This window comes from Mesorhizobium sp. SARCC-RB16n (assembly GCF_008520305.1).
In the GTDB taxonomy this organism is placed as follows: domain Bacteria; phylum Pseudomonadota; class Alphaproteobacteria; order Rhizobiales; family Rhizobiaceae; genus Mesorhizobium.
Window position 1 is genome coordinate 21,697 of record NZ_ML703264.1, and the last position, 57,671, is coordinate 79,367.

Genomic DNA, 57,671 nt, shown 5'->3' on the forward strand with positions numbered 1-57,671 from the left:
CCAGATGCTCGGCGACCAAGAAATTCGAGTTGCCGATGAAGCCGGCGACGAACTCGCTGGCCGGCCTGAGATAGAGGTCCTCGCCGGTGCCGATCTGCTCGATGCGGCCTTCCTTGAACAGGGCGATGCGATCCGACAGATGCAGCGCCTCCTCCTGGTCGTGGGTGACATAGAGGATGGTGACGCCGGTCTCACGGTGGATGCGGCGGATCTCGGCCTGAATCTCTTGGCGCAGCTTCTTGTCGAGCGCCGACAGCGGCTCGTCCATCAGCAGGATCGGCGGATCGTAGGCGAGCGCGCGGGCAAGCGCCACGCGCTGTTGCTGGCCGCCCGACAGCGCGCCGGGATAGCGGCCGGCGAAATTCTCCAGCCGCACCAGCGCCAACATGTCGGCGACTTTCTTTTTCACTTCGGCGTCGGGGCGGCCGCGCACACGCAGCGGAAAGGCGACGTTCTCGGCAACGCTCAGATGCGGAAACAGCGTGTAGCGCTGGAAGACCATGCCGATGTTGCGTTTGTGCGACGGCACTGAAAGCAGTGACTTGTCTTCCAGCAGGACGTCGCCGAAGGTCGGGTCCTGGAAACCGGCGATCGCGTAGAGCGTGGTCGACTTGCCGGAGCCGGACGGCCCGAGGAAGGTCAAGAATTCGCCCTTGGGCACATCGATGGTGACATCATGGACGGCGACGAAGGCGCCGAATGTCTTTCTCACCGCGCGTATGGACAGGAATGGACGGGTCATCTGGACAATTTTCTTCGCAGGAGTGCGGTCACGATCATCAGGCACATGGTCAGGCCGACAAGCAGGCTGGAGGCGGCGGCGACGACAGGGCTGAGGTCGGCGCGCAGGCTGCCCCAGATCTTCACCGGCAAGGTCTGCAAGGTCGGGCTCGCCATGAAGATCGCCACCACGACCTCGTCCCATGAAGCGAGGAACGAAAAAATCGCCGCCGAGAAGATGCCGATCCGGATCGAGGGCAAGGTGATCCGCAGCCGCGCCTGCAGCGGGCTGGCGCCGCAGACGATGGCCGCATCCTCGATGGATTTGTCGAAGCCCTCGAGAGCGGCGGTGATCGGAACGATGGCGAAGGGCAGTGCCAGGACCGTGTGCGCGATGACGAAGCCGATCGTGGTGCCAGCCAGACCGATGCGCAGGAAGAAAGCGTAGACGGCGATGGCGAATACGACCACCGGCAGCACCATGGGCGTCAGCAGCAGCCCGCGCAGGACCTGCCGGCCGTGAAATTCACCCCGGACCAAAGCGAAGGACGCGAACAGGCCGATGACGACGGCGAGGATGGCGGCCATGGCGGCGATTTTTGCGCTGGTCAGCGCGGCATCGATCCAGGTCGGGTCGGCCAGCAGTTGCTCGTACCATTTCAGCGTCCAGCCGGGCGGCGGGAAGGCCAGCCAGCGTGAGGAGCCGAACGACAACAGCACGATGAAGACCACCGGCAACAACAGGAAGGCCGCGACAAGCGCGGTGAAGCCGGCAAGCCCCACGCGCAGCCATCCGAGCCTGTCATAGTCGAGCAGCATGTCAGAGCCCTCCGGCGGGGCGCTTGGCGCCGACCAGACGAAGCTGGAGCGCGTAGAGCGCCATGGTGATGACCAGCAGCACGAAGGCGGCGGCACTACCGAGCCCCCAGTTGAGCAGCGACTGAACCGTCTGGGCGATCATCTCGGCCAGCATCATGTTGGACGTGCCGCCGAGTAGCGCTGGCGTCACGAAATAGCCAAGCGACATGACGAAGACCATCAGCCCGCCAGCAGCGATGCCAGGAAGCGACAGCGGCAACAGGATACGGCGGAATGCCTGCAACGGCGTTGCCCCGCAAAGGGCGGCGGCACGCAGCGTCATCGGGTCGATGGCGCGCAGCGTGCCGACCAGCGGCAGGATCATGAAGGGCAGCATGATGTAGACCATGCCGATGGACGCCGGTGAGATTGTTGATCAGCGGCAGCGGCTCATGGATGATGCCCAGCCCCATCAGCGCCCTGTTGATCACCCCTGTGCGTTGCAGCAGCACCATCCAGGCATAGGTGCGGGTGAGAAGGTTGGTCCACATCGACAGGATGATGATGCCGAAGACGAGCGAACCGAAGGCGGGCGGCATGATCGCCAGCATCCAGGCGACTGGAAACGCCACCACGATGGTAACGGCGGTGACGACTGCGGCGACCAAGAAGGTGTTCAGGAACACCCGCACATAGGTTCCGCTGCCGAACAGCGCGGCGTAGTTCTGCAGCCCGGGTTCGGGATCAGTGACGCTGCGCAGCAAAAGGGCGACGACCGGCACGACGAAGAATAGGCCGACCAGAACCAGGGCCGGCAAGGCGCCGCCGCTGCCGGCCGGCAGGCCGGCAATGGCGCCGCGTTTGAGAGAAGTTCGTTGCATCGGCAGGTTCCGGTTGCCCGAACGGGGCGCGGTTCCCGCGCCCCGCCGGTTTCTGTGGCGCTATTTGGTCTGCCAGGCGTACCAGCGCGTGGCGATCTCGTCGCGGTGCTCGGCCCAGTAGTTCATGTCGAGGTTGATCTGGCCGTCGACATGGGCGTCGGGCAAGGCCTTGACCGCATCGGCCGGCATCTCCGCCTTGGCCTTGGTATTGATCGGCGCATAGCCGCTGGCCTCAGCGAATTTCGCCTGGCCGGCCGGGCTGGTGGCCGCGGCCAGGAATTTCATGGCGCTATCCTTGTTCTTCGCCCCTTTCGGCACGACGAGAACGTCGGCGGCGGTGAGGTTCTGGTTCCAGGAGACGCCGACATCGGTTCCGTCCTGCTGCAGTGCGAAGACGCGGCCGTTCCAGAGCTGGCCGAAGGCAGCCTCGCCGGAGGCAATCAGCTGCTGCGACTCCGCGCCACCGCCCCACCAGACGATATCCGGCTTGATGGTGTCGAGCTTCTTGAAGGCGCGGTCGAGATCGAGCGGATAGAGCTTGTCCGCTGGCACGCCGTCGGCGAGCAGCGCGATCTCGATGACGCCCGGCGCCGACCATTTATAGAAGGTCCGTTTGCCGGGGAACTTCTTGGTGTCGAACATGTCGGCCCAGCTGGCCGGTTCACCGGAGACTGCCTCCTTGTTCCAGGCTAGCACGAAGGAATAGTAGAAGCTGCCGACGGCATGCTCGTTGCTGAAGCGCGGATCGAGATCGGCCTTGGGTACGACCGCGAAGTCGATCGGCTCCAAAAGCCCGTCCTTGGCAGCCTTGATGGCGAAGTCCATTTCGACGTCGACGACGTCCCAGGTGACGTTCTTGGCGTCGACCATGGCCTTCAACTTGCCGTAGTCGGTCGGCCCGTCCTGCAGCACCTTGATGCCGGAGCTCGCCTCGAAGGGCGCAGCCCAGGACCTGGTCTGCGCTTCCTGCGTTGTGCCACCCCAGCTGGTGAACGCCATCTCATCGGCCTTGGCGGCGGTCGCCGCGAGCAGTCCGGCCAGAATGCCGGTCAAAATCAGTTTCATTTCATTCTCCTCTGTTGGTCTGTTCTTGTTTTTCTCAGTGCACCTTTGTCCTGCACTCCTCAGCGCATGACGAAGGGATCCGGGATCGGCTCGTCCGACGTCTTGATCCAGACGGATTTCGAGCGCGTGTAATCTCTGATGGCATCGAGGCCACCCTCGCGGCCAAGCCCGGAATGGCCGTAGCCGCCAAAGGGAACCAGCGGCGACACGGCGCGATAGGTGTTGACCCAGACCACGCCGGCATGGATGTCGCGCGCCATGCGGTGCGCCTTGCCGAGACTGCTGGTGAACACGCCCGAAGCCAGCCCGAAGGGCGTGTCGTTGGCGAGGGCCAAGGCTTGAGCCTCGGTGTCGAAGGCAAGCACGCTCAGCACAGGTCCGAACAATTCCTCGCGCACGCAGGGCAGGTCATTGTCGCCGGCATCGATGATGGTCGGCGCGTAATAGAAGCCGGTGCCGATGGCAGGCCTTGTGCCCCCGGTGATCATCTTGCCGCCCTTAGCAAGGCTTTCCGCGACAATCTTCTCGATCCAATCGCGCTGGCGTTGCGTGGCGAGCGGACCCATTTCGGTGGCCGGGTCCTGCGGATCGCCGATCCTGATCGCCTCGGCCTTGCGTTTCAGCCGGGCGAGGAACTCGTCCTTCACCGAACCTTCGACCAGCAGCCGCGAGCCGGCGACGCAGCTTTGGCCGGTCGCCGCGAAAATGCCGGCCACCACCGCGTTGGCGGCGCTGTCGAGATCCGCATCGGCGAAGACGACGACCGGGCTCTTGCCGCCGAGCTCGAGCGTCGTATAGGCGAGATTTTCCGCCGTGTTCCTGACGATCGCACGGGCCGTGGACGGGCCGCCGGTGAAGGCGACGCGCGAGACCAGCGGATGGCTGGTCAGGCGGCGGCCGCAATCCTGGCCGAAGCCGGTGAGAATGTTGACGGTGCCTTCGGGAAAGCCGGCCTGCTGGACGAGTTCGGCGAAGGCGAGCAACGGCGCCGGGCCGTCCTCGGAGGCCTTGACCACGACCGTGCAACCGGCGGCGAGCGCCGGGCCGAGCTTGACGGCGGAGAGGAAGAGCTGCGAATTCCACGGCACGACTGCGGCAACGACGCCTATCGGCTCGTGGCGGATGGTGACGTCGAGGTCCGCCTTGTCGATCGGCACATGCGCGCCTTCATGCTTGTCGGCGAGCCCGCCATAATAGCGGTAGTAATCGCCCACATAGGCGATCTGGGCACGCGTCTCGCGAATGATCTTGCCGGTATCGCGCGTCTCGAGTTCGGCAAGACGTCCAGCATTGGCGCCGACGAGGTCGCCAAGTTTGACCAGCAGTTTGCTGCGCGCGGTGGCGGTCATCGCCGCCCACGGGCCCGAGCGCAGCGCGCGGTGCGCTGCCTCGACGGCGCGGTCGACATCGGCTTCACTCGCCGCCGGCATCCTGGCCCATAGCGCGCCGGTCGACGGATCGATGCTGTCGAAAGTGACGGACGGCTCGTCGAAGCGACCGTCGATGAAGTTCCTGAACAGGGCGTCGGTCATGGGCTCGCGATCAAAGGAAGGCCGGCATCACCCGGTCGATGAACAGTTGCAGCGATTTCTTCTTGCGTTCGTGCGAGAGCCCGCTGTCGATCCAGATCGAGTACTGGTCGTAGCCGAGCGCCTCATAGGCTTTCAGCCGGGCAATGACCTCGTCGGCTTCGCCGATCACCAGATTCTGGCGGATCTTGTCGGGCGCGTATTGCGGCATCGCGGCGATCTCGTCCGGCGCCAACGGCTCGAGCACACCCTGATGCACCGGCTTCTTGTTCTGGAACCAGGCGCCGAATTGGCAATAGAAGGTCGACAGGTCCTCTGCGAGGCGATCGGCATCGGCCGCGTCCTCGGCGACGAATGTATGCATCAAAAGCATGATATCCGGCCGGGCGATGTCGGGGTGCGCGTCGCAGGCGGTGTCGAAGCGCTGCATCAGGGTCGCCACCTCGTCGTCGCCGGAGGCCAGCGGCGTCACCTGGACCTTGCAGTGGTTGGCGACGGCAAAATCGTGCGAGTTCGGGTCGCGCGCCGCCACCCAGATCGGCGGATAGGGTTTCTGCAGCGGCTTGGGCGAGGAGGTGGTCGGCGGGAACGACCAGAACTCGCCGGAGACTTCGAAGTCGCCGTCCCACAGACCGCGGATGGCGGGTACCATCTCCCGCATGCGCTGACCGGCGCCCCAGGCGTCGAGCCCTGGGAAGAGACGTTGATATTCGTAACTGTAGGCGCCGCGCGCGATGCCGATGTCGAGCCGGCCGCCGCTGATGACGTCGGCCATCGCCGCTTCGCCGGCAAGCTTGATCGGATGCCAGAACGGCGCAACGATCGTGCCCGTGCCGAGACGGATGCGGCTCGTTCTGGCCGCCAGATAAGCGATGTTGATGAACGGGTTCGGCGAAATGGTGAATTCCATGCCGTGATGCTCACCGATCCAGGCCGTCTCGAAGCCGGCCTGCTCTGCTTGCAGGACCAATTCCTCGAGTTCGCTCACCAGTTCGGAATGCGGCTTGGCCAGATCCGACCGTTCCATATGCACGAAGAGCGAGAATTTCATCTGTGGTCACCTGTATTGGAGGGAGCGGACATAGGCGCTTTGCCTAGCGGCCGGACTTCGCCTTCCATCTCATTGCCGACATAGACGCCAAAGGCGTCCTGCGTGCATTCCCTGACATAGCGGGCAAGCATCGAACGAACCGCCGGATCGGCGATCTTCAAGTTGCCGATCGCGTCGATGTCGACCAGCCGGACGCCACGATCGCTGGAGGCGGGCACGTCGAACGTGCCGCGATAATAGACGTGCGTGCGCGCCGAATTGCCAGCGTCGTCCCAGACGGCGAAGAGGAAGCCGAGCTGGGCCTCGATAGCCTTGGCGGCAAGCAGCCCACGGAGGCTTTTGCCGTCGCCGGCCGAGCCCAATCCCCGGCCGCGCGGCAGTTCGAAGCCGTCCGCCGTTTCCACGAACAGAACCCTGCCGCCATTTTCGAGGATCGCGCCGACATCGGTGCCGGGCTGAGTGGCGGCGAGCGCCTCCTGGCTGAGGCCGGGTGCGATATAGGCGCCGCGGCAGTAGCCGAGAGGCTGCGAGGAGTTGTGCTCGAAATGGCGGACGCGGCCGATAAGGATCGAATGGTCGCCCGCGTCGACCAGCCGCTCCATGTCGCAGTCGAAGGCCGCGACCGAGCCGTCCAGCAACGGACTGCCGGTCTGACCTGGACGCCAGGCGACGGAGGCGAATTTGTCGGCCGCTTTCGAGGCGAAGATGCCGGATGCCGCCTTCTGATCCTCGTTGAGGATGTTGATGGCGAAGCTCTTCGAGGTGGCGAAGACGGGATGGCCCAAGGCCTTATGGGCGATGCAGACGAGTACGAGCGGCGGGTCGAGCGACACCGAGGTGAAGGAGTTGGCTGTGAAGCCGCGTGGCTCGCCTTCGGGCCCGATCGTGGTGACGATGGTGACGCCGGTAAGGAAGGAGCCGAGCGCGCGGCGGAAGTCGCCGCTGTCGAAACCAGAAGTCACTGTCCCGTCTCCTTGCTCCGCCGCTTCGAGGAAGTCGACGATGTGGCGTGTGGTGCGGTCCGGTGCGGCGACCGCCATCATGTGGCGTTCGCCGGCAAGTACGATGCATCGGCCTTGCGGCGCCAGGCGTGCCATGGCCGCCGACATTGCCGGCGATGAGTTCCTGTCCTCGGACCCGGTCATGAACAGGGCCGGCATGACAAGGGTCTGCAAACGCTCGGCCTGGTCGCCGTCGGCGCGAGCGAACAGGCGATAGGTGCGTGCGTAGCCTTCCGGATCGACCTCGTTCAGGGCCAATGCCGTCTTTTTGGCAGCGGCCGCAAGCGTCGAGGGCACCGGGTCTCCGAACCACCGGGCGATGGTCTGGGCAGCTCCGGCAGCGTCGTCACGGCGGTTAAGGGCGGCGGCGCGTTCGCGAACGGCGTGGGCCAGATCGGGTGGACGCCGGAACACGGCGTTGAGTGAAACGATGCGGCTGATACGCTGGGGTGCCCGCAGGGCCAGTTCCTGAGCAACGAGCGCGCCCATGGAGTGGCCGACGACTGACACGGTTTCGAGGCCGAGATGGTCGAGCAGCCGAAGGGCCTGGTCGGCATAGTCGGTCAGTTCTGGCCCCGGTGGCGGCAGCGGCGATTGGCCATGGCCGAGCATGTCGATGGCGATTACATCCCAATTACCGGCCATCCGTTCGATCTGCGGCTGCCAAATCGCGGCGTTCATGCCGACGCCGTGGATGAACAGCACCGGGGCGCCCGACCCGGCTCGGATGAAGCCGGTGCCGTCAGGCGCCGTACCCTGTCGAGCCCATGCCGATGCGGGTGCGTCAGCCATGCAGGTCGCCCACTTCCTTGAGGTCGTGGTATCGGTCGCCGATACGATGGTGCGGCCGGCCGCCGATCGAGGCGCCGAGCGCCACCACCAACTCGTCCGGTGCCGGTGCGTCGCCGATCTGGAAATGCACCGTCAGGTAGTGCGAGCGCCGACCCTCGTCGTTCTTGTCCATCAGCGGGATCATGATCGGCGTGTTCGGGCCACCGCGCAGGTTGGTGAAGGCAAGATAGGTCTTGGCGGCAACCGCGCGGCGATAATGGTTGCCGAAATGCAGCGTGTGGATCATTGCCGAAGCGTGTTCGATCTCGCCCGACGTGCCGCAGATGGCGGCCTTGCCGTAGCCCTCGATGGCGTCGCCCGAACCGGCGATGGCGATGATTTCGCGGGTCAGGGTCTCTCCCAGCACGGGCGCACAGGCGCGGATTTCGGGCGACAGATCGTCGGTGAATCCGCGTCCGGCCCAAGGATTGGTCAGCACTGCCGCGACACCGATCAGACGCATCGGCCGAGGCGCTGCCTTGCCGCCTTCGATCAGCGTGTTCTCGGTGTAGGTGACGATCTTGCGAATGGCAGGCTGCATGGGATCCTCGGGTCGGGTGACGGGGTGAAACCAGGCGGTTTCCCGTATGATCTTATGGTATACCATGCTATGGAGCGCCAAGATGCTTGTCAACCAGCCATGGAATCTGTTTTTGTGGCGAGGCAGGAGACCTCACATGTCGGACGACACGCTTCGCATCGACCGCAGCGCCAAGACCTTGAGAACACTGGCACTGGAGCGCATGCGAGAGGCGATCATGGATTTCCATTTCCAGCCGGGCGAAAGGCTAGTCGAGCGGCCGCTTTGCGATCAGCTCGGCGTCAGCCGCTCTGTCGTGCGCGAAGTTTTGCGCCAGTTGGAGGCCGAGGGCCTGGTGCAGATGATACCGGGCCATGGGCCGGCCGTGGCAAAGCCGGATCTCGGCCGCACCGACGAGATCTATGAACTCCGGGCGCTGCTCGAAGGTATCGCCGCGCGCGCCTGCGCTATGTCGGCTACCGACGAGCAACTGGCCACGTTAGAGCATGCCCTGGCCGACCTGATCGAGGCGTGGGCGTCAGGCAAGCCGCCGGCGGTGATGCGGGCGACAACGAAATTTTACGAAGCGCTATTCGAGGCGGCGGACAAGCGCGTCGCGTGGGAGATCGTGAGCGGACTGAATGTGCGAATCAACCAGCTGCGGTCGATGACGATCGCTTCCGCAAACAGGCGCAAGCCGGCGATCGCCGAAATGAATAAAATCATGGATGCCATCCGATCGCGCAGGCCTGACGAAGCCGAAGTGGCAGCAAGGCAGCACGTCGAATCCGCCTGGAACATCGCTCGGGGACAGATTGCGTCTTGACCTTCTCTAGCTACCCGATGCTCACGGACGACGGCCCTGTTCTCTACGGCCGCATCGTGCTGCTCAACTCCCAGCGGGAACCGGTGCAGAATTACGTCGGAACTGGCAAGGCCAGACAGGTTGCTGGTTAGCCACTTGTCTCGAAAATTGACGCCGCGCGTGCTCATGTCTACCAAGCCGCTGGCGCATATTAGGCCCAGTCAGTTGAAGGCGCCCCGCCTAAAAATCTCAAGCTTCTCGCTGTAAGAAAGCCGTACCTTCTCACCGCACCGTTCGCATGTGAATATCGCGACGGACTTGACCCAGGAGCCCTTCCTAACCAGCTTGGCTCTGCAGCTCGGACACTGCAGGGTCAGATCCTTGTCGAGCAGGCGATTAAATAAACCCATTCCATCTTCTCCCAAGATGAAAAGGTCGTGCAAGATGGGTGCCAGGGCGGCGTCCTGAAACGACACAGGCGAGATTGGCTCGATAGATTGACGGCGAGGTGGGGCCGCGCAACTATTTTGCTAAAGCTGATTGAAGAGGATGCCGGCAGACAGGTGAGGGGCAGCGCTAACGCTCGAAAATATTTGTGGGAGAATTCGACCCTAAAGCGCCCAACTTGATCCTCACCACTTTTCCCCTTGAACGCTCACCCAATCTGGCCTAGCCTTGAGTTGAGAAAAGGTTTTTCCAAGATTTCCGATCGGGCTAGGCCGCGTGCCGGGCGTTCTTTCGGGCAATAAGAGAAAACGTTTTCCCAACTAGGGAATCTCGCCGCGATGGCATCGGACGTTCCGCCAGTTCCCGTCTTTCCCAAACCCGTCACCTTGCGTGACGTGGCCGCCCAGGCGGGCGTCAGCGTCGCCACCGCCTCCAAGGCGCTCAACGACCAGGGGCGAATGACCGCCGAGACCCGCGAGCGCATCCGCGACACGGCGCGCAGCCTGGGGTTCCGGCCCAACAGCCTGGCGCAGAGTCTGCTGAGGCGTCGCTCCTTCACCGTCGGCCTGCTCACCAACGACACCTATGGCCGCTTCTCGCTGCCCCTGATGTCGGGCATATCGGACTCACTGGTCGACGCCGGCGTCTCGGTGTTTCTGTGCAATGTCGAGGAGGATCCGCGCCTCGGCCAGCTCCATGTCGAAGCCATGCTGGACAAGCGCGTCGACGGCATCATCGCCACCGGCAAGCGCATAGACCGCCATCTGCCCGTCGACCTCTCCAGCCTGCGCATCCCGGTGATCTACGCCTTCACCCAGCCCGATCCCGACGCCGTCGCCTTCGTTTCCGACGATGCCGGTGGCGCGTGGCTGGCCGTCGAGCATTTCTGCCGGCTCGGTCGCAAGCGCATCGCCCACGTCACCGGCCCGGCGAGCTTTGCCGTGGTGCACGAACGGGCGCAGGCTTATCGCGCCACGCTGATCGAGAACGGCCTGCCTGTCATCGAGCCGCTGCTCGGCACCTGGTCGGAAGCCTGGGGGCATGAGGCCGTGGCAAAACTGTTCGACACCAATGGCGAGCGGCCGGACGCCGTCTTCTGCGGCAACGATCAGATCGCGCGCGGCGTCATCGATGCTCTGCGCGAACGAGGCCTCGGCGTGCCTAATGATGTCGGCGTCATCGGCTTCGACAATTGGGAGATCGTGGCGGAGGCGACCCGCCCGCCGCTGACTTCGGTCGACATGAACCTGGCAGCGCTGGGCCGCGAGGCCGGGCTGACCCTGCTTTCCCTGGTCGGCGGCAAGCCCGCCACGCCGGGCATTCGAAAACTGCCGTGCCGGCTGGTGATGCGGCAGTCCTGCGGCCGCCTGCCGGATGATGAGAAAGACGGCTGAAGAACGAAACGCCGCGATCGGCGGCAAGCCGCGCATCGCGGCCAAATGTGGAGGAGGAGAACATGAGGACTTTGATTGCCAAACTGGCCCTGACGGCTGCCGCTTTGGGCTGCGGCCTGCAATTTGCCGCCGCCGAGACCGCCAACATCTGGGTGCGTGCCGACGGCTCGAACTTCATGCCGAGGATCGTGGACGCCTTCAACAAGGCGCACAAGGACCAGGTCAAGCTCGACATCATCCCCAATGCCGAGATCATCCCGAAATATGGCGCGGCGGCCGCCGGCGGCACGGCGCCCGACGCGCTGTCGCTCGACCTGATCTACACGCCCTCCTTCGCGGCCGCCGGCCAGCTGGAGGACATCACCGACTGGGCGAAATCCCTGCCCTATTTCGCCAGCCTGTCGCCGGCGCATGTGAAGACCGGTACCTACAAGGACCATATTTACGGCCTGCCCTTCTCGGCCGACGCCTCGGTGCTGATCTGGAACAAGAAGCTATTCAAGCAGGCCGGCCTCGATCCCGAGAAAGGCCCAACCAACTGGGCCGAGATCGAAGCCGACGCCGAAAAGGTCAACGCGCTTGGCGGCAACATCAAGGGCTTCTACTTCTCCGGCAATTGCGGCGGCTGCAATATCTTCACCTTCACGCCGCTGATCTGGGCCTCGGGCGGCGACATCCTGTCGGAGGACGGCTCGAAGGCGACACTCGACAGCCCGCAGCTGCGCGGCGCCATCGATCTCTACCGCTTGATGGTCAAGAAGGATCTGGTGCCGGCGGGCGCCCAGACCGACACCGGCGCCAATTTCTTTGCCGCCTTCGCCGCCGGCAATATCGGCATCTCGCCCTCCGGCGCCTTCGCCATCGGCGCGCTCAACACGCAATATCCCAATGTCGATTACGGCGTCACCTTCCTGCCGGGCAAGGATGGCAACTGGTCGTCTTTTGCCGGCGGCGACAATTTCGTCGTCACTAAGGGCACCAAGAAACTCGCCGTGGTGAAGGAGTTCCTGGACTTCGCCTATTCGCTGGAGGGCCAGACCATCCTGGCCAAATATGGCTCGTTGCCGGTGCGCGGCGACATCGCCAAGGACGCGCTAAGGGATCTCGACCCGCGCTACCAGATCGCCGCCGAAGCCATGGCCAAGGGCAAGACGCCCTATTCGGTGGTGTTCAACGACCTAATCAACTCCGCCAACGGCCCGTGGACGCAGATGATCAACGAGGTGTTCTTTGGCGACGATGTCGATGGGGCCATAGCAAACGCGCAGGAGACCATGCAGTCGATCATCGACCAGGCGCCGCAGAAGTAGGCGCCTGTCCGGCCGCTCGCCTGTCTCCCTGGGCGGGTGGCCGGCCTGCTCCTTACCCTCCCCCTCGTGGGGAGGGTCGCTGCGAAGCAGCGGGGTGGGGTCTGCGCCAATCCCCCTCCCTGCGGTCCGATCTCCCCACAAGGGGGAGGTCAGACGGCCAATTGGATCCGACGCAAGAACGGGCAAGCCATGACCTCCATCGCAACCACCACCACCGCCCCGCCCCGCGCCCGCAAACTCGTCGGTGCCGGGCGCCGGCAATGGATCGGCCTGCTCTACGTCGCGCCGGCGGTGGCGCTCGTCATGCTGTTCTTTGTCATTCCGCTCGGCATGACAGCGTGGATGTCGCTGCACAACTGGCCGCTGATGGGCGAGCACTCCTTCATCGGCCTCGACAATTATTGGGCGATCCTGCGCGACACCAGGTTCTGGAATGCGCTGAAGTTCACCGGCTACTACACGGTGGTCGTCACCATCGCGATCTTCGCCGTCGCCTTTCCGCTGGCGATCTTCATCGAGCGGCAGCGCCCGTTCACCAATCTCTACCGCACCATGTTCTTCATGCCGGCGGTGGTCGGCTTTGCCTCGGCGAGCCTGCTCTGGTCGTGGCTCCTGAACGTCGATTCCGGCCTGTTCAGCCCGGCCGCCTACGATCTCGGCCTGATTGACAAGAAGTTCAACCTGCTCGCCACCTTCCAACCGGCCTTCTGGTCGATCATCGCCATGGTGGTGTGGAAGGTCGCCGGCTTCACCATGATCATCCTGATGACCGGCCTGCAGTCGATCCCGCAGGACCTACAGGAAGCGGCCGTCATCGACGGCGCCGGGCCGTTCGCCCGGTTCCGGGCGATCACCTTGCCGCTGATGCGCCGCACGCTGGCGCTGGCGCTGATCCTGTCGGTGGCGGGCTCGATCCTCGCCTTCGACCAGTTCTACATCATCCTGCGCGGCGGCCCGCGCAACCAGACGCTGACGGCGGTGTACTGGATCTTCAACCAGTCCTTCGTCTCATTCAAGCTGGGTTACGGCGCCGCGCTCTCGATGGTGCTGCTGGTGGTCCTGGTGGCGCTCAGCCTCGTCCAGCTCTGGCTGCTGCGCAAGCCCGAGGGGCTCGACTGATGGCGCAGGCGATGTCAGGCAGAGGCAAGCTCACCGCGCGCTTGGCTAGGCACTCGACCGGCATTATTGCCTCGGTGCTGTTCGTGGCGCCGATCGTGTGGACGGTGCTGTCGGCCCTCAAGCCGGCGCAGGAGGCCCGCCTGCCGCCGCTGCCGCCCTGGCCGACGACCGGCTTCTCGCTCGAAAACTACGCCACGTTGAACAGCTTCGGCGACGGGCTCTGGGCCTCAGCGCAGAACAGCATCTACGTCTCGGTGATGACCGTCATACTGTCGGTCGTCGTCAGCGTGCTCGCCGGCTACGGCTTTTCGCGGTTTCGGTTTCCGTTCAAGGACCTGTTCTTCGTCCTCATCCTGTCGACGATCATGATCCCGTTCCAGTCGATCCTGACGCCGATCTTCCTGGTCCTGACCAAGCTTGGCCTGCACAACACGCTGACCGGCCTGGTCGGAGTCTATGTGACGCTGCAGCTGCCATTCTCGATCTTCATGATGCGCAACGCCTTCGACGCGGTGCCGCGCGAGATCGAGGAGGCCGCCCGCATGGACGGCGCCGGCAATGCCACCATGCTCGTAAAGGTGATGTTGCCACTGGTCTGGCCGGGCGTCGTCACCATCGCGCTGTTTGCCTTCCTCGGCGCCTGGAACGAGTTCCTCGCAGCCCTGGTGCTGATGACCGACCAGTCCAAATTCACGCTGCCGGTGATGATGACGGCGCTTCAGTCGGGCCGCTTCGGCGCCATCGACTGGGGCGCTGTCCAGGCAGGCGTCACAGTGATGATGGTGCCGTGCCTGATCCTGTTCCTGGCTTTGCAGCGCTTCTACATCCGCGGCCTGATGGCCGGGGCCGTCAAGTAATCGATCGAATGGAGTAAGTTCATGACCGCATCGCCACCCCCCCGGCCTGCCACCACGGCCAAGCCGAAGCTCGCCTTCCGCCCGCTGCCGGTGCCGCAGGTGAACGTGCGCGGCTTCTGGGGCGACCGCGCCGAGGCGGTCGCGACGCGCACCGCCGACATCCTCTATGACCGCTGCGTGGAGGCGCGCATGCTGGAGCAGATCGACCCCGACCGCCCCTCGCCCGGTGTCGTCATTCCCTTCCACTCGCCTTCGCCCGACGAGGCCGCCTCCCCCGGCTTCACCGGCTCGACGGTGACCACGCAGATGTTCTGGGATTCCGATCTCGGCAAGACGATCGAGACCGCGGCCTATTCGCTCTACCGGCGCAAGAACCCCGAACTGGAGAAGAAGATCGACGCCGTCATCGACATGTACGGCAGACTGCAGCAGGAGGACGGCTATCTCTCCAGCTGGTACCAGCGCATCCAGCCCGGTAAGCGCTGGACCAATCTGCGCGACTGCCACGAGCTCTATTGCGCCGGCCACCTGATCGAGGGCGCGGTCGCCTACTACCAGGCGACCGGCAAGCGCAAGCTGCTCGACATCATGTGCCGCTATGCCGACCACATCGCCTCGGTACTCGGGCCCGAGCCTGGCAAGAAGAAGGGCTATTGCGGCCACGAGGAGATCGAGCTGGCGCTGGTCAAGCTGGCACGGGTGACGGGCGAGCATAAGTACATGGAGCTGGCCAAATACTTCATCGACCAGCGCGGGCAGCAGCCGCATTATTTCGACGAGGAGGCCCGCGCCCGCGGCGCCGACCCGAAGGCCTATCATTTCAAGACCTACGAATACAGCCAGTCGCATATCCCGGCGCGCCAGCAGGACAAGGTCGTCGGCCATGCGGTGCGGGCCATGTATCTCTATTCGGGCATGGCCGACATCGCCACCGAATATGGCGACGACAGCTTGCGGGTGGCGCTCGACCGGCTATGGGACGACCTCACCACCAAGAACCTCTACATCACCGGCGGGCTCGGGCCTTCGGCGCACAATGAGGGCTTCACCAGCGACTACGACCTACCCAACGAGACCGCCTATGCCGAGACCTGTGCATCGGTCGGGCTGGTGTTCTGGGCGAGCCGCATGCTCGGCATGGGGCCGAACGCCCGCTACGCCGACATGATGGAGCGTGCGCTCTACAATGGTTCGATCTCGGGCCTGTCGCTCGACGGCTCGTTGTTCTTCTACGAGAACCCGCTGGAAAGCCGGGGCAAGCACAACAGATGGAAATGGCACCGCTGCCCTTGCTGCCCGCCCAATGTCGGGCGCATGGTCGCCTCGATCGGCAGCTATTTCTACAGCATGGCGGACGATGCACTAGCGGTTCACCTCTACGGCGATTCCACCGCCCGCTTCGACATATCGGGCGTGCCGGTCACGCTGACGCAGGTGAGCCGCTATCCCTGGGATGGCGCCGTCGAGATCACGGTCGAGCCGCAGGCGCCTGTAGAGTTCACGCTGCATTTGCGGGTGCCGGCCTGGAGCTCCACGGCCAAGCTCGAGATCAATGGCGAGGCGGTCGACCTCGATGATGTGACCAGCGACGGCTACGCCGCGATCCGGCGCAACTGGACAAAGGGCGACCGTATCCGGCTCGACCTCGAAATGCCGATCGAGCGGCTCTACGCCAATCCCGAAGTACGGCAGGATGCCGGCCGCGTCGCGCTGTCGCGCGGGCCGCTGATCTACTGCGTCGAGGCATCAGACAATGACACCCGGCTGCATCGCCTGACCCTGCCCCGCACGGCCGGCATCGAGGCGCATGACCAGCCGGGCCTGCTCGGCGGCGTGGTGACGCTTTCAGGCACGGCGCAAGGCGATGCCGGCGACGACTGGCAGGACGGGCTCTATCGTTCCGAACCGCCGGCCAAGGTCGAGACGCGCCTGACCGCAATCCCCTATTTCGCCTGGGACAACCGCGAGCCCGGAGAGATGCTGGTCTGGCTGCGGGATGGATGACCGCAGACGCTTGCCCCGATTACATCTGGCTTGATTGAGCGGCAGGTAGGGCCGTATTCGGCGCTGCGGTGAGCGACGATGCAATCTCCCGCGCAATGTCATGGACCCCGCACTAATTGCTCGGCCGCATGCGCTTGGCTGCACCTCCGATCGCGTTGCGGAAGGCAGCATCGAAATTTACGCCAGCAACCTCCCCACTTGGTGTCTTCTGTACCAAGTGGCAGGCGCCAAACCGCATGCCAGCCCGGCTCGTTGGTTTCCCAATCGAGGTGCCCGACCAGGATCGCGTCAGCGCCCAATCTGGATTTCAGTCTGGCCAGGCTCTTATGAGACATTGCATCAACTTTTTCCTGCGCGTGCGCCGAGAGATCGACCTCTTTCGCGAATATGATTCGGTATCGCAAAGCGCGCCGAAGCATCTTCAAAGCTGGCGCGCAGGTCCGATCCGTAGACGCCGTCGGCGGCCAGCACATAGCTGCGCGCCATGTCGGTCACTTCGACGACGAGCGCCAGCTTTGGGCGCGCACCTAGCTGTGTCGCGGAAGGAATTGAACTGACCCTTGATGAAGCCGCACGTTTGCGGAGATGGGCGCAGCGCATGCGGCCGTCGCCGGAGGCAATAGACAAATCACTTGCCAGCTTGAAAACAGTCGACCGGGAGAAGCGGGCTGCGATCATGGTTGCTTGTACAGAGGTAGCCGACGCAGACGACTTTCGGCATCACCGCGAAACGCTGTTGCTGCGGGGGTTCTCCGTAGCATTGATGATGGATTAGCGATTTTTGCCCGGAAACCGGGATCGTAGTGACCGTCCGGGCGTTGAGAGGCGCTGCCTAGCCTAGGGAAGCCCAATGACTCGCATCGCAACCTTCAACGTGAACGGCGTCAACGGCCGCCTGCCCGTGCTGCTCAAGTGGCTGGGTGAAACCCAGTACGACATCGTCTGCCTTCAAGAGCTCAAGACGTCTGACGAGAAGTTCCCTGCCGACGCGATCAGGGGCGTCGGTTACGGCGCAATCTGGCACGGCCAGAAATCTTACAACGGAGTAGCTATTCTCGCTCGGGGGGCAGAACCACTAGAACGTCGACGCGGACTGCCCGGGGATCCAGACGACACGCACAGCCGCTACATTGAAGCCGAGGTGAATGGGCTTGTTGTGGGTTGCCTCTACCTGCCCAACGGCAACCCGGCGCCAGGCCCAAAATTCGACTACAAGCTCCGCTGGTTCGATCGTCTGATCAGCTACGGCCAGCTATTGCTTGGAGACGGCGCCATGAGCATTCTCTGCGGCGACTATAACGTCGTTCCGACCGAAATCGACGCCGTGGTGCCCCGACGATGGCTAGGAGACGCGGTGTACTTCCCGGAGAGCCGGCAAGCCTACGCCGAAATGCTTGGGAATGGTTGGATAGACGCCGTCCGGCGCATGCACCCCGAGAAGGGCATCTACACATACTGGAACTTCTCATACCAGGGCGGCTACGATCGAAGCTCCGGTCTCCGAATGGACCATCTGCTTGTGAGCCCTTCCCTTTCGGACAAACTCCGCAATGCCGGCGTGGACATCGAATTGCGCGGGTGGGAGAAGCCAAGCGACCATGCGCCAGCTTGGATCGAACTCGATTGACGGCCACCAAGCCACTCACGCAGTTCCGGAACCGATCAAAATCGCTCCTACGAGCGACGGGCTTACGAAATGTTACTCGACATCGAAGATGTCCACATTTGCTTGGGAAGAGCCGCCTGTCAAAGTCAGCCTCAGTCCCTGAGAACCCGGAGGTTGCCACGCAGTTGGAGGCGAAGGGACGATCAAAGGCGCATTGCCGGCCGGCAACTTTGGGGCCGGTTGAAGACGGTCGGCTTTTAGCGAAGCGGCTTGGAAATTAGCCGTTTCATCTAAGCTCGCGAACTGAGATACGGCCGGCAACGGAGACTGGCATTGCCGGACGCCTATAGCGGTCAACCCTCTCGTGTTCAGAGGCAAGAAGCGCATCCCGTTTAGGATCGATAATGTAAATCGCGCGCATTATCATCTTGCTCATCAATCCCAGCACATAGTTCATGCCATGATATTGACGGCATTTTTGTCAGACCGAATTCGATTTCTTGAAAAAGGGTTGAATTTTGCCTCTTGCACCGAAGCCTACGAGGGCCGAGCGATCGCGTTCCTCTGCCAGCTTCTTGGACCGGACACGCATCAGATCCTTCCAGCCGACATAGCCAACCAGCCGCGCGTCCTCACGCGCGACAACAGGCAGATGCGAGACGTTGGCCATCAGCAGCTTGTCGGAAAGCCCCTCGAGATACTCGTCTGGATAGGCAAGGGTGAGCTTGCCGCCTGCCAGTAATTCGCCAAGCGTTGTGGTGCGGTGCTTACCCGCGCGTCTCCAGCGCAGGATAGCCGGTGGATCGATTATGCCAAGCACATGGCCATCTTCATTGACGACGGGAAAGCTCGGGTGCCGCGTTTGCGGCGCGGTCAGAAAGGCTGCTGCGCCATGCAGCGTCATCGCCGCCGGCACGCTCTCCACTTGCGTGGTCATGACCTCGCGCACCCTGGTCAGCGCCAACGGATCAACGCGATATTCGCGAACCAGGTGATGCCCCCGCCTGGCAATCTTTTCGGTCAGGATCGATCGCTTCATCAACAACACGGTGACGGTATGCGCGGCCGCGCAAGCCGCGATCAAGGGCACCAAGACATGGGTGTTGCCGGTGAGTTCGACCGCAAAGAAAGTGGCGGTCAGCGGTGCGCGCATGGTGCCACCCATGGTCGCCGCCATCGCCAGCAATGGCCAAAAGCCGGGCGTTGCCTCAGGCAGGATGCCGGTGAGAACCTCGCCCATGGCGCCGCCCATGACCAGCAGTGGCGCCAGCACGCCGCCCGACGTTCCAGAACCGAGCGCCACCGACCAGATGATCGCCTTGACCACAAGCAGGAGAAGAGCGGCCGTGGCGATCAAGCGGCCATCAAGCATGCTGGCTATGTTGTCATAGCCTACGCCCAATGCCTGCGGCTCGATCAGCCCGCCAATGCCGACCACCAGGCCGCCGATCATCGGCCACCACATCCAGTGTATCGGCAGCTTCTGGAAAGCGTCTTCGCACGCATAGACCATCTGCGTCAGCAAGCCGGATAGCAGCCCGGCACATATCCCGATCAACACCCAGCCGCCCAAGCCGGTGAACGACGACACCATGCTCCCCTGGGACGGGAAGATCGGCCCCGCCAAATGCAGCATGGAGCGCTCGATCTGGGCAATGATGGCCGCGACGGCGACGGGAATGAAACTTCGCGGCGTCCATTCGAAGAGCAGCAGCTCCACTGCCAGCATGATAGCTGCGATCGGCGTTCCAAACACGGTCGTCATGCCTGCCGCCGCACCCGCCACCAGTAATGTCTTGCGCTCATTGTCGCTGACCGGCAGCATTTGCGCGATCAGCGAGCCAATGGCGCCGCCGGTCATGATGATCGGCCCTTCGGCACCGAATGGGCCGCCGCTGCCGATCGAGATTGCCGACGACAGCGGCTTCAGGATCGCCACCTTTGCGTCCAACCGCGAACGTCCGAGTAGGATTGCCTCAATAGCTTCGGGAATGCCGTGGCCGCGGATCTTCTCGCTGCCGTATCTGGCCATCAAGCCGATGATCAGCGCGCCGATCACCGGAACGACGATGGCGGCGTAACCGAGCGGCGTATCCTGAAGCGTCAGATCGGCAAGCGAGAACTGGCCGAAATAGGCGATGTTGGTGGCCAGCCGGATCAGCTTCAAAAGTGCGATGCCGGCAAACACCGCGGCTGTCGCGACGACAATGGCGATCGCCGCGATGAGCAGCACGCGTGCATCGGTGGTGAAGTCGCGAAGGTGGTGATTTCCAGAGGATTTCATTTGGCAACCCGGCTTTCTGGAGGCGCCGTGCGCCATCCTGTTGTTGGGTCGCTGTGTATCGTGATACGATATAAATGTTCAAGACCGTTATCTGCCGGTCCGCCGCGTCATTTTGGACGGCGACTATGCGCCGGCCGTTGAGCTTTTCCAGAAAAGGGCGATAGAGATCGGGAATGATCACTCCCCAGAAGCCGCGCCCCGCCATCTCCCATGCCGATTACCAGCGCCTGTCCGAATTCCGTTATCTCATCCGCCGCTTTCTCGAGTTCAGCCAGCTTCAGGCTAAGGCCGCCGGCCTCACACCGCGCCAACATCAGGCACTGCTTGCCATCAAAGGCTTTCCAGGTGGCGGATCGGTCACGATTGGCGAACTGGCCGAACGCCTGCGCATCCGCCACCACAGCGCCGTCGAGCTGGCCAATCGCCTTGGAGAGGCGGGATTGGTCTCAAGAGATCAGGACAAAGATGACCAGCGCCGGGTGTTCTTGCTATTGACCGAGCACGCCGAAGATCGTCTTGCCGACCTTTCGGCGGCTCATCTCGATGAGCTCTCGCGCATCGAGCCCATGCTCAGACGACTACTTGATGAGCACCATAAGCAACAACAGATTTCGGGTAACGTGTAATTCGGCCAACAAATGGGCTAGGTGGCCGCATAGGCCCCGATACGATTATGTCTGCTTTCGAGCAATGCCAAAACTTGCCCCAACGGCCGAACTCAGGCGCTTTGCTGCCCGTCAGCCTTGGGGGCCGATTCCGGACAGGCAGCCCCGGAGGCCAGAATGGTGATAACGGACATTCACGCGGTCACCCGCCCAGCAGGGCACAACCCACGCCGGAAACGAACTCAAAACTGGATAAACTGGGGGCAAGGTCACTGCATCCCGCAGGTCGTCTGATAGGGCATTGGCCTGATGCTTGCCTTACCAAATTCAGCTGGAAGCATTTGGTTACCTCGACGATCGAGCTGATCGTTCCGCTCTCAAGTTCGGAGAGCTTCGATTCGTCTAATATTTCCGGAACCATTTTAGCGCACGGGTGGAGGGCTGCCAGCGCGGGGCGCATATGGTTTCTAACGGGACCCAATCCAGCTTATCCATCTATAGCAAGCCGTTGCTAGCGAGGTTCTCGGCTCGTCTGTTCGAATGAAGCCAGCCCGACGCTCACAATGCTACTGTGCCGCAAGCTGGCGACGATCCCAACTCGGCGGTGCCGCCACCAGCCAGGCCCGGCAATGAGTCCCCCTCAACCCCGCCGGACCTCTAATCTGGCCGACATGCTGAGTATCTCGTACATGTCAAAAGCCCCGGTGCAGACCAAAGCACCGGGGCTTTGTTCGTTCCTATATCCGGGTGATCTTATCTAGCTTCAGGCGTATCCGCTGGCCTTCCGCGTAAGCCATCGCGAAAGACTCCAGTTCGAATGATCGGGTAAGTTCTTGGTCGTTTTCGGTGACGCGGACGAACCACTCGCCACAGGCTTCCACCAGTTCGACACGCGCCACAACATTGCGGAACGGAACCACGTTATCCATCGCACGCCTCCCCAGAGAGCAAGGGTAACGTCGATTTTAAGACCACCGAAATTGTTAGATCAAGGCAGATTCTGTCTCCGATTCCGTACCAATTGATCTGGCTGGCTATCGTCTGGCGCAAGTGGGGGGTTAGAGCTATCGGGCCTCAACTTCCTCTAGGGACGATGGTGAGCTTTGGCGCGAGGGCTTGCCGAATGATCTTGGCGGCTTCACCCGTCGTGATGCCGCACTTGCGAGCATAGTAGGCGGCTTCCGTTTCAAGCTCGCCCTCCATTGGGATTTCAATCACCCTCTTTGCTTTGTTCTTGACCTTCTTACCCATGACGCGACTCATACCACAAATTGGACCTGGCTAATATGAGTAGTGGACTATCGCCTCAGAACCGGATGGCATGGCGTTTGTTCCTCTGCCCCTCCTTTCGTACGATTTTGTACGAAAGGAGGGTGCCCGCCTGTCAGGGGCACACAGCATCTGTTGGTTGATCCCGGCCGGCGACGGATCGCCAATGAAGCCGCCGCCAGGCTCACTGCTCGACGGTAAGGCGAAGCCATATAGTTTCTTCAGCATCGCGACCTAGACTAACCGTCATCGCGGTGCCCCACGGTGGAGGCATCGGTCTCCGCTTCTGGCAGTATCCCACCTCATACCGCGGCATGTATCCGCTTACAGATGTCGCAAAGGCGGGCTCTACGTCTGAGATGGTGGCGCGTTGCCGACATCGCGTCTGCACTATGCCACCCCGCATTGCACAATTTCGCAGCTTGGCGATATTGAGGCATGATCCGAACTTCCCTCGCCGTTCTGGTGATCGACGAAAACCGCATCCGCGCTTCGATAATCGAGGCCGGATTGCGCGAGGCGGGTCATCAACAGGTCACCGTCATTCATGACGTCAGCGGCATTGCGCGCCGCATTGCCGAGATCGAGCCCGACGTCATCGTCATCGACCTTGAAAACCCCAACCGCGACATGCTGGAAAACATGTTCCAGCTGTCGCGTGCGGTAAAGCGTCCGATCGCCATGTTCGTTGACCGTTCCGACCAGGCCTCGATCGAGGCGGCGGTCGATGCCGGCGTTTCGGCCTATGTCGTCGACGGGTTGAGGCAGCAGCGCGTCAAACCGATCCTCGACATGGCGGTGAGCCGCTTCAACGCTTTCTCGCGCATGGCGCGCGAACTGGAAGAGGCGCGCAGCGAGCTCGAGAGCCGCAAGGTGATCGACCGCGCCAAGGGCATCCTGATGAAGTCGCGCGGCCTGACCGAAGAGGCCGCCTACACACTGCTACGCAAAACGGCGATGAACCAGAACCGCAAGATCAGCGACATCGCCCAGAGCCTGGTGACCGCAGCCGGGCTTCTCGGACCGGCGGAGGACGAATAGACATGGGCGCCGAGCATCAGATCACTGCCGGCTTCATGCCACTTTTCGATAGCGCTGTCCTGGTCGCGGCCGGCGAACTGGGATTTGCTGCGCGCGAAGGCATCGATCTCACCCTGCACCGCGAGACCTCCTGGGCCAACATCCGCGACCGCATCGCCATCGGCCATTTCGACCTCGCGCACATGCTCGGGCCAATGCCGCTTGCCTGTAATCTTGGCCTCACCCCCCTCGCCTCCGAGACCATCGTGCCCTTTTCGCTAGGGCTCGGCGGAAACTGCATCACCATCTCCAACACCGTCTGGGCAGGCATGGCGGCGCACGGCGCCGTGCCCGACCTCGATCCGGCCCGCGCCGGCGCGGCACTTGGCGCGTTCATCCGCGAGCGGGCGGCCGCCAGCCGCGACCCACTGCGCTTTGCCGTCGTGCATCCCCATTCCGGGCACAATTACGAACTGCGCTACTGGCTTGCCGCCTGCGGTGTCGATCCCTCGCGCGAGATCGAGATCGTCATCGTGCCGCCGCCGTTCATGGCCGACGCGCTGGCCGCCGGCCGCATCGACGGCTACTGCGTCGGCGAACCCTGGAACAGCGCCGCGGTGGCGGCTGGCACCGGCCATATCGTCACCGTCAAGGCGCTGCTGTGGCGCAACAGCCCGGAGAAGGTGGTCGGCGTGCGCAAGGCCTGGGCCGAGCAGGCTCCCGAGGCGCTGGCGGCCCTCTTGCGCGCACTGCATCACTCGGCGCGCTGGTGCCAGAATCCGGCGAACCGCGACGACTTGGCCGCGGTGATGGCGCAACGTGGCTTCCTTGGCCTGCCGCCGGCCGTCCAGATGCCGATCCTGACTGGCCATCTCCGGCTAGGCGGCGGGGCGGAACTGGACATCGACGACTTCTTCGTACCGTTCGACAAGGCCGCCAACTTCCCCTGGAAAAGCCATTCGCTGTGGTTCTACACGCAGATGGTCCGCTGGGGGCATGTCGCGCACACGCCCGAAAACCTTGGCATCGCCCGCGATTGCTACCGGCCCGACCTTTACCGATCGGCGTTGAAGCCGCTCGGCGTCGCGCTGCCAGGCGCCAATGCCAAGGTCGAAGGCGCGCTGAAGGCAGCGACGCCGGTGGGCTCGGCGGGCGCAAGCCTGGTGCTCGGTCCGGATGGCTTCTTCGACGGTCAGATCTTCGATCCCGATGAGATCGACGCCTATATTGCGAGCCAGTCGCACCGCTGATCATTCGTGCGCCATTCTTGTGCACTGCACAAAATTTATGCGATCCATCGACCGGATTGGTCAATGCTTGACCTTATCCGTTGCTGACGCGACCGAACCATGAGGTGGCGATCTAACTGATTTCGTTAGATCTTCCTGCCTGGACAAAAACTGGCACGGTTCCTGCTTTGGAATAAACGAGCCCTTCACGGGCAATCGAACAGGCGTCCAATGGCGGGCGCCACAGGCAAAGCTGCCGCTCAGGTCTACACGCGATCCCGGATGTACGGACGCGAAGGCCTGGACGGCGGCTTTTTGTTTTTGGCCGAACGCGCAATCGACGGCGCTTCCAAGGCGCCCAACCGGAGACGACGATGACGAAACGGATCGGAACAACATCTCTCAAGGATTTCGCCCGTCGCGATTTCGTGGCGAGCGGCGCGCTGACCGCGGTGCTGTTCACCGTGGCGCTCTTGCTGTTTCCCACCGGCACCAAAACAGAGGGCAAGGCTGCGCAAGTGATCGCGCAAAGCGCGGCCTCTTCGCACTGACCGATGCCGCCCCGCATTCACAACCTGAGAATGAGCGCGGCGATGCCGCAAACCGGAGCCTGACATGACCGCAAATCTCCCAGCCGCGCCCAGCCAGGACACTGCTCCCCGGCAGGCGCTCGTGATGTCCACCATCGCCTTCACCGTCTGCTTCGCGGTGTGGACGATCTTTTCGATCATCGGCGTGCGCATTAAGCAGGATCTCGGGCTGAATGAGACGGAGTTCGGCCTGCTCGTCGGCACGCCGATCCTCACCGGCTCCCTCGTACGCATGGTGCTCGGTGTCTGGACCGACCGCTTTGGCGGGCGACTGGTCTACACGGCGACCATGCTTGCAGCGGCGATCGCGACCTTCCTGCTGGCTTTTGCGCATACCTACGCGCAGATGCTGGTCGCCGCGCTCGGCGTCGGGCTCGCCGGCGGCGCGTTCGCCGTCGGCGTATCTTATGTCTCGCGCTTCTTCCCCGCCGACAAGCAGGGCACGGCCCTCGGCATCTTCGGTGCCGGCAATGTCGGGGCCGCGGTCACCAAGTTCCTGGCGCCGTTCGTGCTTCTCTCCTGGGGCTGGCAGTCGGTCGCGCTGATCTGGGCGGCCGCACTCGTCGTCATGGCTGCCATCTTCTGGTTCACCACCGGCGACGATCCGGTCATTCGCGAGCGCCGCGCCGGCAAGGCAGCACCCACGAGGAGCTTTTGGCAGGAATTCGCACCACTCAAGAACCTGCAGGTCTGGCGCTTCGCCTTCTACTATTTCTTCGCCTTCGGCGCGTTCGTCGCGCTATCGCTGTGGCTGCCGCGATACCTGATCGGCGTGTACGGCTTCGGGCTCGAGGCCGCCGGCATGATCGGTGCCGCCTATTCAGTTCCCGCAAGTGTCTTCCGCGCTTATGGCGGCGTGCTCTCCGACCGGATCGGCGCCCGCACCGTGCTCTATTCCACCTTCGCCGTCAGTGCCGTCGCGACCCTTGTTCTGTCTCTCCCCTCGGCAGACTACGTCGTGCGCGGCATCAGCGGGCCGATCGCCTTCCATTTCGAGATCGGCCCGCTCGCCTTCATTGCCGTCGCCAGCGTGCTCGGCTTCTTCATGAGCCTGGGCAAGGCCGCTGTCTACAAGCACATCCCCGCCTACTATCCGCAAAATGTCGGCGCGGTTGGTGGCGTGGTGGGCATGATCGGCGGGCTCGGCGGCTTCATCCTGCCGATCGCCTTTGGCGCGCTCAACGACCTCACCGGCGTCTGGTCGAGCTGCTTCATGCTGCTCTTCCTGATCGTCGTTTCCTGCTTTGCCTGGATGCACTTTTCAATCCGGCGCATGCGCGCGGCGACGGCTAACGCCCCAACACTTTCCTACGCGGCCGAGTGAACGGGAGCGGAGTAAGCACATGACCGAAAAACTCGTCATCATCGGCAACGGCATGGCTCCCGGGCGCATGCTGGAGCATCTGCTGGAGCAGGCGGGCCGCTACGTCGTCACCATCTTCAACGCCGAGCCCCGCGTGAACTACGATCGCATCATGCTGTCGCCAGTTCTCTCCGGCGAGAAAGCCTATGAGGAAATCATCATCCATGGCGACGGCTGGTACATCAAGCACGGCATCACCCTCTACAAGGGCCACAAGATCGTAGCCATCGACCGGCAAGCGAAGACCGTCACCTCCGACCACGGCGTGACCGAGCCCTACGACAAGCTCGTCATCGCCACCGGCTCTGTTCCGTTCATCATCTCAGTGCCGGGCCACAACCTGCCGGGCGTGCTGACCTATCGCGATCTGGATGACGTCCAGGCGATGATGCTTGCCGCCCAGTCGCGCGCCAAGGCCGTGGTCATCGGCGGCGGCCTGCTCGGGCTCGAGGCCGCGGCCGGACTGAATTCGCAAGGCATGGACGTCACCGTGCTGCATGTGATGCCGACGCTGATGGAACGCCAGCTCGATCCGGCCGCCGGCTATCTCCTGCAGCGCGCCGTCGAACAACGCGGCATCAAGGTCATCACCAAGGCCAACACCCAGGCCATTACGGGCAATGGCAAGGTCGAGCAGGTGGAACTCGCCGACGGCACCGTCATCCCGGCGACGCTGGTGGTGATGGCGGTCGGCATCAGGCCGAACGCCGCGCTTGCCAAGGATGCAGGCATCGCCGTCAACCGCGGCATCGTCGTCGATGCCGGCATGCGCAGCAACGACCCCGACATCTTCGCGCTCGGCGAGTGCGCCGAGGTGGGCGGCATGGTCTATGGGCTGGTGGCGCCGCTCTACGAGATGGCGCGTGTTGCGGCTCGTCAGCTTGCCGGCGACGAGACCGCCGCCTTCGTCCACATGGACACGCCGACCAAGCTCAAGGTCACCGGAATCGATCTCTTCTCGCTCGGCGACTTCGCCGACGGCGATGACCGTCAGGAGATCGTGCTGCGCGACGCTTCCGCCGGCGTCTACAAACGCCTTGTGCTCAGGGATGACCGCATCATCGGCACCGTGCTTTATGGTGAGACATCAGACGGCGCCTGGTTCAACGACCTGAAGAAGAAGCAGACCGACATATCGCAAATGCGCGATACGTTGATCTTCGGCCAGTCCTACCAGGGGGGTGCCCCGCTGGACCCTATGGCGGCCGTTGCAGCCTTGCCGGATGATGCGGAAATCTGCGGCTGCAACGGCGTCTGCAAAGGCAAGATCACGGGCGCGATCACGGGCAAGGGCTTGACTTCGCTCGACGACGTGCGCGCCCACACCAAGGCGTCGGCCTCCTGCGGCTCCTGCACCGGGCTGGTCGAAAAGCTGATGGTGCTGACCCTCGGCGACACCTACAACCCGGCTGCGGTGCAGCCCATGTGTTCCTGCACCACGTTCGGCCATGACGAAGTACGCCGGCTGATCAAGGCCAAGCGCCTGAAGACTATTCCGGCGGTCATGCAGGAGCTGGAGTGGAAGACCTCCTGCGGCTGCGCCAAATGCCGGCCGGCACTCAACTACTATCTCGTCTGCGACTGGCCGGATGAGTATGCCGACGACTACCAGTCGCGCTTCATCAACGAGCGCGTCCACGCCAATATCCAGAAGGATGGCACCTATTCGGTGGTGCCGCGCATGTGGGGCGGCGTGACCAATGCGGCCGAACTGCGCGCCATCGCCGATGTCGTCGATAAATTCGAGATCCCGATGGTCAAGGTCACCGGCGGCCAGCGCATCGACATGCTGGGCATCCGCAAGGAGGACCTGCCGGCGGTGTGGGCCGATCTCGGCCAGGCCGGCTTCGTCTCGGGCCACGCCTATGCCAAGGGCCTGCGCACGGTGAAGACCTGCGTCGGCTCCGACTGGTGCCGCTTCGGTACGCAGGATTCGACCGGGCTCGGCATCCGCATCGAGAAGTTCATGTGGGGCTCGTGGACGCCGGCCAAGGTCAAGATGGCGGTGTCGGGTTGTCCGCGCAACTGCGCCGAGGCGACCTGCAAGGATGTCGGCGTCATCTGCGTCGACAGCGGCTACGAGATCCACTTCGCCGGTGCCGCCGGTCTCGACATCAAGGGCACGGAAGTGCTCGGCCTGGTCAGGACCGAGGACGAGGCGCTGGAGCACATCGTGGCGCTGACGCAGATGTACCGCGAGCAAGGCCGCTATCTCGAGCGCATCTACAAATGGGCCAAGCGCATTGGCATAGCCGAGGTCAAGCGCCAGATCATGGATGATGGCGAGAAGCGTCAAGCCTATTACGAACGCTTCGTCTTTTCCCAGAAATTCGCGCAGGTCGATCCGTGGTCCGAGCGCGTCTCCGGCAAGGACAAGCACGAGTTCCGGCCCATGGCCTCGGTCGGGTTTGCCGAGGCGGCGGAGTGACAATCATGAACTGGATCGCGATCGGCACCATTTCCGATATTCCCCGGCGTGGCGCGCGCTGTGTCGCCACCCCGCAGGGCAAGATCGCCGTCTTTCGCACGGCGGACGACGAAGTCTTCGCCATCGAGGACCATTGCCCCCACAAAGGCGGGCCGCTGAGCCAGGGCATCGTCCATGGCGCGGCCGTGACGTGCCCCTTGCACAATTGGGTGATCTCGCTGGAGACGGGCAACGCGCTTGGCGCCGACGAGGGCGCGGTGCGCACGATTCCCGTGAAGCGGGAAGGCGAGCGCCTGTTCATCGCGCTGGACGCGCTGGCCAGCCGCGCGGCCTGAACCATGGAGATTGACGAAGCGCGCGAGGTGAGGACCACCTGCCCCTATTGCGGGGTGGGCTGCGGCGTGCTGGCGAAGGTCGCCACGGACGGGCAGGTCTCCGTCCGTGGCGACCCCGACCATCCGGCGAATTTCGGCCGGCTCTGCTCGAAGGGCTCCGCGCTCGCCGAGACCATCAACCTCGACGGCCGATTGCTCCATCCGCAAATCCACGGCCGAGGCTCCTCTTGGGACGAGGCGCTCGACCTCGTGGCCTCGACCTTCTCGCAAACCATCGCCGAGCATGGGCCGGACGCGGTCGCGTTCTACGTCTCCGGCCAGCTGTTGACCGAGGATTACTATGTAGCCAACAAACTGATGAAGGGTTTTGTCGGCTCGGCCAACATCGACACCAATTCGCGTCTATGCATGGCGTCGTCGGTCGCCGGCCACCGCCGCGCGTTTGGTTCGGACACTGTGCCGGGAACCTACGAGGATCTGGAACTGGCTGATCTGATCGTGCTGGTCGGCTCCAACCTCGCCTGGTGCCATCCCGTTCTCTACCAGCGCATCGCGGCGGCCCGCGAAAAACGGCCCGAGATGAAGGTGGTGCTGGTCGACCCGCGCCGCACCATGACATCTGACATCGCCGACATGCATCTGGCGATCGCGCCGGATGGCGACGTCGCCCTGTTCACCGGCTTGCTCGCCTGGCTCGGCCAGCACAATGCGCTCGACCGTGCCTATATCACGGCGCATACGTCCGGCTTTGGACAAGCACTGTTCGCCGCCTCGGCGCTCGACCTTGCCGACGTCGCTGCCGCCACCGGCCTCAGCGAAGACGAACTCGGCCGTTTCTACAGCCTGTTCGCCAGGACGGAAAAGACCGTCACCGTCTACAGCCAGGGTGTCAACCAGTCGTCCCAGGGCACCGACAAGGTCAACGCCATCATCAATTGCCATCTCGCCACCGGCCGTATCGGAAAACTGGGCGCCGGGCCGTTTTCGGTGACTGGCCAGCCCAATGCCATGGGCGGACGTGAGGTCGGCGGCATGGCCAACATGCTTGCCGCCCATATGGAGATCGAAAGCCCCGAGCATCGAGAGCGCGTGCAGCGCTTCTGGATGGCGCCGGCGATTGCAGGGAAACCCGGCCTCAAGGCGGTCGAGATGTTCAAGGCGGTTGCCGACGGACGCGTGAAAGCGCTGTGGATCATGGCCACCAACCCGGTCGATTCGATGCCGGATGCAAGCGCCGTCGAAGCGGCGATCAAGGCCTGCCCCTTCGTCGTTGTGTCGGACGTCCTGGCCGAGACCGATACGATCCGCCACGCCCATGTCCGGCTGCCGGCGACGGCCTGGGGAGAGAAGGACGGCACCGTCACCAATTCCGAGCGCCGCATCTCGCGCCAGCGCGGGTTCTTGCCGCCCCCCGGCGAGGCGCGGCCCGACTGGTGGATCATTGCCGAGGTGGCGCGGCGCATGGGCTTTGACGAGGCATTTGCGCATGGGACGCCGGCGGAGATCTTCGCCGAGCACGCCGCGCTGTCAGGGTTCGAGAATGACGGTGCGCGCGATTTCGACATTGGCGCTTATGCCAATACTGGTGCTGAGGATTACGAAGCGCTGGCGCCCTTCCAATGGCCCGCTCCGAGCCAAGGCGTCCAAGCTCGACTTCACGTGGAGGGAGGCGCTGACACCGAACCTCGGCCAGAGGAAATCACCCCGACCAGGCACCGGCCTACCCGCTTCTTCTCCAACGGCAACTTCTACACGCCCGACCGCAAGGCGCGCTTCATCGCCATCCGCCCAACCGTCGAAACCCGCATCACCTCCGACTTCCCGCTCATCCTCAACACCGGCCGCATCCGCGACCACTGGCACACCATGACGCGCACCGGCAAAAGCCCGCGCCTGTCCCAGCACATCGCCGAGCCCTTCGCCGAGATCCACCCAGTGGATGCGCAACGCCACGGCATCGGCGATGCCGATATCGCACGCGTCTCGACTCCGCGCGGCGAGGTGCTGGTCCGCGCTCTGGTGACCACGCGTCAGCGTCAGGGCAGCCTGTTCGCGCCGATGCATTGGACCGACCAGTTCGCCGCCAGGGGCCGGCTCGACACGCTCACGGCATCGCTTACCGATCCGGTGTCGGGCCAGCCTGCGCTGAAGCATGTCGCGGCCCGCATCGGGAAATTCACCGCCAGGGCCTTCGGCTTTGCCGTGACACGCAAAAGACCTGTGACGATGGCCGCCGACTACTGGGCGGTAGCCAGATGCCGGGGCGGCTGGCGGGTCGAGCTTGCCTTTGCCAATAACGATGTCGACTGGACGGCCTTCGCCAGTTCGGTCTTGGATGCCGCGGACGCCGAAGTTCTCGCCTATCACGACCTCGTGGCCGGCCAGCACCGTATCGCTGCCTTCGATGGCGAGCATCTGGCGGGCGCCTTGTTCATCGCACCCGGTCCGGTCGCGGTGTCGCGCGGCTGGGCGGCCGAGCAGCTCGAGGAGGTCCACGCCAGCCAGAGTCAGCGCTTCAGGATCGTTGCCGGTCGCGCCGGTGCCGAGCGGCCCGATGCCGGCGCGACGGTCTGTTCCTGTTTCAATGTTGGCGCCAACCAGATCGTGGCGGCGGTGGCGGCCGGCTGCACGACGGTGGAAGCCATTGGCACCGCGTTGAAGGCAGGCACCAATTGTGGCTCCTGCCGCGCTGAGATCCGCGCCATAATCTCGGCGGGCAGGATTCAAGCGGCGGAGTGAAAGGTGTTGCAAGCGCCGTTGACTACCCTTCAGCGGTCATACCGTTCGCTGGAGAATATCTGAGGCAAGTTCAGGCTAGGGCCAGGAACACCGAGGCGCGCCTTCGACTCCAGTCTGCCAATTATGCGACTTTTCGAGCACAGACCAGGAACATTTGGCCGTTTTCCATTCATCGCCTAAGGCCAGTTTCGCGCTGGAAAAGCCAAAATGCGGGAGTTCAAAAGTGGCCGCAACGGGCCGGAAGTTGTCAGGCAGCTTCGGTACCCTCATGCACGGAAGGGGACGTTTGGTATCATAACGAGGTCGATCAACCCCCCAGCCAAACACGCTCGGCTACACGGTGGTCACTGAGCAGAAAGTTGGGGTTGGGAACGAATCCCTTGACCTCTTGGCGCGCCGCGTCGATCCAGCTGGCGAAGGCCGGGATAATCGTCGGGCAGTCGTCGTGGATCATCTGCTGCAGCTCGAAATAGACCTCGCGGCGCTTTGCCGGATCGGCCAACGAGCGCGACTCCGTAAGCTTGCGGTCGAAGCTGTCGTTCTTCCAATGCGTCTCGTTCCAGGGCGCGCCCGAGGCATAGACGGAGGAGAACATCATGCTCGCGGAAGGCCGCCCGGCCCAGAAGGAAGCGACCCACGGCTTCTTCAACCAGACGTCGCTCCAGTAGCCGTCATCGGGCTCGCGCTTGACGCTGATGGTGATGCCGGCGGGCTTGGCCGATTGCGCGAAAAGCTCCGCCGTGTTGACCGCCTGCTCGAAGGCCACCGGGGCCGCGTGCAGTTCGAGCGTGAGATCGCTTTTGCCCGCCTTCTTCAAATGGAAGCGGGCCTTGTCCGGATCATAGGTGCGCTGTGCGATGTTCGGGTTGAAGCTCGGATCGTTCGCTGCGATCGGATGGTCGTTGCCTATGCGGCCGTAGCCGGCCATCAAGAGCTTGACCATCTGCTCGCGGTCGATCGCGTGCTTCAGCGCCAGAACGACGTCCTTGTTGTTGAACGGCTCCTTGGTCGCGTCCATAGGCAGCGAAAAGTGCTGCTTGCCTTCGGTGACCACCAGATAGGCGCGAGGATCCTTCTTGAGCAGCGGGGCAATCTTATAGTCGATGCCGTTGATGATGTGGACCGAGCCGCCTTGAAGTGCCGAGACGCGAGCCGTCGCGTCATTGATCACCACCGTCTCGACCGTATCGACATGGCCGCGATCGCTTCTCCAATAGGCTTCGTTGCGCGTGGCCGTGGCGCGCACGCCGGGCTGGAAGGCCGTAAGATTGAACGGACCGGTGCCGACCGGCTTCGACCAGTCAGCGAAACCAGCGGGAACCATGGCGAAGTGTAGGTCTGACAGCACATAGTCCATATCCGGATTGGGCGACTTGAGCAGTATTTCGACCTGCGTCGGAGAGGCTGCGCGCACTTCGGCGATATCGGCGACCAGGCCCTTGGCCTTCGACTTGGTCTTGTCGCCGATATGCAGCCCAAGCGAATATTTGACGTCCTCGGCGTCGAGGGTCTTGCCGTTATGGAATTGCACGCCGGGCCTGAGATCCAGGATCCAGCGCTTGTTGCCGTCGCGGGCTTCCCAGCTTGCCGCCAGTTCCGGTGCGGGCTTGCCGTCGTCGCCGATCTCGACCAGCGTGTTGTAGACCTGCCGTGAGATATTGATGGAAAAGGTGCCGATCAGCTGCGTCGGGTCGAGCGTGTCGGCGGAGCTGCCGCCGTTGAGGCCGAGGCGCAGCGTGCCACCCTTATGCGGCGCCTCCGCAAGACTGGGACGCGCAAACGCGGCCATGGCGATCGCCGTCGCAGCTGTAGCCTTTAGGAAGCGGCGACGGTCCATGCCGCCCTGGATCTTGTCGTGCATGTCATTCTCCCATTTTTCAGTAGGCGCCAAGGACCTCGTTCTGTATCAGGGGCCGCGGCGGCAGCCTCTCATCGAGAACTAAGTTCAGCGCGCGCGCCTGGTCGCGGAACTCGTTCTCGGCGAATAGATTCCAGTGCTCCCAGCCATCATTCCGAAGGTCGAACAGCTCGCCCCATGCAGACTGGTTGGGATAGCGGGTGAGCCTCCACTCGTGGGAGATGACCGACTGGTTGTAGAGGCAGGCATCCCGTCGCGGATGGTATTCAGCAAACAGGAAGTCCCTGACCGACGTGGTCCGCCCGTCGATCAGAGGCGTCAGATCGATTCCATCGGTAACTGGCGCCGGCAGGCCGAGCAGCGATGCGATCGTCGCGAACAGGTCGAGATGGCTGGTGAGAGCGTCTAGGCTCGTCCCGGCGCGGATTCCGGGGCCGCATAGAACGAACGGAACCTGCAGCAATTGCCGGTACGGCGGAGGCCCTTTGCGCAGCAGGCCGTGATCGCCGAGCAGTTCGCCATGATCGGACGTGAAAAGAACGTAGGTGTTGTCAAGCATATCGGCGTTTGCGAGCGCTTGCAGTAGCCGTCCGACGGTGTCGTCGATCATCTGGATCATGCCATGCGTGTGCGCGATGGCGATGGCCAGCGTCTCGTCGGAAATATCGTCGGTTCGCAGCAGGAAACCCTGCTCGCGTGGCTGCTCGCCGCTGGCCGTGTAGGGCACCTTCATCGGATCGTCGCCTTCGCCGAGATAGGCCGGCATGCGCTCCAACTCGCCAGCACGAATCTTTGGGAGCGGCATCCGCTCCGGTCGGAAAAGGTCGCAATAGGGCCGAGGAGGGGCGAAGGGGTGATGCGGGTCCGGAAACGAGACAAACAGGCCGAACGGCTCTCGCTGCGCGCTCTGCCGCTCGATGAAGTCGATGGCCCGGTCCGCGATCCAGTTGGTGTAATGCAGCTCGGGCGGCACCGCGCTTTTCCAGACTTCGTTCAGGTCCCGCGCCCGGCTGTCGGGGCTGGCTTCGGGCTCGTAGAGGTCTACCACTTCGGGATGGTTGTGCTTGAGCCAGGCGGCATAGTGGCCGGCGCGCGTGGATTCGTTGGCTTCGCCCATCACGAGATCGACGGCGTTGAATCCGAAATAGGGGCCACGCCAGTCTTCACTTCCGGGCCTTCCCCAATAAGCGAGCGATTCCGGCATGTCACGCTCGGCGGGCGCGAGCAGCGGCTGAAAATGGAGCTTGCCGACCCCCCTTGTCGCATAGCCCGCCAGCGACAGCGTCTGCCAGAGATTTGGAAGATGCTCGTCGAGCGCCACGCCGTTGCGCCACAATCCGTGGTGGCGTGGATAAAGGCCCGTTACCATGGTCGCCCGGCTCGGCGAACAGATCTGGTTGGGGGTGAAGTGCCGATGGAAAGTCGCGCCGCGCGCGGCAATGCGGTCGATGTTGCGCGTATGGGCAACGCGGTTGCCGGTGACCGATAACGCGTCGTAGCGCATCTGGTCGGCGCAGATGAAGATGAAGTTGGCTCGCTTCACGATAGCTCCGCCCGTTTTCTGTCGACGTACGCTACGATCCGAAGCGCTGCGGAATCAAAGATCAAGATTTTCCTCCGGTATGTGCTAATCCTATACCGGGAGAGAGAGATGCGCTTTTCAGGGCTCAGCGTTCGCCAGTTGGAGGCCTTCGAGGCCATGATGGTGGCCGGCTCCGTTTCGGGCGCCGCGGTTTCCCTTAACGTATCGCAGCCCAGCGTCAGTCGCCTGCTGCAGGAACTGGAGATCGACACCGGGCTCAGCCTGTTCGACCGCTCGCACGGCCGGCTGGTTCCGACCGAGCAGGGCCTGCTGTTCTACGGCGAGGTCAGCAAGACCTTCCATGGCGCGCGCAGTCTCATCCTGGCGGCGCAGGAGATCAGGGAGTTGAAGCGCGGCGTCGTGCGAATCGGCACCCTGGCCGCGATGTCGTTCCACGTCCTGCCGGAGGCAATCCGACAGCTTCGGACCCGCTTTCCGGAAGCGAGGACCACCATCGCGGTGCGCAGTTCGACGGAGATCGTGTCATCAGTTGCCTCGCGCCTGACCGATGTCGGCGTGGTGGATGCCGACGTTTCGTTTTTAGATGCCAAATGCATCGCCACCTTCGAGCACAACAGCGTCTGCGTCATGGACGAAAGCCATCCGCTCGCCGAGCGACAGCGTGTCCGGCTGGATGATTTTTCCCGCTATCCTTTCGTGTCGCTGGGTGAGCTCTACTTCAGGCGCAGTCGCGACGGCGCCAAGCTGCTCGAAGTGACCGCAGCCAACACCGTTGCTGATATCTTTCAGTCCTTCCTGGCGTGCGCGCTGGTCAGGGGCAGCCCCTCGCTAGCGGTGGTCGATCCGTTCACGGCAAGCTACTATTCAGAGTTCGGGCTGGCGCTGAAGGAAATTGACTTCAAAGTTCCCTTTCGCACCTCGATCATCGTCAATGACCGGTCAGCGACCAGCGCGGCCGCCAGGGAAGTCATCGACGCTATGAGCAATCTGATCGATCGCGGGTAATCGTAGGTTTGACTGCTGATGGCACAAAACGATCGGAAGCCGGCTGCGAAGCTTCGGCTTGTGGCGCTACCTCGACTTGGTGGTTGGCGCTCCCAATGTCGGCTTTTGAGGAACCTCGAAATCGGTCTTGACAACCGACATTGGGGCGCATTGCTGCAGCGAGTTAACAACCGCAACGAGGATGCGGAAGCACAAGCGGTGCGCTAGAGTGGCCCAGGCTCTGTTCACTTGCTATGCCGAGAAATGTGCATATATTGTGCGTGTAAGAGAGGTCGGAGATTTTGTCATGACCCACGCACAGCTCGCACAGTCGAAAGTGGTTTCAGGGTTTGTCGATAGCCTGCAGGAGCCGCGCACTCCTTATATCTCGCCGAAGCGCCTGTCGCAGGCGCTTGGCGTGAAGGTTGCCAATTTGGCCCAGTTGACCGGCGTCCACCGCAACACGCTCCGCAACCCGTCATCGGAGCGCCTGCAGGGCCGGATGCGCGAGATGGTGAAGGTGATCTCGGCGGCAACGGAGCTCACCGGCGACGTGGACAAGGCAATCTACTGGTATCGCAATGAACCGATCGCCGATTATGGCCATCGCACGGCTGCCGAACTTGTCGCGGACGGCCAGGTCGAAGCAGTCCTGGCCTTTATCCGGGATCTCGAGAACGGGGCGCGCGGGTGAATGCCCTGCGTCGATATCCTGATCGATCGAGCGGATCAGCGTCGGCGTCTTCATCGAGGTCAAAAGATGACCGAAGAACCGCTGCTTGACGCTCTCGAAGGCCGAGCGCGCGGCTGACTTGGCCCGGCGATTCAGCGTGCCGCTGTCGCCGGTGATGTTAGCGGCCTGCATGGCTGCATCGAGATGGTTGTGAACGACGGCAAAGGCATCGGCATAGGCATCGTAGATGCGCCGCTGCTCGGGCGTCAGTTCGTGCTCGACCAGCTCATATTCGACGCCGTCGAAGGACAGCGAGCGCGCCGTGTAGAGACCAAGGGCACGAAGGTCCCGGGCGAGCACCTCCATCGCTGCCACGCCACCCGCCTCGATCGCCTCGACGAATTCCGCACGGGTCGAGAATGGCAGATCTTCACCGCCCCACAGGCCGAGCCTTTGGGCACGCGTTTCGGATTTTCGCCTTTCCCAACGTTGGAACTCGCGCCTCAATCTCATTCCGCAAGGACAGTTGGGACGCGTGGAGTGGATGTTGGTCGCAAGAAGGGTGAAATGGTGAGGTCGTACTCGCCGGCGACTCGGCCTGTTACGGCAGAGCGCATCGAGCGCGTGCTCGATCGCGTTGCTGAGATAATCGTGTCGCGAGGCGACAAGGGTGAGGCATGGGTCCCCCTGTACGACCACCTGGAGCGCGCGCTGCAAGACTACCAGGCGAGGAAAGAACGGATCGCCATTATACACGAGCGAGTCAAACGATTGCAGGATCGAACGGCAGTGCGATCTTCATAAGCTCCTCCTGCCACATCTTCATTTCACCGCCTTCGCCGTATTTCGGGCGGTCGATCGTATGGCCCATCAGCATACGCCGCAGTTCCTCATCGAGCCGTGCGTTCTTCATACGGTCCTCGAAGGAGTGGCGGAGCGAGTAGAAGGTGTGGTTTTCGGTGGGGAAGAGATTGTGCTTCTTGAAATGCTTATTGACGGCCGCCGATAGCTGCGCCTCGCGGTCCTTGTATCTCGGAAATCCGTTCGGGTGCTTTTTGAACACCTCAAGAGCGACGCCGACAAGCGGCACCTTTCGCACTGAAGATGCTGTCTTGATCTCGCGCGGATCTTCCGGATCCTCGCGAGGCTCGACCGAGATGTGCGGTACGTCGTGTTCAAGATGGATCACGCCATCATAAAGGTTCGCAATCTCGCTGGGTCGGCAGCCGGTCTCGACAAACGCCAGCACGATTCCCCGAGCTTGGTCGTTGAGGTTCTTCAAGGCTCCTGGCGCGAGGATCTTGTCTTTGATCCAGGCGGTTGGGAATGGCGGACGACTGCGCTTCGATTTGTCGCTAAAGGATAGATCGGCAAACGGGTTCTTTTGCTCAGGGAAGCCCAGATGACGAAAGTAATCTGCGTAGAGCGATCTCAGATTGGCTATATTGCGGTTGCCCGTAGAGGCTGAGCGATCGCCAGCGCCCTTCTCCGGCGCCACTCGATCAAGCCAATATTTATGAACCTTCAGCGCGTCTTCGCGCGTGATCTTGCTCATTGACTTGTCCTCGACCAGTTCGATGAATACATCGACGCTCATCTGCCGCTTGGCCTTCCAGCGCTTGCGCTGATCAGGGCTCTTGGTGCGCAACTCGTCGCAAACGATCTCGGAGAAATAGAGCTTCAGCGCATCGGATATCTTATCGTCGGGTCGCTCGACCATGCCCGCGACTGCGTCCACCACAGGCGATTTCGCCGGCTCAGATATCGTGTTTTCGAAGCGCTGTAGGATGTTTTCCAATGGTTCGGCGGTGAGAATTTCGGCCAGCGGCCGATAAACGAATCCCAGCGACTCGGCGCGCTTGATGGCTTGGTCGTATCGGACGCGCGCCGCCTGTGGATTTTCACCCAGCATCAACGATGCCCACAAAGCATTGTCGGCTGCCTCGTTGAGATCTCGGGCGGTACGCGCCTTTTTTCGGTCAGCGGTGCCGAGGGCGCGCCGAACGAATGCACCACGCCGGTCGAGGTCGCCGACTTCCTTGGGAACGCGGCGATAGTAATGGAAATGATCGCCCCTCAGTCGCAGGAAGCGGTCAGGATCTTGCTCTTCACGACGTCGTCCCATGGTACCAAGACGCTTTTTGTATCACAATAGGTAGCACAATATGTAGCACAAAACAGCAAAACGCCGCAATGGCTAAGCCCTGCTTCGGCTAAGCCCTGCTTCGCAAATTTCTGTAGTAAAACCAGATACTTATGGGGAAAGCCGATGGTACCGTTGGCTGGGATCGAACCAGCGACCTCCGGATCCACAATCCGGCGCTCTAACCATCTGAGCTACAACGGCACGTCTTGACGTTAGTAGCAGGATCGAGGCGGAAGGTTCATCCTCCGCGATCCGCTCTGTCGTTCGGCGATGCGTCCTTACGGGCTTATGGATTCTAATTCAAGGCTTTTGCAAAGCAAAGGCCACTTCCCCACAGCGGTGCACCTTTCGACAGGCAAAGAAAAAGGCCGGCGGGAGGAGGTGCCGGCCTTTTCCTGTTACGAGCCAGCGGGAGGAGGTGCTGGCTGGTCACCCCGGAGGTGGAGGGAGGAGGTTCCACCCGCCGGGTATTCATTTGACCGTCACTATCTCACATCTATTTGTCCGACAAAATGCGACCTTTTGTTGCATCCGCGGATGATGCGCAATTATTAGGCGGCTTTGACTTCCTTGATCGCCTTTTCGAAGGCGGTCTTGATCGGCTTCGAGACATCCTCGGCCGCCTTGGAGGCAACAGCCTGGAAGTCTTTGACCTGCTCGACGCTCAGTTCGACGCGCTTGCGCAGGAACGCGGTCTGCAGCTCGACGACTTCCGACAGCGACTTGGCGCCGATCAGGGCTTCGAGATGCGAGAAGCCGGCCTCGGCGTTGGCACGCAACGCCGCGATGGTCTTGAGCGACAGGTCGCTGGAAACAGTCTTGGCGGTTTCGTAGGTCGACTCCAGGGCCTTCTGGGTCTCCTCGGCGCCGGTCTTGAGCTTGGCATAGGCCTCTTTCGACTGCTCAACGCCCTTTTCGGCGAAAGCGCGCATCTGGTCGGTGGCCTTGGAAGCGTCGAAGCTCGGGAATTCAACGTTTTCGATCGTGTCGGCAGTCTTGGTCCTGGACATTTTCCATCCTTTTTCAGCGGCAGCGGCTTTGACAGAAAGCCGTCTCGTTCATGTATGATGGCAATATAAAGGCAAATTTTGTGCATTGCAATATCTTTGTTGCAGTGCACAAAAAAATGTTTTGGCCGTTAACCAAACGGCCAAAATTCAGCCTTTGCACGTTCTGGCTTGTGGACCTTCGTGGCTGCGGCTTTTATTAACAAAGCGTTAACTGCAAATTCGCCGCTCCGAGGGTCCGCCAAGCGCATGCCGTCCGAATATTCTTTCCTCGACGTCGCCGTGCTCGACGCGGTCCGCCAGCGGTTTGCCGCCGGCGACGCGATCGCGATCCTGTCGGTGGACCTCGAGCAGGTGATCTGGGCCAATGGGCCGGGCGCCGCCATGTTCGGCTATCCCGATATCGAAGCGATCATCGGCGCCTCGGCGCAGCTGCCGCTGATCGCGCGCCGCCAGATCATGGCGACCAGCGGTTTTCCGCAGATCGGCGGCGATCGCTCGATCACGGTGCGCCTGGCGACCGGCATGACCAGCCGCGCCGTCGGCTTTCTTGCCAGTGCCGTGACGCTGCCCGATGGCGAGAACGCCATCATGCTGGCGGTGCCGGCGGCGCAGACCGGCTCGCGCAGTGCCGCCGAGATCGCCAGCCGGGCGATCAGCGGCTTTACCGAAGACGGCCATTTCATTGCCTTCATCGACGCCAAGGGAAATGTCGAGGCCGCCTCGGAGGGATTTTCGGCGCTCGGCATCCAGCCTGCGACATTGGCGGCCCTGGTGGCCGACGTCACGGCCGAGGGCGAGCGCATCGTCAAGCGCCTCGTTCCGGGCGGCAGGACCTCCTACCCCGCCGGCCTCGTCCGGCTGACGCCGGAGCGGCATCTGCTGGTGGTGATCGACGAGGATCAACTCGAGGACAGCACGACTGGCGCGGCGGACGGCTCGCCCGCAGCAACGGAAAGCCCCGTCAAAGAGATTGGCGGCACCTCGGCGGCAGCGGAAACCGCCGCGGTAGAATCCGGGTCTCGGCCGGACAATCAGCCGACCGCGGATGCTTCGCGGACAGAGGCGGTCGAACAACCAACTGGCGATGCCGAGGCCGAACAGGAGCTCGCCCCTTCCGAGCCCGTGGCTGACGATATGCCGGAACGGGCAATGCGAGAGACTGACGGGCCGGCCGCGCCGGCACCGGTCGCCGCCGACAACGATCAGCTGGCGGCGGGTACGCCGGCACAGCACGATCACTGGTATTTCAATGCCGGAGAAGACGACGCGCCGGCCACGCCGGAACCGAAAAGCGTGGCCGAGGCGGTCGCCACCGAGACTTCGGTGGACAGCGTGAAGCAGGACGAGGCCACCTCCCCCGCAGCCCCAACCGCAACTGCGGCCACCCGGACGATAGACCGTTCGGCGGCCCCGCTGCGTTTTGTCTGGCGTACCGACGCCGAGGGCAAGTTCAGCGCGCTGTCCCCGGAATTCGCCGACATCGTCGGCCATCCGGCCGCCGACGTAATCGGCCGACGCTTCAGGGATGTCGCGGCGGCCTTCGGCCTTGATGCGTCCGGCGAGATCGCCGGCCTGCTGGAGCGGCGCGACACCTGGTCCGGCCGCTCGGTGCTGTGGCCGGTCGTCGGCACCGACCTGAAGATCCCGGTCGACCTGGCGGCATTGCCCGTCTACGGCCGCAGCCGCGCCTTCGAAGGCTTCCGCGGCTTCGGCGTCGCGCGAACCGGGGATGCGGTCGTCGATCCGGAAGCGATCGGCATGGCATTGGTGCCCAATGGCGAGATACCGGCGGCACCGAAAACGGAAGCCGTGGAGACGGTGCCTGAGGAGCCAAAGGCCGAAGAGCCAAAGGCATCGGATCCGTTCAAGGGCGAAGTGCCGGCGCTGACCATCGTACCGAAGCCGGAGCGGCGCTTCGCCGACAAGGTCATCCGGCTGGCCGAACACAGGCAACCGGCCAATGACAAGGGGCTGTCGACGCTAGAACGCAGCGCGTTCCGCGAGATCGGCGAGCGGCTGAAGAAAGACAGCTCCACGGCAGAGCCGTCGGAGGCTGAACCAGCCAAGCCGGCAAGGCGGGCGGAACGAGGTGCCGGAACAGGCCCCTTGCCGGAGCCGCAAGACGCGACCAGGCCGGTGAGCGATGCGAAGCCGCCGGCGGACATCGCCACCCCGGATGCCGACCCAACAGGTTCGAGCCAGGAACCGAACACCGGCCCGGCGCATGGGCTGCCAGCCTCAGGTGCGGAACACGAGCGGGATGCGGGGGAACCTTCCCTTGGCGATGCCGAGGATCTGAGGGATCTGGCACGGCTCGACGGTGCGCAACCGGACCAGGTCGAACAACAGGCGCCGACCTCCGAATCCCCGCTGCCGGCGGCCTCGGGCTCCCTGCTCGACTACGCCGATAAAGAGGACAAGCCTGCCGATGTCGCCGACGACAGCGACGAGGAGCCAGCGCCCGAGGCACAAGAGATAATCGGGGATGGCGAGGCGTCGGCTCAGTCAGGACCTGCCAAGGCGCCGGCCGATGACGAGAGCATGACGTCAGACGATTTTCGCGACGCCGAGGACAATGAGGATTGGGTCGACGAGGAAGCGGCTGCATCCGGCGAGGAAACGATTGCTGCCAGCGGCGGAACCGGCGGCACGCATGAAGCGGCCGAGACATTTGCCGAGCGGCCACGCCTGCAAGTGCCGCCGCTCAAAGCCGAAGGGTTCATGCCGTCGGCTTTTTCCGTCGGCAATGAAAACAAGACGCCGGATACATCGCTGCTCGGCAAGCTGCCGGTGCCGCTCATCATTCATTCGGGCGATCAGTTGCACTATGCCAACGAGGAATTCCTCGACCTGACCGGGTACGGGACGCTGGAGGACCTGGAGGACGCGGGCGGCCTTGGCGCTTTGTTTGCCGATCCTTATGCCGATGACGGCGCCTCCGACGGCAGCGACCGGGCGCTGCGGCTGAAGACGCGCGACGGACAGGAATTTGCTATCGACGCCATCCTGCGCTCCGTGCCCTGGCGCGACGGCAAGGCCCTAATGCTGGTCGTTCGCCGTTCCGGCGAGGACGATGCGCCCACGGCGGCGCACGCGATCGGCGAGGAGCCGACGCAGCCCGACATTTCCGAGCTCAAGGCGCGCATCGCCGAGATGCGCACCATCATCGATACCGCGACCGACGGGGTCGTGCTGATCGGCAGCGACGGCACCATCCGTTCGATCAGCCGCCCAGCCGAGGCGCTGTTCGGTTTCGACAGCGACGAGGTGACCGGCAAGCCGTTCGCTTCGCTGTTTGCCATCGAGAGCCAGCGCGCGGCGCGCGACTATCTCACCGGCCTGTTGGAGCCCGGCGTGGCGAGCGTCTTGAATGATGGCCGCGAGGTGATCGGCCGCGAAGCACAGGGGCGCTTCATCCCGCTGTTCATGACCATCGGCCGGCTGCCCAACGATAGCGGCTTCTGCGCGGTGGTACGCGACATCACGCAGTGGAAGCGGGCCGAGGAGGATCTCACCCAGGCGCGTGCGGTGGCCGAACGCGCGTCCTCGCAGAAGACCGATTTCCTCGCCCGCATCAGCCACGAGATCCGCACGCCGCTCAACGCCATCATCGGCTTTTCCGAGTTGATGGTCGACGAGAAGTTCGGGCCGGTCGCCAATGACCGCTACCGCGACTATCTGCGCGACATCAACCGCTCGGGCAACCACGTGCTCGACCTGGTCAACGACCTCCTGGACATCTCGAAGATCGAGGCCGGCCAGCAGGAAATGGCTTATGAGGCGGTGTCACTCAACGATACGCTGGCCGAAACCGTGGCGATGATGCAGCCACAGGCCAATCGCGAACGCGTCATCATCCGCTCCAGCTTCGCCTCGCGGCTGCCGGAAGTGGTGGCCGACCTTCGCAGCGTGCGGCAGATCGCGCTCAACATACTGTCCAATGCCGTCCGCTATACCCAGGCCGGCGGCCAGGTGATCGTCTCGACCGCCTATGAGACCTCGGGCGACGTCGTCATGCGGGTGCGCGATACAGGCATCGGCATGAGCCAGGCGGAGATCGAGCAGGCACTGAAGCCGTTCAAGCAGATCAATGCCCTGAAGCGCGGGCGCGGCGACGGCACCGGCCTTGGCCTGCCGCTGACCAAGGCGATGGTGGAAGCCAACCGCGCCCGCTTCACCATCAATTCGACGCCCGGCGAAGGCACGCTGGTGGAGGTCGCCTTCCCGTCGACCCGGGTGCTGGCGGAATAGCAAGTCCAAAAGAAAAGGCGCCCAAAGGACGCCTTAAGAGATGAGATTGCTGTCACAACGGGGGCTTGAGCTGAATTCAGATCCTCGGGGCTGAGGAACGGGATTTCTCCCTCAAGTTACGTGCGACTATCGATGCCGGGCCTTAACAAGTCCTTACCGGGTCGCCAAAAAATTTACGAATGTGTACCACTCGTGAAATCTAGGTAAATTCGCGCGACATATTTCGTTAACCATGCCTGTCACCCGGCAAGCTGTGGCAGGTTCCTGAACAACTCCAGCGCTTCCGGGTTGGCGAGCGCCTCCTTGTTCTTGATGGCACGGCCGTGCACTACATCGCGTACCGCAAGTTCGGTGATCTTGCCCGACTTGGTGCGCGGGATGTCCGACACGGCGACGATCCTGGCCGGCACGTGGCGCGGGCTGGCACCGGTACGAATTTTGCCCCGGATGCGCTTCTCCAGATCGTCGTCGAGCTTGACACCCGCGGCCAGGCGCACGAACAGCACGACACGCACGTCATTGTCGAAATCCTGGCCGATGCACAGCGCCTCCAGGATCTCGGGCATCTGCTCGACCTGATTGTAGATCTCCGCCGTGCCGATACGCACGCCTCCGGGATTGAGTGTGGCATCGGAGCGGCCGTGAATGATCATGCCGCCATGATCGGTCCATTCGGCGAAATCGCCATGGCACCAGACATTGTCGAAACGCTCGAAATAGGCCGCCTGGTATTTCTTGCCGTCGGGATCGTTCCAGAAGCCGATCGGCATGGACGGGAAAGCCTTGGTGCAAACCAGCTCGCCCTTCTCCTGCCTGACCGGCTTGCCGTCGTCGTCCCAGACATCGACGGCCAGGCCAAGGCCGGGCCCCTGGATCTCCCCGGTCCAGACCGGCTGGATCGGCACGCCGAGCACGAAGCACGACACGATGTCGGTGCCGCCCGATACCGAGGCCAGATGCACATCCTTCTTGATGCCGTCATAGACGAAGCGGAAATCCTCGGGCGAAAGCGGCGACCCCGTGGAGGATATCGCACGCACAGTAGACAGATCATGGCTGCGGATCGGCTTGAGGCCAGCCTTGCGCACGGAATCGATGAACTTGGCCGAGGTGCCGAAGAAGGTCATCTTCTCGGCGTCGGCGAAATCGAACAGCACCTTGCCATCAGGATAGAAGGGCGAACCGTCGTAAAGCAGCAGCGTGACACCCGAAGCCAGACCCGATATCAGCCAGTTCCACATCATCCAGCCGCAGGTGGTGAAGTAGAAGAAGCGGTCGCCGTCGCCGAGGCCGGCATGCAGCCTGTGTTCCTTGACATGCTGGATCAGCGTACCGCCGGCCGAATGGACGATGCATTTGGGAATGCCGGTGGTACCGGACGAAAACAGGATGTAGAGCGGATGCGAAAACGGCAGCCGCTCGAAGGTGACGGGCTTGACGGCGAAGGGCGACAGCGCCTCTTCCATCGCCACCGCCTTGTCGATGGTATCAGCAACATCGGTGGAGGTGCCGAGATAGTCGACAAGCAGGACCTTGCGGACACTGCCGAGCCTGGCCGCGACCGCCTTGACCTTGTCGGCGACCTCGATCGCCTTGCCATTGTACCAATAGCCGTCCGGCGCGATGAAGATAACGGGTTCTATCTGGCCGAACCGGTCGAGCACGCCCTGCTCGCCGAAATCGGGAGAACAGGATGACCACACCGCCCCGATCGAGGCTGCAGCCAGCATGGCGGCGACGGCTTCGGGCATGTTGGGCATCATCGCCGCTATACGGTCACCCTTCTTCACCTTGAGCGACAGGAAAAGCTGCTGCAGGCGCGAGACCAGGCCATGCAATTCGTTCCACGACAGCCGCCTCTCGACCTTGTCCTCGCCGCGAAAGACGATTGCCTCGCCGGCACCGGTCTTCTTCAGAAGGTTCTCGGCGAAATTCAGCGACGCGTCTGGGAAGAAAGCGGCACCCGGCATCTTCTCGCCATCGAGCAGCAGTCGTTCACCCTTGTCGCCTTCAAGACCGCAGAAATCCCAGACGAGGTCCCAGAACGTCTCCCTGTTCTCGACCGACCAGCGATGAAGATCGGCATAGGAGGAGAATGGATTGCCGGTACTCGCCGCTGCGGCCTTCATGAAGGCCGTCAAGGGCGAGGCATCAATCTGGTCTTGCGTCGGGGTCCAGAGCGGTACTTCGCCAGCCATGATCGATCCTCCCACGGTCGTCATCGCTTATGCATATCGCAGCGCAGCAGAGCAAGATTTTGTTGGGCCGACTCAGCCAGGTGTGCGCAAATGCCATCGCCGGGCCATAAAGACTTGAAATGCGTCAGCCCTAAGTCGTAGTGACGACGGGGTTACACCCGTCGGACGATCGTTTTATCGGAATGGAAGCATACGGGGCTATATGCCATCATCCTTGATCCGCCGCGGAGTATGGGCGATCGGCGCTGCCGCGATCGTCATCGCTCTGGTGATCGCTGCCCTGCCGCTGATCGCCTCGACGCGGATCGTGCGTGACCGCATCGCCTGGGAATTGAGCGCCTGGAGCGGCTTTCGGGTTGCCATCGAGGGGTCGCCGCGCATCGAGGTCTGGCCGAAATTCCGCGCGATCCTGACCGATGTGACGCTGTCCAAATGGACGGACGCCGATGCGCCGCCGGTCGTCGAAGCCGAACGGGTCGAGGTCGACCTCTCGGCCATGGCGGCATTGCAGGGCGATGTGGTGTTTTCCACGGCACGGCTGGTGCGGCCGACCATCCGGGTGCAGCGCACGGCGGACGGGCTGTTTCTGCCCACGGCGCCGACCGGCGGGCGCATCGCGCGTTCCATCGACGCGGCTCGTGGCCTGGTCAACGCCGACCCCGCCAAGCCCGACCTCGACAAGCTGCCTGCCGACACTTTCGGCACCGTGGAGTTCAGGGATGGCCGCATGGTGGCTTCCGTCAACGGCAAGGATGTGGAAATCCTGAGCAGTCTTAGCGGCCAGGCCACATGGGCGGCGATGAACAGCAACGCGACGCTGTCCGCGACCGGAATCTGGCGTGGCGAAAGCGTGACCGTGGATGCCGCCTCGCCGAGACCGCTGGTCCTGTTTGCCGGGGGCATGGCGCCGCTCGCTCTTTCATTCAAGGCAGCGCCCGCCACCTTCTCGTTCGACGGCACGGCCAGCATGTCCGCAAACGCCTATTTCGACGGCCAGGTGAAATTCGCGGCCCCGTCGCTGCGCCGCGTGCTGGAATGGTCGCAGGCCGGCATCGCTCAGACCGCGGCGATCGGCTCGGTCAGCATTTCGAGTAAGGTCACGGCGTCGGCCGGGCGCGTCAAATTCGAAAACACGGCGCTGGCGCTGGACAACAACCCGGGCATGGGCGCGCTGGACGTGTCGCTTGGCGAGACACAGCCGGTGATCTCGGGCACACTTGCCTTCGACACGCTCGACCTCAGGTCGTTCCTATCCGCTTTCACGCCGCTGGGACCGGCGAGCAGCGGCGAACCGGGTCAGGTCGACAGGAGTTTCGCCGACAGGGTCAATCTCGATCTCAGGCTGTCGGCGGCCCATGCCACGGCGGGGAGCATCCAGCTTGCCGATGTCGCGGCCACCGCCCAGGTCAAGGACGGCCTTTCCGTGTTCGATATCTCCGATGCCTCGGCTTTTGGCGGCAACATCCAGACCAGCCTTCGTTTCGACCGCAAACCCGAGGGTACCCAGGTCGAGATGCGGCTGCTGGCGTCCGATGTCGATGGCGGCGCGTTCGGTACCGCGGCCGGGATGACCCGGCTGGTGCCGGTCGGCACGGGCACCGTTTCGGTCATCCTCAAGGGACCGGGAAGGACTTGGGATTCGATCTTTGAAAATGCCGACGGCTCGGTCTCGGCGACCTTCGGCCCTGGCGCGCTCAGCAAGTTCAACCTGCCGGCCTTTCTTAAGCATACCGAGCAAGGCGGCTTCTTCGCGCTCGACGATGTTTCGGACGGGACGCTGCCTATCGATGGGGCCGAAGTGAAGGCAACCATTTCGAGAGGCGTGGCCAGAATCGACAAGGCCGAGGCCAATTCGGCGAAATACAAGATCTGGCTTTCGGGCATCGCATCCTACGCAGGACGCGGACTGGCGCTGTCGGGCGGCGTCATCCAGTCGGATCAGCCAGCAACGCAAAAGAGCGGCCAGCAGGGACCGAACCAGTCGTCGTTTTTCGTCGGCGGAACGTGGAGCACGCCGTTCATTTCACCCATCAGCCGCGGCGTTTCGGGCGAATAACGCCTTGCGCCTGAAGCGCCGCTCCTAACTCTTTGTTCTTACGTAATTCCGGACGGAAAACCGCTGCGCACTTTTCCTGGAATTGCTCCTAACCGCGTTGCGCGGCCCGCTCGTCAAGCTGCCGCTGCACCTCGCGCCGCTTGTTGGCGACCGAAGCGATGATGACGCCAATCGTGACGATTGCGATCAGAAGGGTGCAGGCGGCATTGATCTCCGGCGTCACACCGAGGCGGACCTGGCTGTAGATCTTCATCGGCAGCGTGGTGGCGCCAGGGCCTGAAGCAAAGCTGGCGATGACTAGGTCGTCCAGCGACAGCGTGAAGGCCAGCATCCAGCCCGACACGATTGCTGGCAGAATGACCGGCAGCGTGATCTGGAAGAAGGTCTTCACCGGCGGCGCGCCAAGATCCATGGCGGCTTCTTCAAGAGAGCGATCGAAGCTGACAAGCCGCGACTGCACGACGACCGCGACAAAGCACATCGTGAAGGTGATATGCGCGAGGATCACGGTCGTCATGCCGCGATCCATGCCGATGGCGACAAACAGCAGGAGCAGCGACAGACCGGTGATGACATCAGGCATGACCAATGGTGCGAAAATCATGCCGGAGAACAGGACCCTGCCCCGGAAGCGTGTGTAGCGGGTCAGCGCCAAGGCTCCCATGGTGCCGAGAACCGTGGCCACGGTCGCCGAAATCAGACCGACGCGAATGGTCACCCATGCCGCGTCCATCAGGCCCTGATTGTGGAACAGCGAAACGTACCATTTGGTGGAAAAGCCGCCCCAGACGGTGACGAGCTTGGACTCGTTGAAGGAGAAGACGACGAGCAGCACGATCGGCAAATAGAGAAAGGCAAAACCGAGCGTGATCGAGGTGATGTTGAAGCGGCTCCAGGTGGTGTTCATTTGTCCTGCTCCTGCGCGCGGGCCTGGGCATGCTGGAACAACACGATCGGCACGATCAGCAGCAGCAGCAGGATGACGGCAACGGCCGACGACACCGGCCAGTCACGATTGGCGAAAAATTCGTTCCACAGCGTCTTGCCGATCATCAGCGTCTGCGAGCCGCCGAGCAGGTCGGGGATGACGAACTCGCCGACGGCAGGAATGAACACCAACAGGCAGCCGGCAATGACGCCGGGCAGCGACAGCGGAAAGGTGATCTTCCAGAAGGCAGCGGTCGGTGGGCAGCCGAGATCCTTGGCTGCCTCGATCAGGGAATAGTCCATCTTTTCCAATGACGAATAAAGCGGCAGCACCATGAACGGTAGGTAGGAATAGACGATGCCGATGAAGATAGCCGTGTAGGTGTTGAGGATCACCAGCGGCTGGTTGATGATGTGCAGCGACAAGAGCAACTGGTTGAGCAGACCCTCGGGCTTCAGGATGCCGATCCAGGCATAAACGCGGATCAGGAACGACGTCCAGAACGGCAGGATGACCAGCATCAGCAATGTCGGGCGGATCGTGGCCGGAGCGCGGGCCATGCCATAGGCGATGGGATAGCCAACCAGCAAGGTCAGCACCGTCGAGATGGCAGCGATGACGACGCTGGTGAGGTAGGCCCTGAAATAGAGTGCGTCTTGCGTCAGCCAGACATAATTGTCGAAGTTGAGGTCGCGAAAACCGGTGAAGAAGCCGGAAATGCCGTCCCTGAAATCGAGCACCGGCGTATAGGGCGGCATGGCGATAGCCGTCTGCGACAGCGATATCTTGAAGACGATGACGAAGGGGACGAGAAAGAAGAACAGCAGCCAGAGATAGGGAACGATGATGACGAGCCGGCTGACGAAGCCGGCGCCCAGTCGCATCATGAACGGCTTGGCGGCAGTCGGTGGCGGGGCGGCATCGGCGACGGCGATATTGGACATGACCGCCCCCTTACCGCGCCAGCACGACGCCGGCATCAGGCCGGAATGACACCCAGGCACGGTCGTTCCAGGTCAGAGGATCCTCGGTCACACGGGCCGCGTTCAGGGCGCTTGCCCGCACGATCTGCCCGTCGTCCAGCCTGACGTGATAGACGGTCATGTCGCCGAGATAGGCGATGTCGTAAACCTCGCCCTCCAGCGCGTTGACGGCATCGACCGGCTTCTTAGACGAGACCCTGATCTTCTCCGGTCTGATGGCGAAGACGATATTGGCATCGGCCCTTGCGGCCGCGCCACCATTTTCGACGACGATCTGCGCTCCGCTTGGGCCTGTAATGCGCGTCGTGTTGGCCGACTGTTCGGCAATCTTGCCCTCGAACATGTTCACGTTGCCGACGAAATGGGCGACGAAGCGCGACGTCGGGGCTTCGTAGACTTCCGGCGGCGTCGCAACCTGCATGACCTCGCCCTTGTCCATGATGGCGATGCGATCGGCCATCGTCATCGCCTCTTCCTGGTCATGGGTGACGACGACGAAGGTGAGACCAAGCTCCTGCTGCAAATCCATCAGTTCGAACTGGGTTTCCTCGCGCAGTTTCTTGTCGAGCGCGCCGAGCGGCTCGTCGAGCAGCAGTACCTTCGGTCGCTTGGCGACCGAGCGGGCGAGTGCGACGCGCTGGCGCTGGCCGCCGGAGAGCTGGTGCGGCTTGCGCTTGGCGAACTGCTCGAGCTTGACCAGCTTAAGCATCTCGGCGACGCGCTTTTGGATATCGGGCTTCGGCATGCCTTCCTGCCTGAGGCCGAAGGCGATGTTGTTCTCGACCGTCATATGCGGGAACAGGGCATAGGACTGGAACATCATGTTGACCGGCCGGCGATAGGGAGGAATGCCGCGCAGGTCTTGGCCATCGAGCAGGATGCGGCCGGCTGTCGGTTCCTCGAAGCCGGCAAGCATCCTGAGCAGCGTCGACTTTCCGCACCCCGAGGCGCCAAGCAGGGCGAAGAATTCACGTTCGAAAATGGTCAGCGACAGATTGTTGACGGCGGTGAAGTCACCGAATTTCTTGGTGACCTTGTCGAACTGGATATATGGCTTGGCGTTCGGGTCTTTCCATGGCGTGAAATCCCTACGGATGCTGCCAAGCGATTTCATGTCCCACTCCGTGCTTTTTTATTCCCCAAAAGAAATCGGCCCCGGCAGTTGGCTGCCGGGGTCGCGTCGGATTGCCTACTGGCCGGTGACGATCTTGGTCCAGCTGCGCGTGACGACGCGCTGGGTCTTGGGATCGTAAGGCTGGACGGTATAGAGCTTCTGCAAGGTCGCGGCGTCCGGATAGACCGACGGATCGTCGAGCAGCGTCTTGTCGACGAATTGCTGCGAAGCCTTGTTGCCGTTGGCATAAAGGACATAGTTCGACGACTTGGCGATCACTTCCGGCGTCATCATGTAGTTGATGAATTCGAGCGCCTCGGCGACATGCGGCGCATCAGCGGGGATCGCCATCTGATCGAACCACATCTGGGCGCCCTCCTTCGGCACTGAATACCCTATTTCCACGCCTTGCTTGGCCTCGACCGCGCGGTTGCGAGCCTGGAACACATCACCCGACCAGCCGACCGCCAGGCAGATGTCGCCATTGGCAAGTGCGTTGATGTATTCGGACGAGTGGAATTTCCGGATGTAGGGACGGATCTTGAGAAGAGCTTCCTCAGCCTTGGCGATATCGTCAGGCGAGGTGCTGTTGGGGTCCAGGCCGAGATATTTCAGCGCCGCCGGCAGGATGTCGGACGGAGAATCCAGCACATAGACGCCGCAGTCCTTCAATTTGGCCAGGCTGTCCGGATTGAAGAAGGTATCCCAGCTGTCGATCTTGTCGGTGCCGAGTGCTGCCTTCACTTTCTTGATGTTATAGCCGATGCCGACCGTGCCCCACATGTAATTGACCGAGTATTCGTTGCCGGGGTCGTATTTGGCGGTGCGCTCCGTAACCGTATCCCACATGTTGGACAGGTTCGGCAGCTTCGACTTGTCGAGCTTCTGGAACACACCCGCCTGGATCTGGCGGGCGAGGAAATTGCCGCTCGGCACGACGACGTCGTAGCCGCTGCCGCCGGCGAGCAGTTTGGTTTCGAGGATTTCGTTGGAATCGAAGGTGTCGTAGACGACCTTGATGCCGGTCTTCTTGGTGAAGTCATCGATGATCGAACTGTCGATATAGTCCGACCAGTTGAAGACGTTGACGACGCGGTCCTCGGCGTGACCGGCGGGCGTCAAAAGCGCCAGAAATACCGAGGTCGCCGAAAGCCAGAGCGCTTTGCGGATCATGCTATTCTCCTTTGGTGAGTGTTCCATTGCCGGCTCGTCACGACATGCGCGCGGCCGGGCATTTGATTCAGACTGTTGAGCTTTCCAGAGGCCGACAAGCGCCATTCGGCACGCCTGCAGCCGCCCGGTCGTTCGGGGCGGGAAGGAATTGCGGTGCCGTCAGAAGCTTTCGCCGCCGCGCGGACAGAGATACAAGAATGTGGTCCGGTCTCGATCGAGCCGCCGGGGAGACTTGGCAAGATACGCCTGTCTTGTTGTTGCCGTGTTTCCAGCCTGCCCGGGCGGCAGCGACGTTGTCAATGGGCAAAGCTTCAGCGCCGGCATCAATTAGGCGAAGGCACTCCTGTAACCCCGGCACGCTGCGGCCGCGCCTGGCGCTTGAATTCGAGCCCAATATGGACAAGCAGCGCCGTGACCACCACCGCGCCGCCGATGATGGTGCGCCCGGACGGCACCTCGGAATGGATGAGCCAGACCCATATCGGCCCCAGGATCGGCTCGAACGTGCCGAGCAGTGCCGCGATCGCCGCCGGGATCAGGCGCGCGCCGGTGGCAAAGAAAGCAAGGCCAAGGCCTAGATTGACCACGCCGAAGACGAAGAGAAAGCCCATGTCGCCGGCCGACACCATGAAGGTCGAGGCCTGCGAGGCAGCGAACCCCGCCGCCAGGGTCGTGCCGAGACAGGTCGCCGGCGTCATGCGCACGCTGGAGAAGCGCCGGGTGATGACGGTGGCGATCGAGAACATGAACGCGATCAGCAGCGCCAGCCCATCGCCCATGGGCGAGACGGCGCCGTCAAGAGATTCAGACACCATGATGGCGACGCCGGCGATGACGGCGGCAATCGCCATCCAGGTGGCGACGGTTACTCTTTCGCGAAACAGCGCCCAGGCAAACAGGGCCGCCAGGAGCGGCACGCCGGCTTGCATCAAGAGAATGTTGGCGACGGTGGTATAGGCAAGCGCCACGACGAACGAGGTCGACGCAATGGCGAAGCAGAATCCTACCGCAATGCCTGGCAGGCCCATGTCCCGGAATGACTTCACCATGCCGCGCCAGCCGTCACGCCAGACCATGAAGCAGAGCAGAAAGGCGGCAGCCCAGACGGAGCGCCAGAAAATAACCGTCCAGCTGTCAGCGACGTTGATGAAGCGGGCGATGGTGCCGCCGAAACTCCACATCAGCGCCGACAGGAACACCAGAAGCATGCCGACGCGTTCCTCGCGCGGCGAGGCTGTCGGCGCAACAAGGGTCTGAGATGCCGTGTCTGTCATGGGCGCGACTGTCGAGCTTTTGTGGACGGGACGATGCGCAAGGGACGACAAAAAACTACTCTGTTCGCGTAACGCAAAGACTTCAGCCGCGGGTGATCCAGAGATTGGCGACGATTGTGGCACCTTTGCTGCAGCGTTACTGGAAGTCGAACGCGCTCAGGCCGGTCACCATCTCATCGAGGCCGAGCGGACGCGTCACCGGCGGCTCGGCGCGCGCCAGGCAACCGACACGCTCGCAAAGCCGGCAGGCCGGGCCGACAGGAGTCGCAGCGATGGTGACCGCCCCCATCTTTGCGCCGACTGCCGTGCCGGGCAGGGCAGCGCCGTAGACGATGTCGTCGCGAAAGCCGATATCGCAGCCGAGCAGCAGTGCCGTGCGGCGCGGGCGTTCGGAGAATGCGCCTTGCGGCCCCTCCAGCGTACGGGCCATGCACAGGAACTCGGCGCCGTCAGGCATTTCCACCGCCTCGACGAATATCTGGCCGGGCTGGGTGAAGGCGACATGCACGGGAAGCTTCGGACAGCCGCCGCCAAATCGGCTTTGCGGAAAGCCCTGGCTGCCGGCCTTGCGAAAGCGGTTTCCGGCACTGTCGACCTCCAGCATGAAGAAGGGCACGCCAGAAGCACCTGGCCGCTGCAGCATGGTCAGCCGGTTTGCCGCCTGCTCAAAGGAAACGCCAAAGCGCGAGCGCAGGACGTCGATGTCGTAGCGTGAGCGAACGGCCGCCGCATGAAAGGCCTGATAAGGCATCATCAACGCATGGGCGGCATAGCGGCCGAGTTCGAAGCGGGCAAGGCGGCGCGCCTCGTCGGTGGCCAGCCTCAGCGCCTGAATCTCGCCGGCGACCGCGACCGTCATGCGGATCAGGCAGGCCTCCATCGCGACTTCACGCAGCTGGTCGAATGGCGACAGGCGCTCGGACAGGAACAGGCGCTGCGAGTGGCGGTCGTAGCGGCGGCGCCAGTTCGGCATGGTGGCGACCGGCAAAACCTTGACCACAATGCCGTATTCGCGTTTCAGCCATGCCTTCAGTGCGCCAAACAGGTCGTCGCCGGGATCAAGCACCGACGTGAACGTCTCGGCCTCTTCCTCCAGCGAGGCAAAATGGTTCGGCCGCCGCTCGAAAATCTCGTGCACTTCGTCGATCGGCAGGCGGGCGCCGGAGAGCGCGGTCGCACGGCCCTCTCGCGCCAGAAGCTCATTGAGGTCGGACAACCGCTCGGCCTGCTCGCGATAGGCGCGGAACAGTTTTATTACCGCGGCGGAGGCATTGGGCGCAGCCTCTGCAAGCTCGATCAGTTCCTGATCTCCCGGCAGTTCGCCAACCAGCAACGGATCGGTGAACACCTCCTTCAAGGCAGCGACCGATCCCCTTGCCTCGCCCTGCAACTCATGCGGATCGACTTTGTAGGCCGAGGCCAGCTTCAGGATCAGCTGCACCGTCAGCGGCCGCTGGTTGCGCTCGATCAGGTTGAGGTAGGACGGCGAGATGCCGAGCCCCTCGGCCATCGCCGTCTGGGTCAGGCCCTTGGCGTTGCGGATGCGGCGAATGCGCGGCCCGGCGAAAATCTTCTGATCAGCCATCGACTGTCCTTGACAGGAATTTACATGACATCAGCCACAATCCCAGCCTCGTTGCCCTTTACAGTATTGACAAATTTACAGCGCCCTTCTGTCAAACACAACACAGATTTTCCCTTATATGCGGCCGCATTCCCTGATTTATCTGGCTCTTTTTGCGTCGCAATGTAAATTCAGTCACATAGACGTGCCGCGACAACTGGCGCGCGGACATCGTGCAGAAAACCTTCGGAGTGACCAATGACCGATTTTTACAACCTCGTCCCCTCGGCACCTGAAGGTCGCTTCGACGGCATTGAACGTCCCTATTCGCCTGAGGATGTGAAGCGGCTCCGCGGTTCGGTGCAGATTCGCCAGAGCCTTGCCGAAATGGGTGCCAACCGGCTGTGGAAGCTCATCCACGAAGAGGACTTCGTCAACGCGTTGGGCGCCATGTCCGGCAACCAGGCGATGCAGCAGGTGCGTGCCGGGCTGAAGGCGATCTATCTGTCGGGCTGGCAGGTCGCCGCCGACGCGAACACCGCCTCGGCGATGTATCCGGACCAGTCGCTCTATCCGGCCAATGCGGCACCCGAACTGGTCAAGCGCATCAACCGCACGCTGCAGCGTGCCGACCAGATCGAGACCTCCGAAGGCAAGGGGGTTTCTGTCGACACCTGGTTCGCGCCGATCGTTGCCGACGCCGAAGCCGGCTTCGGCGGTCCGCTCAACGCCTTCGAGATCATGAAGGCATTCATCGAGGCGGGTGCTGCCGGCGTCCACTATGAGGACCAGTTGGCCTCGGAGAAGAAGTGCGGCCATCTCGGCGGCAAGGTGCTGATCCCGACCGCAGCGCACATCCGCAACCTCAACGCGGCGCGGCTCGCGGCCGATGTGATGGGCACGCCCACCCTGGTCGTGGCGCGCACCGACGCGGAGGCTGCGAAGCTGCTCACCTCCGATATCGATGAGCGCGACCAGTCCTTCGTCGACTACGATGCCGGCCGCACGGTGGAAGGCTTCTACCAAGTCAGGAACGGCATCGAGCCATGCATCGCGCGGGCCATTGCCTACGCCCCCCACGCCGACCTGATCTGGTGCGAGACCTCGAAGCCCGACCTGGCGCAGGCCAAGAAATTCGCCGAGGGGGTGCGCAGGCATCATCCGGGCAAGCTGCTCGCCTATAATTGCTCGCCGTCGTTCAACTGGAAGAAGAATCTCGACGACGCGACGATCGCCAAGTTCCAGCGGGAATTGGGCGCCATGGGCTACAAGTTCCAGTTCATTACGCTGGCCGGCTTCCACCAGCTCAACTACGGCATGTTCGAACTCGCCCGCGGCTACAAGGCGCGGCAGATGTCGGCCTATTCCGAGTTGCAGGAAGCGGAATTCGCTGCGGAAGCCAACGGCTATACGGCGACCAAGCACCAGCGCGAGGTCGGCACCGGTTATTTCGACGCCGTCTCGATGGCGATCACCGGGGGCCGGTCGTCCACCACCGCCATGCATGAATCGACCGAACACGCGCAGTTCAAGCCGGCGGCGGAGTGAGTTCGCAAAAAGACGACCAACAGAGGAAACGCCCGAGAAGGGCAACGACATAGGAGAAGACCAATGGCATCGATAAGCCGCGTCAAGGAACGGGCGGAAGAGCAATCGACCACGATGAGCGTCGACCAGCAGGCGACGATCCGCATGCTGGCCAACGATCTGCACAGGCTGAACCAGTCGGTGATGAAGGCGGTCGAGGCGGGCGTCTCGGTGGAGCTCGTGCGCTCTGCAAGGCACCATGGCGGCGACGGCAACTGGGGCGATCTGCTGATCCCCGTGATCGTCACGCAGCAGAGTCATGGCTGATCGGAAATCGTCCAGACGGCCCTTTCACCTGCGCAATGTATGCGCAGGTGAATTTTATTTTTACGCAACCGAGCCGTGGACAGGTCAGTACAGTACTGTTGCTTGAATCCACTGTTGTGAAGGGCGCCCGCAGGTTCTTTTATTTCAACTTGACATAGGGTGCGATCTCACGCCAATTGTCGCCTAGATTTCAACTCTGCATTGAAATAGGGGCGAACTTCTTGGCCGACTTGGGTGCCCAGTGAATCGCGAGGGCGAGACT

The 57,671-nt window shown here is 62.8% G+C and carries 44 protein-coding genes, 1 tRNA gene and 2 pseudogenes (1 of these 47 running past the window's edge); 22 read left to right on the forward strand and 25 right to left on the reverse strand.

Annotation, left to right across the window (positions count from 1 at the left end):
- The 8 genes and pseudogenes from C7I87_RS11015 to C7I87_RS11050 form a co-directional block, all read right to left on the reverse strand.
- A partial coding sequence (locus tag C7I87_RS11015; protein WP_149904577.1) for an ABC transporter ATP-binding protein occupies window positions 1–742 on the reverse strand: 742 nt, incomplete at its 3' end.
- Window positions 739–1,539 (reverse strand): ABC transporter permease, encoded by an 801-nt coding sequence (locus C7I87_RS11020; RefSeq protein ID WP_149904238.1) that lies wholly within the window; start codon window positions 1,537–1,539, stop codon window positions 739–741. The genes C7I87_RS11015 and C7I87_RS11020, both read right to left, overlap by 4 nt.
- A 1-nt stretch (window position 1,540) precedes the next feature.
- A pseudogene (locus tag C7I87_RS11025) lies at window positions 1,541–2,399 on the reverse strand (ABC transporter permease).
- A 60-nt stretch (window positions 2,400–2,459) separates the two neighbouring features.
- Complete coding sequence (locus tag C7I87_RS11030) at window positions 2,460–3,464, reverse strand: ABC transporter substrate-binding protein (protein ID WP_149904239.1); 1,005 nt, start codon at window positions 3,462–3,464, stop codon at window positions 2,460–2,462.
- A gap of 59 nt (window positions 3,465–3,523) precedes the next feature.
- Window positions 3,524–4,996, reverse strand: a complete 1,473-nt coding sequence (locus C7I87_RS11035) for an aldehyde dehydrogenase (protein WP_149904240.1) — start codon at window positions 4,994–4,996, stop codon at window positions 3,524–3,526.
- Window positions 4,997–5,006: 10 nt separating this feature from the next.
- The gene (locus C7I87_RS11040) at window positions 5,007–6,044 is read right to left on the reverse strand and encodes an LLM class flavin-dependent oxidoreductase (protein WP_149904241.1); all 1,038 of its coding nucleotides are present in this window, start codon (window positions 6,042–6,044) and stop codon (window positions 5,007–5,009) included.
- Window positions 6,041–7,837: an alpha/beta fold hydrolase gene (locus C7I87_RS11045; protein ID WP_149904242.1), complete on the reverse strand. Its 1,797-nt coding sequence runs from the start codon at window positions 7,835–7,837 to the stop codon at window positions 6,041–6,043. Before C7I87_RS11045 ends, C7I87_RS11040 begins: the two co-directional genes overlap by 4 nt.
- Window positions 7,830–8,417, reverse strand: coding sequence for an amino acid synthesis family protein (locus C7I87_RS11050; RefSeq protein WP_149904243.1), 588 nt, complete (start codon window positions 8,415–8,417; stop codon window positions 7,830–7,832). The genes C7I87_RS11045 and C7I87_RS11050 overlap by 8 nt, the downstream gene beginning before the upstream one ends.
- Window positions 8,418–8,553: 136 nt before the next feature.
- On the opposite strand from C7I87_RS11050, the gene C7I87_RS11055 reads away from it, so the two are divergent.
- The 6 genes from C7I87_RS11055 to C7I87_RS11085 all read left to right on the forward strand — a co-directional run bounded on the left by C7I87_RS11055 (window position 8,554) and on the right by C7I87_RS11085 (window position 16,332).
- A complete protein-coding gene (locus C7I87_RS11055) occupies window positions 8,554–9,222 on the forward strand; it encodes a GntR family transcriptional regulator (RefSeq protein WP_149904244.1) in 669 nt (222 codons plus the stop codon).
- 764 nt (window positions 9,223–9,986) lie between these two features.
- Window positions 9,987–11,042 (forward strand): LacI family DNA-binding transcriptional regulator, encoded by a 1,056-nt coding sequence (locus tag C7I87_RS11065; protein WP_149904246.1) that lies wholly within the window; start codon window positions 9,987–9,989, stop codon window positions 11,040–11,042.
- Window positions 11,043–11,104: 62 nt separating this feature from the next.
- Window positions 11,105–12,352, forward strand: coding sequence for an ABC transporter substrate-binding protein (locus C7I87_RS11070; protein WP_149904247.1), 1,248 nt, complete (start codon window positions 11,105–11,107; stop codon window positions 12,350–12,352).
- A gap of 189 nt (window positions 12,353–12,541) precedes the next feature.
- Window positions 12,542–13,471 (forward strand): carbohydrate ABC transporter permease, encoded by a 930-nt coding sequence (locus tag C7I87_RS11075; protein ID WP_149904248.1) that lies wholly within the window; start codon window positions 12,542–12,544, stop codon window positions 13,469–13,471.
- Window positions 13,471–14,328: a carbohydrate ABC transporter permease gene (locus C7I87_RS11080; RefSeq protein ID WP_149904249.1), complete on the forward strand. Its 858-nt coding sequence runs from the start codon at window positions 13,471–13,473 to the stop codon at window positions 14,326–14,328. Before C7I87_RS11075 ends, C7I87_RS11080 begins: the two co-directional genes overlap by 1 nt.
- Before the next feature lie 21 nt (window positions 14,329–14,349).
- Window positions 14,350–16,332, forward strand: coding sequence for a glycoside hydrolase family 127 protein (locus tag C7I87_RS11085; RefSeq protein ID WP_149904250.1), 1,983 nt, complete (start codon window positions 14,350–14,352; stop codon window positions 16,330–16,332).
- Window positions 16,333–16,671: 339 nt separating this feature from the next.
- On the opposite strand, the gene C7I87_RS11090 is transcribed toward C7I87_RS11085, so the two are convergent.
- A complete protein-coding gene (locus tag C7I87_RS11090) occupies window positions 16,672–17,010 on the reverse strand; it encodes a hypothetical protein (protein WP_149904251.1) in 339 nt (112 codons plus the stop codon).
- A 172-nt stretch (window positions 17,011–17,182) separates the two neighbouring features.
- Here C7I87_RS11090 and xth point away from each other — a divergent pair, with 172 nt between their 5' ends.
- Window positions 17,183–17,959 (forward strand): exodeoxyribonuclease III, encoded by a 777-nt coding sequence (gene xth / locus C7I87_RS11095; RefSeq protein WP_149904252.1) that lies wholly within the window; start codon window positions 17,183–17,185, stop codon window positions 17,957–17,959.
- A gap of 460 nt (window positions 17,960–18,419) precedes the next feature.
- Here the strand turns inward: xth and C7I87_RS11100 are convergent, their stop codons facing one another.
- Entirely contained in the window at window positions 18,420–20,222 is a 1,803-nt protein-coding gene (locus tag C7I87_RS11100) for a chloride channel protein (protein ID WP_149904253.1), read from the reverse strand.
- A 173-nt stretch (window positions 20,223–20,395) separates the two neighbouring features.
- Between C7I87_RS11100 and C7I87_RS11105 the strand changes: the two genes are divergently transcribed.
- Complete coding sequence (locus tag C7I87_RS11105) at window positions 20,396–20,848, forward strand: MarR family winged helix-turn-helix transcriptional regulator (protein ID WP_149904254.1); 453 nt, start codon at window positions 20,396–20,398, stop codon at window positions 20,846–20,848.
- Window positions 20,849–21,564: 716 nt separating this feature from the next.
- Here C7I87_RS11105 and C7I87_RS11110 read toward each other — a convergent pair.
- Together C7I87_RS11110 and C7I87_RS11115 are read right to left on the reverse strand one after the other, a co-directional pair.
- Entirely contained in the window at window positions 21,565–21,756 is a 192-nt protein-coding gene (locus C7I87_RS11110; protein ID WP_149904255.1) for a hypothetical protein, read from the reverse strand.
- Between the two features lie 145 nt (window positions 21,757–21,901).
- On the reverse strand, window positions 21,902–22,078 hold the full coding sequence (locus tag C7I87_RS11115) for a hypothetical protein (protein WP_246696250.1): 177 nt from the start codon (window positions 22,076–22,078) through the stop codon (window positions 21,902–21,904).
- A 456-nt stretch (window positions 22,079–22,534) separates the two neighbouring features.
- On the opposite strand from C7I87_RS11115, the gene C7I87_RS11120 reads away from it, so the two are divergent.
- The 7 genes from C7I87_RS11120 to C7I87_RS11145 all read left to right on the forward strand — a co-directional run bounded on the left by C7I87_RS11120 (window position 22,535) and on the right by C7I87_RS11145 (window position 31,800).
- Complete coding sequence (locus tag C7I87_RS11120; RefSeq protein ID WP_149904257.1) at window positions 22,535–23,137, forward strand: ANTAR domain-containing response regulator; 603 nt, start codon at window positions 22,535–22,537, stop codon at window positions 23,135–23,137.
- Window positions 23,138–23,139: 2 nt separating this feature from the next.
- A complete protein-coding gene (locus tag C7I87_RS11125) occupies window positions 23,140–24,366 on the forward strand; it encodes a CmpA/NrtA family ABC transporter substrate-binding protein (RefSeq protein ID WP_188393809.1) in 1,227 nt (408 codons plus the stop codon).
- A 353-nt stretch (window positions 24,367–24,719) separates the two neighbouring features.
- Window positions 24,720–24,896 (forward strand): hypothetical protein, encoded by a 177-nt coding sequence (locus C7I87_RS35190; RefSeq protein WP_188393810.1) that lies wholly within the window; start codon window positions 24,720–24,722, stop codon window positions 24,894–24,896.
- A gap of 64 nt (window positions 24,897–24,960) precedes the next feature.
- Entirely contained in the window at window positions 24,961–26,259 is a 1,299-nt protein-coding gene (locus tag C7I87_RS11130; protein WP_149904259.1) for an MFS transporter, read from the forward strand.
- Window positions 26,260–26,278: 19 nt separating this feature from the next.
- Window positions 26,279–28,726, forward strand: coding sequence for a nitrite reductase large subunit NirB (gene nirB / locus C7I87_RS11135; RefSeq protein ID WP_149904260.1), 2,448 nt, complete (start codon window positions 26,279–26,281; stop codon window positions 28,724–28,726).
- Window positions 28,727–28,731: 5 nt separating this feature from the next.
- Window positions 28,732–29,061, forward strand: coding sequence for a nitrite reductase small subunit NirD (nirD, locus tag C7I87_RS11140; RefSeq protein ID WP_149904261.1), 330 nt, complete (start codon window positions 28,732–28,734; stop codon window positions 29,059–29,061).
- A 3-nt stretch (window positions 29,062–29,064) separates the two neighbouring features.
- Window positions 29,065–31,800: a nitrate reductase gene (locus C7I87_RS11145; RefSeq protein WP_149904262.1), complete on the forward strand. Its 2,736-nt coding sequence runs from the start codon at window positions 29,065–29,067 to the stop codon at window positions 31,798–31,800.
- A 307-nt stretch (window positions 31,801–32,107) separates the two neighbouring features.
- On the opposite strand, the gene C7I87_RS11150 is transcribed toward C7I87_RS11145, so the two are convergent.
- Window positions 32,108–33,661 (reverse strand): ABC transporter substrate-binding protein, encoded by a 1,554-nt coding sequence (locus C7I87_RS11150; protein ID WP_149904263.1) that lies wholly within the window; start codon window positions 33,659–33,661, stop codon window positions 32,108–32,110.
- Window positions 33,662–33,677: 16 nt separating this feature from the next.
- On the reverse strand, window positions 33,678–35,201 hold the full coding sequence (locus C7I87_RS11155) for a sulfatase family protein (RefSeq protein WP_281409049.1): 1,524 nt from the start codon (window positions 35,199–35,201) through the stop codon (window positions 33,678–33,680).
- A gap of 108 nt (window positions 35,202–35,309) precedes the next feature.
- On the opposite strand from C7I87_RS11155, the gene C7I87_RS11160 reads away from it, so the two are divergent.
- Both C7I87_RS11160 and C7I87_RS35940 read left to right on the forward strand, forming a co-directional pair.
- On the forward strand, window positions 35,310–36,206 hold the full coding sequence (locus C7I87_RS11160) for a LysR substrate-binding domain-containing protein (protein WP_149904265.1): 897 nt from the start codon (window positions 35,310–35,312) through the stop codon (window positions 36,204–36,206).
- 286 nt (window positions 36,207–36,492) lie between these two features.
- On the forward strand, window positions 36,493–36,879 hold the full coding sequence (locus C7I87_RS35940) for a DUF2384 domain-containing protein (RefSeq protein ID WP_149904266.1): 387 nt from the start codon (window positions 36,493–36,495) through the stop codon (window positions 36,877–36,879).
- On the opposite strand, the pseudogene C7I87_RS11170 reads toward C7I87_RS35940, so the two are convergent.
- From C7I87_RS11170 to C7I87_RS11185, 4 genes and pseudogenes are all read right to left on the reverse strand, one after another.
- Window positions 36,877–37,317: pseudogene (locus C7I87_RS11170) on the reverse strand (strawberry notch-like NTP hydrolase domain-containing protein); the annotation flags it as partial. The gene C7I87_RS35940 and the pseudogene C7I87_RS11170 overlap by 3 nt on opposite strands.
- A 304-nt stretch (window positions 37,318–37,621) precedes the next feature.
- Complete coding sequence (locus C7I87_RS11175; RefSeq protein ID WP_149904267.1) at window positions 37,622–38,983, reverse strand: site-specific integrase; 1,362 nt, start codon at window positions 38,981–38,983, stop codon at window positions 37,622–37,624.
- 145 nt (window positions 38,984–39,128) lie between these two features.
- Window positions 39,129–39,205, reverse strand: a tRNA-His gene (locus tag C7I87_RS11180).
- Between the two features lie 350 nt (window positions 39,206–39,555).
- Window positions 39,556–40,014, reverse strand: a complete 459-nt coding sequence (locus C7I87_RS11185; RefSeq protein ID WP_149904268.1) for a phasin — start codon at window positions 40,012–40,014, stop codon at window positions 39,556–39,558.
- A 246-nt stretch (window positions 40,015–40,260) separates the two neighbouring features.
- Here C7I87_RS11185 and C7I87_RS11190 point away from each other — a divergent pair, with 246 nt between their 5' ends.
- Window positions 40,261–44,265 (forward strand): PAS domain S-box protein, encoded by a 4,005-nt coding sequence (locus C7I87_RS11190; protein ID WP_149904269.1) that lies wholly within the window; start codon window positions 40,261–40,263, stop codon window positions 44,263–44,265.
- Window positions 44,266–44,504: 239 nt separating this feature from the next.
- On the opposite strand, the gene C7I87_RS11195 is transcribed toward C7I87_RS11190, so the two are convergent.
- Window positions 44,505–46,463 (reverse strand): acetoacetate--CoA ligase, encoded by a 1,959-nt coding sequence (locus C7I87_RS11195; protein ID WP_149904270.1) that lies wholly within the window; start codon window positions 46,461–46,463, stop codon window positions 44,505–44,507.
- Between the two features lie 202 nt (window positions 46,464–46,665).
- Here C7I87_RS11195 and C7I87_RS11200 point away from each other — a divergent pair, with 202 nt between their 5' ends.
- The gene (locus C7I87_RS11200) at window positions 46,666–48,519 is read left to right on the forward strand and encodes an AsmA family protein (RefSeq protein WP_149904271.1); all 1,854 of its coding nucleotides are present in this window, start codon (window positions 46,666–46,668) and stop codon (window positions 48,517–48,519) included.
- Window positions 48,520–48,607: 88 nt separating this feature from the next.
- Here the strand turns inward: C7I87_RS11200 and C7I87_RS11205 are convergent, their stop codons facing one another.
- From C7I87_RS11205 to C7I87_RS11230, 6 genes are all read right to left on the reverse strand, one after another.
- Window positions 48,608–49,426 (reverse strand): ABC transporter permease, encoded by an 819-nt coding sequence (locus C7I87_RS11205; protein WP_023772835.1) that lies wholly within the window; start codon window positions 49,424–49,426, stop codon window positions 48,608–48,610.
- Window positions 49,423–50,391 (reverse strand): ABC transporter permease subunit, encoded by a 969-nt coding sequence (locus C7I87_RS11210; protein ID WP_149904272.1) that lies wholly within the window; start codon window positions 50,389–50,391, stop codon window positions 49,423–49,425. The genes C7I87_RS11205 and C7I87_RS11210 overlap by 4 nt, the downstream gene beginning before the upstream one ends.
- 10 nt (window positions 50,392–50,401) lie before the next feature.
- Entirely contained in the window at window positions 50,402–51,544 is a 1,143-nt protein-coding gene (locus tag C7I87_RS11215; RefSeq protein ID WP_149904273.1) for an ABC transporter ATP-binding protein, read from the reverse strand.
- A gap of 75 nt (window positions 51,545–51,619) precedes the next feature.
- Window positions 51,620–52,717: a polyamine ABC transporter substrate-binding protein gene (locus tag C7I87_RS11220; RefSeq protein WP_149904274.1), complete on the reverse strand. Its 1,098-nt coding sequence runs from the start codon at window positions 52,715–52,717 to the stop codon at window positions 51,620–51,622.
- Between the two features lie 323 nt (window positions 52,718–53,040).
- Window positions 53,041–53,991, reverse strand: a complete 951-nt coding sequence (locus C7I87_RS11225) for a DMT family transporter (protein WP_149904275.1) — start codon at window positions 53,989–53,991, stop codon at window positions 53,041–53,043.
- 136 nt (window positions 53,992–54,127) lie between these two features.
- Window positions 54,128–55,576, reverse strand: a complete 1,449-nt coding sequence (locus C7I87_RS11230; RefSeq protein ID WP_149904276.1) for a helix-turn-helix domain-containing protein — start codon at window positions 55,574–55,576, stop codon at window positions 54,128–54,130.
- A gap of 237 nt (window positions 55,577–55,813) precedes the next feature.
- Here C7I87_RS11230 and aceA point away from each other — a divergent pair, with 237 nt between their 5' ends.
- From aceA to C7I87_RS11245, 3 genes are all read left to right on the forward strand, one after another.
- Window positions 55,814–57,103, forward strand: a complete 1,290-nt coding sequence (gene aceA / locus C7I87_RS11235; protein ID WP_149904277.1) for an isocitrate lyase — start codon at window positions 55,814–55,816, stop codon at window positions 57,101–57,103.
- Between the two features lie 63 nt (window positions 57,104–57,166).
- Window positions 57,167–57,409: an SMc00767 family acetate metabolism repressor gene (locus C7I87_RS11240; protein ID WP_006202762.1), complete on the forward strand. Its 243-nt coding sequence runs from the start codon at window positions 57,167–57,169 to the stop codon at window positions 57,407–57,409.
- A gap of 241 nt (window positions 57,410–57,650) precedes the next feature.
- Window positions 57,651–57,671: the start of an ANTAR domain-containing protein gene (locus C7I87_RS11245; protein ID WP_149904278.1), read on the forward strand. The gene runs 423 nt beyond the window's last position; the window shows 21 of its 444 coding nt (coding positions 1–21); its start codon is at window positions 57,651–57,653; the stop codon falls past the right edge of the window.

Bases quoted from the DNA above. Each gene is read 5' to 3' on its own strand.
- C7I87_RS11020 (WP_149904238.1), bottom strand. From the start codon at position 1,539: ATGCTGCTCGACTATGACAGGCTCGGATGGCTGCGCGTGGGGCTTGCC.
- C7I87_RS11030 (WP_149904239.1), bottom strand. From the start codon at position 3,464: ATGAAACTGATTTTGACCGGCATTCTGGCCGGACTGCTCGCGGCGACC.
- C7I87_RS11035 (WP_149904240.1), bottom strand. From the start codon at position 4,996: ATGACCGACGCCCTGTTCAGGAACTTCATCGACGGTCGCTTCGACGAG.
- C7I87_RS11040 (WP_149904241.1), bottom strand. From the start codon at position 6,044: ATGAAATTCTCGCTCTTCGTGCATATGGAACGGTCGGATCTGGCCAAG.
- C7I87_RS11045 (WP_149904242.1), bottom strand. From the start codon at position 7,837: ATGGCTGACGCACCCGCATCGGCATGGGCTCGACAGGGTACGGCGCCT.
- C7I87_RS11050 (WP_149904243.1), bottom strand. From the start codon at position 8,417: ATGCAGCCTGCCATTCGCAAGATCGTCACCTACACCGAGAACACGCTG.
- C7I87_RS11055 (WP_149904244.1), top strand. From the start codon at position 8,554: ATGTCGGACGACACGCTTCGCATCGACCGCAGCGCCAAGACCTTGAGA.
- C7I87_RS11065 (WP_149904246.1), top strand. From the start codon at position 9,987: ATGGCATCGGACGTTCCGCCAGTTCCCGTCTTTCCCAAACCCGTCACC.
- C7I87_RS11070 (WP_149904247.1), top strand. From the start codon at position 11,105: ATGAGGACTTTGATTGCCAAACTGGCCCTGACGGCTGCCGCTTTGGGC.
- C7I87_RS11075 (WP_149904248.1), top strand. From the start codon at position 12,542: ATGACCTCCATCGCAACCACCACCACCGCCCCGCCCCGCGCCCGCAAA.
- C7I87_RS11080 (WP_149904249.1), top strand. From the start codon at position 13,471: ATGGCGCAGGCGATGTCAGGCAGAGGCAAGCTCACCGCGCGCTTGGCT.
- C7I87_RS11085 (WP_149904250.1), top strand. From the start codon at position 14,350: ATGACCGCATCGCCACCCCCCCGGCCTGCCACCACGGCCAAGCCGAAG.
- C7I87_RS11090 (WP_149904251.1), bottom strand. From the start codon at position 17,010: ATGATCGCAGCCCGCTTCTCCCGGTCGACTGTTTTCAAGCTGGCAAGT.
- xth (WP_149904252.1), top strand. From the start codon at position 17,183: ATGACTCGCATCGCAACCTTCAACGTGAACGGCGTCAACGGCCGCCTG.
- C7I87_RS11100 (WP_149904253.1), bottom strand. From the start codon at position 20,222: ATGAAATCCTCTGGAAATCACCACCTTCGCGACTTCACCACCGATGCA.
- C7I87_RS11105 (WP_149904254.1), top strand. From the start codon at position 20,396: ATGATCACTCCCCAGAAGCCGCGCCCCGCCATCTCCCATGCCGATTAC.
- C7I87_RS11110 (WP_149904255.1), bottom strand. From the start codon at position 21,756: ATGGATAACGTGGTTCCGTTCCGCAATGTTGTGGCGCGTGTCGAACTG.
- C7I87_RS11115 (WP_246696250.1), bottom strand. From the start codon at position 22,078: ATGGGTAAGAAGGTCAAGAACAAAGCAAAGAGGGTGATTGAAATCCCA.
- C7I87_RS11120 (WP_149904257.1), top strand. From the start codon at position 22,535: ATGATCCGAACTTCCCTCGCCGTTCTGGTGATCGACGAAAACCGCATC.
- C7I87_RS11125 (WP_188393809.1), top strand. From the start codon at position 23,140: ATGGGCGCCGAGCATCAGATCACTGCCGGCTTCATGCCACTTTTCGAT.
- C7I87_RS35190 (WP_188393810.1), top strand. From the start codon at position 24,720: ATGACGAAACGGATCGGAACAACATCTCTCAAGGATTTCGCCCGTCGC.
- C7I87_RS11130 (WP_149904259.1), top strand. From the start codon at position 24,961: ATGACCGCAAATCTCCCAGCCGCGCCCAGCCAGGACACTGCTCCCCGG.
- nirB (WP_149904260.1), top strand. From the start codon at position 26,279: ATGACCGAAAAACTCGTCATCATCGGCAACGGCATGGCTCCCGGGCGC.
- nirD (WP_149904261.1), top strand. From the start codon at position 28,732: ATGAACTGGATCGCGATCGGCACCATTTCCGATATTCCCCGGCGTGGC.
- C7I87_RS11145 (WP_149904262.1), top strand. From the start codon at position 29,065: ATGGAGATTGACGAAGCGCGCGAGGTGAGGACCACCTGCCCCTATTGC.
- C7I87_RS11150 (WP_149904263.1), bottom strand. From the start codon at position 33,661: ATGCACGACAAGATCCAGGGCGGCATGGACCGTCGCCGCTTCCTAAAG.
- C7I87_RS11160 (WP_149904265.1), top strand. From the start codon at position 35,310: ATGCGCTTTTCAGGGCTCAGCGTTCGCCAGTTGGAGGCCTTCGAGGCC.
- C7I87_RS35940 (WP_149904266.1), top strand. From the start codon at position 36,493: ATGACCCACGCACAGCTCGCACAGTCGAAAGTGGTTTCAGGGTTTGTC.
- C7I87_RS11175 (WP_149904267.1), bottom strand. From the start codon at position 38,983: ATGGGACGACGTCGTGAAGAGCAAGATCCTGACCGCTTCCTGCGACTG.
- C7I87_RS11185 (WP_149904268.1), bottom strand. From the start codon at position 40,014: ATGTCCAGGACCAAGACTGCCGACACGATCGAAAACGTTGAATTCCCG.
- C7I87_RS11190 (WP_149904269.1), top strand. From the start codon at position 40,261: ATGCCGTCCGAATATTCTTTCCTCGACGTCGCCGTGCTCGACGCGGTC.
- C7I87_RS11195 (WP_149904270.1), bottom strand. From the start codon at position 46,463: ATGGCTGGCGAAGTACCGCTCTGGACCCCGACGCAAGACCAGATTGAT.
- C7I87_RS11200 (WP_149904271.1), top strand. From the start codon at position 46,666: ATGCCATCATCCTTGATCCGCCGCGGAGTATGGGCGATCGGCGCTGCC.
- C7I87_RS11205 (WP_023772835.1), bottom strand. From the start codon at position 49,426: ATGAACACCACCTGGAGCCGCTTCAACATCACCTCGATCACGCTCGGT.
- C7I87_RS11210 (WP_149904272.1), bottom strand. From the start codon at position 50,391: ATGTCCAATATCGCCGTCGCCGATGCCGCCCCGCCACCGACTGCCGCC.
- C7I87_RS11215 (WP_149904273.1), bottom strand. From the start codon at position 51,544: ATGAAATCGCTTGGCAGCATCCGTAGGGATTTCACGCCATGGAAAGAC.
- C7I87_RS11220 (WP_149904274.1), bottom strand. From the start codon at position 52,717: ATGATCCGCAAAGCGCTCTGGCTTTCGGCGACCTCGGTATTTCTGGCG.
- C7I87_RS11225 (WP_149904275.1), bottom strand. From the start codon at position 53,991: ATGACAGACACGGCATCTCAGACCCTTGTTGCGCCGACAGCCTCGCCG.
- C7I87_RS11230 (WP_149904276.1), bottom strand. From the start codon at position 55,576: ATGGCTGATCAGAAGATTTTCGCCGGGCCGCGCATTCGCCGCATCCGC.
- aceA (WP_149904277.1), top strand. From the start codon at position 55,814: ATGACCGATTTTTACAACCTCGTCCCCTCGGCACCTGAAGGTCGCTTC.
- C7I87_RS11240 (WP_006202762.1), top strand. From the start codon at position 57,167: ATGGCATCGATAAGCCGCGTCAAGGAACGGGCGGAAGAGCAATCGACC.